Here is a 57,671-nt window from a genome sequence, read left to right on the forward strand (position 1 = left end):
CAAACCGGAGGAAGGTGGGGATGACGTCAAATCATCATGCCCCTTATGACCTGGGCTACACACGTACTACAATGGCCAGTACAACGGGAAGCGAAACCGCGAGGTGGAGCCAATCCTATCAAAGCTGGTCTCAGTTCGGATTGCAGGCTGCAACTCGCCTGCATGAAGTCGGAATTGCTAGTAATCGCGGATCAGCATGCCGCGGTGAATACGTTCCCGGGTCTTGTACACACCGCCCGTCACACCACGAGAGTTTACAACACCCGAAGTCGGTGGGGTAACCCGCAAGGGAGCCAGCCGCCGAAGGTGGGGTAGATGATTGGGGTGAAGTCGTAACAAGGTAGCCGTATCGGAAGGTGCGGCTGGATCACCTCCTTTCTAAGGAACTACCCAGTCACGATGATGACTGGATAGGAAGCAATGCTTCCATAGCAGTAACTCTCAGGCAGGAAGTTGCTCGCTCGTTGTCAGTTTTGAAAGATCAATGATCTTTCGCATCACTATCCGTTTGGTGGCGATGGCGGAGGGGAACCACGCGTTCCCATACCGAACACGACCGTTAAGCCCTCCAGCGCCGATGGTACTTGGACCGCAGGGTCCTGGGAGAGTAGGACGTCGCCAAGCGGGTAACTTCGAGAAGTAGGCTCCGTTGCCTCTCCCGCTGGGAGAGTATCGGAAACTCGATCGAAGAAACTCAAAACGGAATAACTGAGGGCCTTTAGCTCAGCTGGTTAGAGCGCACCCCTGATAAGGGTGAGGTCGGTGGTTCGAGTCCACTAAGGCCCACCATTATCATCACTGAAGTGTTGATCCCATACGGGGCCATAGCTCAGCTGGGAGAGCGCCTGCCTTGCAAGCAGGAGGTCAGCGGTTCGATCCCGCTTGGCTCCACCAAGCACATCCCCTTAGGGAGTATGTGCGAATTTGCACCTTGAAAACTGGATAACGAAAGTAAAAGAAGATGAAAATCTTCTGCTGAAACATCCTTTAGCTGGATTAAAAGCGGCCGTATTTTCCGAAGTAATTCGGAGAAGCGATCGCAGCAAATACTAGGTTAAGCTAGTAAGAGCGCACGGAGGATGCCTAGGCACCAGGAGCCGAAGAAGGACGTGGCGAACAACGATACCGCCTCGGGGAGCCGTAAGCAGGCTTTGATCCGGGGATTTCCGAATGGGGAAACCCAGCTGGAGTAATGTCCAGTTACTCTTGAGTGAATACATAGCTCAAGAAGAGGCATACCGGGGGAACTGAAACATCTAAGTACCCCGAGGAAGAGAAAACAAAAGTGATTCCGTCAGTAGCGGCGAGCGAACGCGGATTAGCCCAAACCAAGGAGCTTGCTCCTTGGGGTTGTAGGACATCTCACATGGAGTTACAAAGGTGTTTGGTAGGCGAAGAGGTCTGGAAAGGCCCGCCATAGCAGGTAAAAGCCCTGTAACCGAAAGCAAGCACTCTCCGAGGTGTATCCTGAGTACGGCGGGACACGTGAAACCCCGTCGGAATCCGGCAGGACCATCTGCCAAGGCTAAATACTCCCTGGTGACCGATAGTGAAGCAGTACCGTGAGGGAAAGGTGAAAAGCACCGCGGGAGCGGAGTGAAAAAGAACCTGAAACCGTGCGCTTACAAGAAGTCAGAGCCCTATTAATGGGTGATGGCGTGCCTTTTGTAGAATGAACCGGCGAGTTACGATTACGTGCAAGGTTAAGGTGGAAAGCCGGAGCCGCAGCGAAAGCGAGTCTGAATAGGGCGATTATAGTACGTGGTCGTAGACCCGAAACCGTGTGATCTACCCCTGTCCAGGGTGAAGGTGCGGTAACACGCACTGGAGGCCCGAACCCACGCACGTTGAAAAGTGCGGGGATGAGGTGGGGGTAGCGGAGAAATTCCAATCGAACTCGGAGATAGCTGGTTCTCCCCGAAATAGCTTTAGGGCTAGCCTCGGTTATGAGTGTCGTGGAGGTAGAGCACTGATTGGGTGCGGGGCCCGCCAAGGGTTACCAAGTCTAGTCAAACTCCGAATGCCATTGACATGCTTACCGGGAGTCAGACAGTGAGTGCTAAGATCCATTGTCAAGAGGGAAACAGCCCAGATCATCAGCTAAGGTCCCCAAGTGTGTGTTAAGTGGGAAAGGATGTGGAGTTGCACAGACAACCAGGATGTTGGCTTAGAAGCAGCCACCATTTAAAGAGTGCGTAATAGCTCACTGGTCGAGTGACTCTGCGCCGAAAATGTAACGGGGCTAAACACACCACCGAAGCTATGACATTGCAGCTTGCTGCATTGGGTAGGGGAGCGTTGAATACGGATTGAAGTTGGACCGTGAGGACTGGTGGACTGTATTCAAGTGAGAATGCCGGTATGAGTAACGAAAAGACAAGTGAGAATCTTGTCCGCCGAAAGCCTAAGGGTTCCTGAGGAAGGCTCGTCCACTCAGGGTAAGTCGGGACCTAACGCGAGGCCGAAAGGCGTAGTGGAAGGACAACAGGTTGAAATTCCTGTACCACCGTAAGCCGTTATGAGCAATGGGGTGACACAGAAGGGCAGTGACGCGGGCTGATGGAATAGCCCGTCCAAGCAGTGAGGCTGACTTGTAGGCAAATCCGCAAGTCGTTAGGCTGGGCTGTGATGGGGAGCGAAAATTGCAGTAGCGAAGGTCATGTACTCCGGCTGTCAAGAAAAGCCTCTAGCCAGGTGATGGTGCCCGTACCGCAAACCGACACAGGTAGGCGAGCAGAGCATGCTAAGGCGCGCGGAAGAACTCTCGTTAAGGAACTCGGCAAAATGACCCCGTAACTTCGGGAGAAGGGGTGCCTCGGTAGGGTGAATAGCCCGAGGGGGCCGCAGTGAAAAGGCCCAATCGACTGTTTAGCAAAAACACAGGTCTGTGCGAAGCCGTAAGGCGAAGTATACGGGCTGACGCCTGCCCGGTGCTGGAAGGTTAAGGGGAGCGGTTAGGGGCAACCCGAAGCTGTGAACCGAAGCCCCAGTAAACGGCGGCCGTAACTATAACGGTCCTAAGGTAGCGAAATTCCTTGTCAGGTAAATTCTGACCCGCACGAATGGCGTAACGAATTGGGCGCTGTCTCAACGAGAGATCCGGTGAAATTTTAATACCTGTGAAGATGCAGGTTACCCGCGACAAGACGGAAAGACCCCATGGAGCTTTACTGCAGCTTGATATTGGACTTTGGTACGATCTGTACAGGATAGGTGGGAGCCTAGGAAGCCGGAGCGCCAGCTTCGGTGGAGGCGCCGTTGGGATACCACCCTGATCGTATCGGAGTTCTAACCTGGTACCGTGAATCCGGTACGGGGACCGTGTCAGGCGGGCAGTTTGACTGGGGCGGTCGCCTCCTAAAATGTAACGGAGGCGCCCAAAGGTTCCCTCAGAATGGTTGGAAATCATTCGAAGAGTGCAAAGGCATAAGGGAGCTTGACTGCGAGACCTACAAGTCGAGCAGGGACGAAAGTCGGGCTTAGTGATCCGGTGGTACCGAATGGAAGGGCCATCGCTCAACGGATAAAAGCTACCCTGGGGATAACAGGCTTATCTCCCCCAAGAGTCCACATCGACGGGGAGGTTTGGCACCTCGATGTCGGCTCATCGCATCCTGGGGCTGAAGTAGGTCCCAAGGGTTGGGCTGTTCGCCCATTAAAGCGGTACGCGAGCTGGGTTCAGAACGTCGTGAGACAGTTCGGTCCCTATCTGTCGCGGGCGTAGGAAATTTGAGAGGAGCTGTCCTTAGTACGAGAGGACCGGGATGGACGTACCGCTGGTGTACCAGTTGTTCCGCCAGGAGCACCGCTGGGTAGCCAAGTACGGACGGGATAAGCGCTGAAAGCATCTAAGCGTGAAGCCCCCCTCAAGATGAGATTTCCCAGTATGTAAGACCCCTTGAAGACGACGAGGTTGATAGGTTCGGGGTGGAAGCACAGCAATGTGTGGAGCTGACGAATACTAATCGGTCGAGGGCTTATCCTAATCGCTTATTTGGTCATACAACCGGTAAGCAAGCTAAAGATTCAGCACACTTTCGTATCCAGTTTTCAATGTGCAAACATTGAAACATATTCCCTGATAGCTCAGTTGGTAGAGCACTCGACTGTTAATCGAGTTGTCACAGGTTCGAGTCCTGTTCGGGGAGCCATACAGAGAGGTGTCCGAGTGGTCGAAGGAGCACGATTGGAAATCGTGTATACGGCAACGTATCGAGGGTTCGAATCCCTTCCTCTCTGCCAGTAAGGCCCGTTGGTCAAGGGGTTAAGACACCTCCCTTTCACGGAGGTAACAGGGGTTCGAATCCCCTACGGGTCACCAACTTTTCTTTAAAAAATCTTCAAAAACGACTTGCAATCATACATAAAGATGTGATATGATATAAAAGTCGCTCACCATGGAGGATTAGCTCAGCTGGGAGAGCATCTGCCTTACAAGCAGAGGGTCGGCGGTTCGATCCCGTCATCCTCCACCATAGGATTTCCTTAATGACGCGGGGTGGAGCAGCTCGGTAGCTCGTCGGGCTCATAACCCGAAGGCCGCAGGTTCAAATCCTGCCCCCGCAACCAATTACCATCGGAGATGTCCGAGATTAATGATCTGGAGCTGTGGTGTAGAGGCCTAACATGCCTGCCTGTCACGCAGGAGACCGCGGGTTCGAATCCCGTCAGCTCCGCCATTTATGGCATCATAAGGCTCGGTAGCTCAGTCGGTAGAGCAGAGGACTGAAAATCCTCGTGTCGGCGGTTCGATTCCGTCCCGAGCCACCATTCAAGTATGATTTTATTTTTGCCGTTGTAGCTCAACTGGTAGAGCAACTGACTTGTAATCAGTAGGTTGGGGGTTCAAGTCCTCTCGACGGCACCATTGTTTTTTGGAGGATTAGCGAAGTGGCCAAACGCGGGAGACTGTAAATCTCTTCCTTCGGGTTCGGTGGTTCGAATCCATCATCCTCCACCAGTTTGTAGGGGCATAGTTTAAAGGTAGAACAAAGGTCTCCAAAACCTTTGGTGTGGGTTCAATTCCTGCTGCCCCTGCCAGATTTAATCTAGTGTGTAGCGTGGCGGTCGTGGCGAAGTGGTTAACGCATCGGTTTGTGGATCCGACATTCGGGGGTTCAATTCCCCTCGATCGCCCCATAACTCACACACAAACGAAGTATCTAGTGTTGGGGATTAGCCAAGCGGTAAGGCAACGGACTTTGACTCCGTCATTCCTAGGTTCGATCCCTAGATCCCCAGCCATCAATGCGGAAGTGGCTCAGCGGTAGAGCATCGCCTTGCCAAGGCGAGGGTCGCGGGTTCGATTCCCGTCTTCCGCTCCATCATTTTATTCTGGCGCCATAGCCAAGTGGTAAGGCAGAGCTCTGCAAAAGCTCTACCCCCAGTTCGAGTCTGGGTGGCGCCTCCACAATACCATAATGTGCGGCCTTAGCTCAGCTGGATAGAGCGTTTGACTACGAATCAAAAGGTCAGGAGTTCGAATCTCTTAGGCCGCGCCATTATCTTCTCAAAATGCCGGTGTGGCGGAATGGCAGACGCGCGCGACTCAAAATCGTGAGGGAAACCGTGGAGGTTCGAGTCCTCTCACCGGCACCAACTACGAAATGAAGCTCTTAGGATGAATTATCCTGAGAGTTTTTTTGCATATTTTGGGAGTTTGCACAAACACCCTGGGTAGCGACATGGGTCGTACGGGGTTCCATGCGACGGTTGGGGTGACCAACTGGGAGGCAACTACCTGGAGGCAGCGACGAGCATGGTTCCCTCCAGGTAGTTGAACAATCGAAGATAAGCGGGGCAGAATGACCTGTTAGCTTTAATAAATGGTCAGGTTAAGCCTCCTGCATCCACAGCTTCAAGTTGCTTGTCGTCTGCAAAATATCTTTACGCTGCTCTTCACCCGATATTTCGCGTTCGATGATGTATTCGCCAGTGAATCCGAGTTCTTTTAGCTTACGCATGAACACTGGATAATTGACTTTTCCTTCGCCTGCTTGCACTTCTTGTCCCAGATGGTCGCCATTGGTCGGATACAGCCCGTCCTTTACGTGAATATTGCGCACGTAGGGGCCGATCGTATCAAGTGCGTCAACCGGGTTTCCTTTTCCGTATAAAATCAGATTCGCCGGGTCAAAGTTAATGCCGAGATTGGATGTGCCTACTCGTTCAATGGTGCGAAGCAGCACGATTGGCGTTTCTTGACCCGTCTCGAACCAGAAGCCGATTCCTTTGCTTTCGCAATATTCGGCCACCTCTCGAATAGCTTCTACGACTTGCGGATATGCTGGATCTGTCATATTCTCCGGAATAAAGCCGCAATGGGTAATAATCGCAGGAGCGCCGATCCATGTCGCGAAGTCCGCCCATCCCTTTAGCGCTTTGATCCTTTCCTCGCGGTACTGCTCCGGTACAAGCCCCAGTGTGATGGGACCCTCAATAAAGTTCCATACTCCTGGGCCTGGAACACCTGCCCACACAGCGCATACGCGCACGTTCGCCTCGCGCGCTTCCTTCACGACTCGTTCGGCGACCTCTGGCGTGCAAAGCGCCGTGTCCCAACCGCAAAGCTGGCAGACACGAAAGTCGTATTGGCTGACAACCTGAAACATATTTTCCTTCTTGCTTGTATCAAGCAAATGAATAACACCGATATTCATCTTAACTGCCTCCTTCATTGTGATAAGTTAGTCGATCTGTATAAACTGTCCACTCGAGCTGGCTGATTTCCGCTCGGCTTCGACGATACGCAACGCAAGAAGAGAATCCTCCGGAGTAGAAGTGATGATGTCCTCGTCGTTCAAAAGTCGTTCAGCGAAATATTTAATTTCACGATAATAGCCGAGATTCCCGTCATGCTCATAAACCCAGGCCGGCTCATTCGCCGGATAGACGGTTAATCGGCCAGCTTCAAACACAAGAGTTGCCGTTTCCATATGAACACGGTAAGTCATTGCGAACCCGAATTCTCCCGGAAGCGACAAATCGGCATCAGCGTGAATGATCTTCCCGTCGGAATAACGGAAGTGCGCGGAAACAATATCATAGTGATCGCTGCACAGCGCCGATACCGACTCTGGCTTACCGAATAAAAAGTTGATCATATCTACATCGTGAATATGCAAATCAACGAGCGCACCGCCGCTCTTATCGACTTGCAGCATCCAGTTTTCATAAGACCATGTCGGCGCGCCGCCGCCTCTAAAGAAGGTAGCCGCCTTTACTTGTCCATATGTTGCGCTGTCTACCACGCTTTTTAAATATTCATATTCCGGCCAGAAACGAAGGCAATGCGCGATCATCAGCTTTTTCCCCGTAGCTGCAGCCGCCTCCAGCATAGCCGCCCCGTTGTCCGAATTCAGTGCAATCGGCTTCTCGCACAGGACGTGAAGTCCCTTGTTCAAGGACCGAATCGTAAATTCGTCATGCAAATATGTGGGCAGCGTTATATCTACCATATCCATGTCTTCCTGAAAAAAAAGATCTGCATCCGTGAACGTGGAAACCTTGGACAAGTCGTATGTCCCATTGGAATCGACTACGTTGCTATCTTGCTTGTTCCCCTTTAACTTCTGTTCATCGGTATCGAATATGGCAACCAGCTTAATCGGAAATCCCTCGCGCTCTAACTGAGCGTAGGCATCCAGGTGCACATGTCCGATCGATCCTAAACCGATCAATCCGACTTTAATCATTGTACCATCAACTCCTTATCTGGTATTCAACTGACAGTCACCATGATAGCGCTTAAATCATGTTCTTGATTTAGATAATGGATTGGTATATTTGCACTTTATATTGCATTATAGAACGGAGTATGTATACTTTAACTCAGAGGGGGCTGACGATGGACATTATACCTTACAGGCTTAATGAACAAATTGTCGTTCACGATATTTACACCTGCTACTATTTTGAGTTGTCCAACCAACAACAATATACCGGAGAAAGTCATGATTTCTGGGAAATGGTTTACGTGGATAAAGGTGAAGTGAACGCCAATACGGAATCGGGCTATTATCGGCTTAATCAGGGCAATATTCTCGTTCATAGTCCGAATGAATACCATCAACTGGAGAGCACCGGAAACAAAGCCCCCAATTTGTTCATCGTTACGTTTCGATGCGATAATGAGGCTATGACGTTTTTTGATGAACACAAGCTGTTCCGCATAGGACAAGTCGAGCATGGGGTGTTAGCGCGGTTGATGAAAGAAAGTTTGCATTCCTTCGGACTGAATCTGTACCCGATCACGCCCAAACCGGATGCATTGTTTGCATCGGAGCAGCTATTCAAAATTTATCTGGAGCAGTTGCTTATCTTGATTATTCGCAATGAACGAACGAACACCCCACAATCCTCACTGTTATCAACCACGAGTGAAAATCAGAGTAAAAATTTGAGCAAGCAGATTATTCAATATTTGGAACGAAATATATCGAGCAAAATAACGCTGGACGACTTATGCGATCATTTCAACATAAGCCGAACTCAAATAAATATACTGTTCAAGCGATCTGTCGGCATCGGGATCATCGCATACCTCAATCAAACGAAAATCGAACATGCCAAAAAATACATCCGTGAAGAGAGCTTCAATTTGACCGAAATATCGAATCTGCTCGGGTACAGCAGCGTCCATTACTTCTCGCGCCACTTCAAGAAGATGGTTGGGATGACGCCGTCGGAGTATGCGAGAACGATTAAGGCAAGAAATGAGCCTGTTTCATAGGCAAAGCGTCACTAGATTAGGGAGTGTCAGAGTTTTCTGACACTCTCTAATTATTTTTTCTGTATTTTAAGGGAGTAGTTCCAATCGCTTTTTTGAATAATTGGATGAAGTAAGGGGTGCTAGGCAACCCAACCTTGATTCCTATCTGCTCCACGGATAGATCTGTAGTATGCAGCAAACGGCAGGCTTGACGTATTCTCCGAACAGTCAAATATTCTCCGATACTGCTTCCTGTTTCATCACGAAATATGCGAGCTGCGTAAAATTTTGATAAGTGTACATATTCAGCGATACGATCCAAGGTCACTTCCTCAGCAAAATGCTCTTCAATCCACCGCATGATCATTTCCGAATAGAACACCGGCTTGGCTATATCTTGCGAGTAAGAATTGTAGCTTCCATCTGTATCGGCATCGCGAATGATCGATAACAGCAGTAAAAATAAAAAAGTGTTTTCTTCCTCAGATTCATCTTCAAACGTTGCTTTGGATTTGTTAAAGGAATACAGACAATGCTCAATCTGTTCCATCACTCCTGAAAGATCAAAAACAGTTGCTCCTATATGGCCCTGCCATAAATTTTTGAAAAAAGCCTGACGCGAAGGGAATTCCCTTAAATTATGCATGACGATATCTTGATCAAAATGAATGCTGGTGCGGATGTATGGATTCTCAGGTCCTGCCTTCATATACACTCGATGTAGTTTATAAGGCGGGAATAGAAATAACATTCCTGATCGAATTTCGTAGGTTTGTTGATTAACGATGACTGATCCGGTTCCTTCGTGAATAAACAGAATCTCGCAATGCTGATGCCAGTGATAGTAACCTTCAAAGTGCATATCCAACCGGCCATTATAGGCCCAATTGATGGTTCGTTCCCCTAATTTCACCTCTGCAAACAGTAAATTCACGCCTCATCCTCCGCACGATTACGACATTTATTCACATCTTATTGTAACTCACTATTTAATTGCATGGATATAATTATATTGTTGATTACGCCTACTGCGCAAATGCTCATCCTCGATACAGGAGTCGTTCAAGATGATCAAGCAAACGATATACAAGACTGATTTGCATGCCTCCGTTATTTGTCTTGGAGCAGCCTTTCTCGGAAATACGATCAATGAGAAAGAATCATTCCGTTTAATGGACGCTTATGTTGATCTTGGAGGTAATGGCAAATGGCTGAAACTAAGCAAGCGCCATGAGCGGATAATTGTAGGCACGAAGGGAGCTTGCCCAACAACGGAACACTTCTTCCGATTGTCACGAATGGATATTTTAGCCGATTTGCATAATAGCCTTAAAAACCTGCAAACGGATTGTCTGGATCTGTATTGGCTACATCGCGACGATCCTGCCAGACCGGTAGAAGAGGTGATCGACTTATTGAATGAACAGGTCCAGGTCGGGAAAATCCGTTATTTCGGTTGCTCTAACTGGACTCTGCCTCGGATTCAAGCGGCACAAACATACGCTGAGCAACATAACAAACAAGGATTTTGCGCGAATCAGCCGCTGTGGAGCTTGGCCAACCCAATCTCGAATATCTCGAGGATAAAACCATCGTGCATATGGATGACGAGATGAAAAATTATCATGAGCTCCATGGAATGCCGGCTATACCGTTTGCCTCACAAGCTGGCGGTTTTTTTAGCGGACGTTATCGTCTTGGCGAGGCCGTTCCACCGGACAAGGAGCTTTTCTCCAAGCTTTATTACAATGAGAAAAATTTTAATAAGCTTGAACGGGTTTTGGAAGTGGCGAGACAATATCGGATATCTCCTGTTGTGATTTCACTTTCTTATTTGTTGTCGCAACCTTTTGCCGTTTATCCGATCATAGGCTCTTACACGATCAGTCAGTTGACAGAAAGCTGTGCTGCAGGCGACTTCCGTTTGGATGCCGACACATGGCAGTACATAGACGGGATATAGGCTATCACTATAATCACAAAATTGGGGGAAAATAAAATGATTAATATAGCAGTAATTGGATATGGATACAGAGGGAGAGTATTGAGTGACCTTATCGTAAAGTTAAATGAAAATGTAAAGATCAGTGCAATCGTTGATCCCCGCAAGCAAGAGATAATTGATGAACTGGGAGGCGCGGCCGCTCATATCCGTTTTTACGATACAGCGGATGAATTGTTAGAGCGCGAGCAACTGGACGGCGTAATTATAGCAACTAGATGTTCGACACATGCACAAATTGCAATAAAAGTATTAAAGAAGAAAATTCCGATTATTCTTGAAAAGCCAGTCTCCACAAATGCAGCAGATTTAATGGCGCTAAAATCGGCATATGAACGATGCAGGACAGCTGTCGCGGTTCCATTTTCATTGCGGCTAAGCCCGCTTGGTCAAGCGGCCAAGGAAATTGTGAGCTCGGGAAAGCTGGGGAAAATCGAGCATGTTCAGGCAATCAACAATGTCTCGTATGGATCGGTCTATTATCAGAATTGGTACCGGGATGAGAACGAAACGGGCGGGATGTTTCTGCAGAAGGCAACACATGATTTTGATCTTATTCAATCTATTGTAGAACTGAAACCTACCTGGGTCAGCGCGATGAAATCCAAGCAAATATTTAAAGGGAACAAGCCCGCCGGATTGACATGCGAATCCTGTGAAGAACAGGAAGTCTGCCCTGAAAGCGCTATTCTGCATCGTAGAAGAGGAGAGCCTGTGCACGGGGACATGTGCTGCTTTGCAACGGATACGGGGAATGAAGATTCCGGAAGCGCGCTTATTGAATATGAGGGCGGTATGCATGCCAGTTATTCACAAAACTTTTTTGCCCGGAATCATGCGGCTACGCGTAAATTTCGTTTTTTGGGCTACAAAGGCACTTTGGAATTTGACTACTACACCAATAAGATTGAAGTCTATATGCATCACACGAATCGAAGGGAAATGTATGAAATTCCCCCTGGGAATGATACTCATGGCGGCGGCGACATCGTTGTCTGCGAAAGTCTATTGGATACAATCAGATTTGGGGCGCCATCCAAAACCCCTTTTGAAGAAGCACTGCTGAGTGCCTTGCTGTGCATGAAAGCTAGAAAATCGGCTGAAACAAGAGAGTTCCAGGAAGTCATATGGCCAAGTTGACGGTTGCTTGTCTGAAAGCTTTGCTTCAATAACAAACGGCAGGGTGTCATCGATAAACGGGGAGGGGGAGATACGTTAATGATGAAGGGGAAAACGGAACGATCAACAAGCTTCACAAGGGGGAGCAAGAAGAAAACCGGCAAAATCATCATGTACATGGTCTTTGCTTTCCTCTTGCTTGGAGCAGTCGGATATGGATTGACTTATGTACCCGATGATGGCAAGCCATTTATCGCTCCTATCAATGAAGATGTACTTGGCAAGCCCCTATTTACAGCACAATCCTTGTTGCAAAAACAGGAACCTTACGGCCGAATGTTAAGCGCTTACGCGGAATCCGGATACAGTGATTACGAAGGCAATGACATCATCATTGACGGCATGGATTATTCGAACTCGAAAGGAAAAGTTGAGAATAAGACAATACTGGGTAACCAGGCCGCAGTGTCAGAAGGAATAGATTCATTCCTTGAATGGAGCATTCTGGTTCCCGAGTCCGCCTTGTATGAGATCGACATCCGTTATTTGGCGTTAGCGGGGAAAAATGTTGGGGTGGAAAGGTCGTTGACGATTGATGGAACAAGTCCATTCGACGAAGCTTCCCGGTTGCTGTTCCCGCGGCTCTGGACGGACGATCCAAGTCTCTCGCTGGACAACCAAGGGAATGAGATAAGATCCCCCCAGACGGAGAAGGCTGCTTGGCAAACCAAAAGCTTCGATCACCCTGAGGGTTTTTACAAACGCCCTTACAAGTTTTATTTGACGGCAGGTACGCATGTGCTTCGTCTTACAGATATTAAGGAACCGATGGCTATTTCCAGACTGACGTTAAAAAAGCCCACTGCATTGCCTACTTATGGGATGAAGAAAGCCGAATATTTGAGTGCAGGCTACAAAGCAGGCGTAGTTGAGATCATTAAAAAACAGGCTGAGCATCCCGTTGGCAAATCGGAAATGTCATTGCGTTCAGAATGGAGCAACGATCCGCTGAGCGAGCCGAATGCCACCAAAAACATCATCTACAATACGTTCGGGGGGGATCGTTGGAAACGCGGGGGACAGTCGGTGACATGGGAGCTCGATGTTCCCGCAGACGGTTTATATCAACTGGCATTCCGCTACATGACGCCGGCGTTTAATACGGCTAGCTATAGAACCCTGCTCATTGATGGCGAAATCCCGTTTGCGGAGATGGAAGAATACGCCTTCCCATTCGTTAAGGGCTGGAGAACAGAAGCAGTGAAGGATCCTGCTCACACACCGTACCAGTTTTATTTAACCAAGGGTAAGCATCGCCTCACACTCGTATCCAAGGTTGGCCCATTAAGAGAAACGGTATTTCAAATTAATGAAGTCGCCAATATGATGAATGAACTAAGTCGTCAAGTCGTTCAAGTGACTGCGGCAACGAAGGATGCAACAGGCAAGATAACAAGCGACAAATACCAGGATTGGGATCTGGAAGCGAAAATTTCGAACTTGATGGAGACGTTGAAGACGGCGAAACAAACGATCGCAAACATTTCTGATGCTGTTGTCGAAGCGAACGGAAACAAACGCCCCAATTATATGACTGCATTTTCATCGATGTCGCATTTGCTTGATGGCATGATTAAGGATACGGAAACGATCCCTTATCAATTGAACGAGCTCTCCACAGCGCTCGGAGCACTCGGATCAGCCATCACCAATATCACGGAGCAGCCTTTGTTTATAGACTATATTGCATATGGCGATCCATCCTTTGCCCTGCCTCGCGGTGCATCAACCTATGGAGAAAATCTGATCGGCATTGCCAATCAATTTATTTATTCGTTTCGAGAAGACGGCAGCCAGGTTGGCGATGTATACAAACAGTCGAACGGCGATGATCAGCCCGTGCTAAACGTGTGGGTTGCCCGCGGCCGCGAGTGGGTAAGCATCGTAAAAGATTTGATTGATGAAGATTTTACGCCAAAGACAGGGATACAAGTGAACATCAATACGGTTCCGATGGGCTCTGAACATCTCCTGCTGCTTGCTTATACTGCGGACAAAGCACCAGATGTGGCTCTAGGCGTATCTCCACAGACGCCTGTTGAATTCGCAATACGGAATGCGCTGGTGGACTTGAATCAATTCCCGGATCTGCAAACGGTGAAAGAACGTTTTGTGAAGTCGGCGTTCATTCCATACGAGTATAACAACGGTTTGTTTGCGCTGCCGGAAACGCAAGATTTCCAAATGATGTTCTATCGGGAAGATATCTTTGACTCGTTGGGGATCGAACCGCCGCAAACCTGGAAAGATGTATATAAAATTTTGCCTATCTTGCAGGAGTATGAAATGGAGTTCTATTATCCCGATGGAGCTGGGGGATATTCCCCGTTTTTGTTCCAGCGTGGCGGGGATTTTTATACGGAACACGGTTTGAAGTCTGCGTTGGATACATCTGAAGCATTATATGCATTCAAGGAATGGACGGATTTGATGAACAATTATAAATTGCCTTTAAAAGCGGACTTCTACCAGCGTTTCCGCACGGGTCAGATGCCTGTGGGCATCGCCGGCTATGACCTGTATGTCCGTCTTATGACTGCTGCGCCTGAATTGAGCGGACTATGGAAAATGGCGCCGATTCCGGGAATATTGAGAGACGACGGTGGGATCGATCGATCAACCGGCGGATCCGGTCAAACGGGAGTCATCCTTGCATCGTCGAGGCATAAGGAAGCGTCATGGGAACTGCTAAAGTGGTGGACGGAGGAAAACACTCAGATTCGTTATGGGATTGAGCTAGAGGGTCTGCTCGGCGCCGGCTCACGCTGGAATACGGCAAACGTAGAGGCGATGAAGGGGATGGCGTGGAGCAAGGAAGAGTTGGCGGCGATATTGGAGCAATGGTCATGGTTTAAAGAACAACCCGTCGTATTAGGTGGATATTATACTTCGCGTCATCTCATGAACGCATGGAATCGAACGGTCATTACCGGGGATAACGCAAGGATCGCGCTTGAGGATGCTTATAAAGAAATAAATAAAGAGCTGCTGCGCAAACAAGAAGAATTCGCCGGTAAGAAGGGTTCTGGCAAAGAGCGTGAAGCAGCGGCTCAGCAATTGGGGGAAGGCGGAGCTAATGGATGAAGCTCAATAAGATTGTAAGCGCAAACATGAACGGTGTTCCAATGAGTCGTGGTCTGATCGCCCTACGAAATTTAATGCAAATAATGAAAGAGATATGGAAATGGCGAATTTCATACTTTTTTCTCACCCCCTTCTTCATCCTGTTTGCCATCTTTATTATTGCGCCGACAGTAACGTCTATCGGACTCAGTTTTACTTATTACAATATTTTAGAACCAGCGCGATTTACCGGGTGGTCAAACTTCAAGATGCTGTTCGTTGATGATGACATCTTTATTACAGCTCTAGTAAACACGCTCTATTTTGCATTGGTTACCGGGCCGATCGGATATATGCTCGCCTTTTTTTTCGCCTGGCTCATTCATCAAATCCCGAAACGTTTAAGGCCTTATTATACAACCGTGTTTTATGTCCCTTCCCTCACGAGCGGCGTGGCGATGTCAGTCGTATGGCTCGTCCTGTTCGCAAATGACAGCTATGGATATTTAAATACATTTTTGATGAATTACGGATTTATTGATGAGCCGGTTCAGTGGCTTGCGGATGTCAAGCTGATTATGCCCGTCATTATTGTGATCTCCTTATGGATGAGTCTCGGAACGAGCTTTCTTGCCTTCTTGGCGGGTTTCGAGACGATCAATACGGAATTGTACGAGGCAGGCAAGATCGACGGTATCCGTTCCCGATTCCAGGAATTGTGGTGGATTACGATTCCTTCTATGAAACCGCAAATGCTGTTTGGCGCTGTTCTGGCCGTGGTGGGCGCATTTAAAGTCGGTGAAATAAGCAGTGCTGTTGCAGGCTTTCCGAGTCCTTTATATGCCGGTCATACGATTGTGTTGCATTTGCACGACTACGCCGTGCTTCGTTATGAGATGGGCTATGCAGCAGCGATTTCCGTCGTCTTGTTCGTTCTCATCTATGGCCTGGGTAAATTGTGCTTCCGTATATTTGCCTCGAAGGGAGAATTATGATGGGAAAACGACGCAAGTTTAAAAAACTCGATCTTGGCCTAACCGGCACTATGTTTTTTCTGACGTTACTTGGCCTATTAATGTCGTTGCCCCTAGTGTTTCTTATCAGTACTGCCTTCAAACCGACCGAGGAACTGTTTCTTTATCCGCCGCGCTTTTTTGTTCAGAATCCGACATTGGAAAGCTTCCGGAGCCTGATCGTTTCCACAACTGACAGCAGAATACCTTTTATCAGATATTTGTTTAATAGTTTGTTCGTGACAGGCATCACCGTATTTTTGACAGTCATTATCGGTTCGCTTGCCTGCTATCCATTGGCGAAACACCCGTTTCCGGGACGTAATATGCTGTTTGGTCTCATTATTGTATCTCTGATGTTTGCTCCGGAAGTGGTTGAGATTCCGCGGTATTTGATCGTCACGAAGTTAGGATTAATCGATACATACGGAGCACTGATCCTGCCCAGTCTGGCGTTTCCGATCGGATTATTTCTTATGAAGCAGTTTTTGGAGCAAGTGCCAGATGAAATTTTCGAGGCAGGTAGAATCGACGGCGCGACGGAGTGGACGCTGTTTCAAAAAATTGCGTTGCCGCTTATTCGCCCAGCTTGGGCCACGATTGTCATTCTAAGCTTTACAGCAATCTGGAACGACGCGGGCTCGCCAGCACTGTTTACACAGTCGGAGCAAATGAAAACATTGCCTTACTATTTATCAACTGTCAATGGACAAGGAATTGCTCGTGCCGGCGCGAATGCTGCTGCTACATTCCTGATGACGGTGCCGACAGTGCTCATCTTCGTGGTGTTCCAACGCCGAGTGTTGTCGACGATGGCACACTCAGGAATTAAATCGTAAGGGGGCCGGAGCATGAGACGATTATGGGGCAAGCAAGCGCTGCTTTTAATGGCTCTGGTTATCCTGGCCATCATGCAGCCGGCGGAGGAAGTCAAGGCGAAGGTACCTTATCCGAACTATGTGCTTAGCCCGGATGGATTGTTTTTACCGGTTCCGGCGCCGTACGTACCGGATTCCATGATTCTATTGGACGACAAACCGGAGGGCGCCTTCAAGAAACCGCAAGATTTGTTTATTGATAAGAACAATCGGCTATATATAGCCGATACTGGCAATAATCGAATTGTCATGATGGATGTTCAGGGCAACATTCTGCGTACATACGGAACCGATGAGAGCTTGACTAAGGAAACCGGCAAGCTGAACGAGCCGCGAGGCGTATTCGTTGGTGATGACGGTACGTTATTCGTTGCCGACACGGGTAACAAGAGGCTCGCAGAATTTGACCCGAACGGTACTTTTGTGCGCTCGTTTGAGCAGCCGGACTCAGAATTGCTCGGCGCGGATTTTGTCTATCAGCCCGTTAAAGTCGTCATGGATTCCAGAGGTTTTTTTTACGTCGTCAGCCAAGGCACACAAAAAGGGCTGATGATGCTGGATCCGGAAGGGAAGTTCCGTGGTTTTTTTGGCGCGAATAAAGTGCAGATCAGCTTCGTTGATGCGCTGGTGCACACGTTCTATTCTAAAGATCAGCGTAAAGGAAAAGTCGTCAATTTACCTTATTCGTTCAATAACGTAGCGTTGTCGCCAAATGGATTCATCTACACGACAACAACCGGGCAATCAAGCAAGCAGGTAAGGAAGCTTAACGCAGTTGGCGGCGATATATTTCCGAACGACAGCCGCGACTTTTCAGACAAATCGTTCCATTATGGCACGCTCATTCAGAACTTCGTCGACGTAGCGATCGATCGCAGAAGCAACATGACGATTATAGACAAACAGTATGGACGGATGTATCAATACGACGAGATGGGGCGGATGCTTTACGCGTTCGGCTCGAACGGCAGCGGCTACGGTATGACGAGTGCTCCCGTTGCATTAGAGGTCGATGAACAAGGGAATTTATATGTGCTCGACGAAGTCCGCAACTTGATCCAGACCTTTAGTCCGACCCCATTCGCCAATTTGGTGCACGAGGCCAATGAGCTCTATGTGCAAGGGAAATACACAGAATCGTTTGAGCCTTGGAAGCGAGTGCGTCAAGTCGATAGCTTTTATGAGCTTGCGCTGCAGGCGATGGGACATTCGAAGCTGCGCCAGGAAGAGTACACAGCGGCTATGGAATATTTTAAAGCTGCTTATGACAAAAGTGGTTATTCGGATGCTTATTATGAAGCGCGTCGAATTATTGCACGTGAACATTTTGGGACAATCGCCACAACATCAGTGATCGTCATGGTGCTTGTCTATCTGTTATACAAATGGAATGCACGTAGATGGCGAGTAAGACCGGATAGCAAACCTCTCGTTCGCATGCCGCGGCTTATCAAGCGGATGTTCTTTGTCATGATGCATCCCGTGCAAGGCTTCGAGGCGCTCAGATACGAAGGCAAAGGGAGGCTAAGCGATGCGTTTATCATTATCGGCGCTTATTTAGTCGTCAGTGTTCTTGGCTATTTAATTCCGAGCTTCATGTATGAACCTATGCCGCTTCAATCCGTCAACTGGCAAACAGTCATCCGTAATGCGCTGTTGCCCTGGGTGTTATGGAGTGTCGTGAACTACGGAATTACGTCGATTTCCTCTGGGGAAGGACGCATTCGTGATGTGTTTATTGGTACAGCGTACTGCTTTACGCCATTCGTATTTTTTACGGTGCCTCTCTTGCTACTGACTCATGTGCTGTCTTTGAACGAAATGAAATTTTATGATTTGTTTCAACAAGTGATGCTGCTCTGGACGATCTTACTGATTTTCATCAAAGTCCGTGAGACCCACAGTTACGACACCGGAAAAGCAATTGGGGTTACATTAGCAACAGCAATAGGTTGCGTCATCGTCATCACTCTGTACATTGTCCTTTATGGAATGGCAATCAATTTGGCTGACTTTGCGCAACAGATTGTCAAGGAGGTGTCGTATATTGGTGCATAAATTTGTATCTCGCAAAGGGATCGGAGTGGCTGTCAAAACGGTCATCTTCCTGCTTGTGCTGGCGATCATGATTTGGAACATGATGCCGCAGGGTGAAAAAACAATTGTGTTCACCCACGAACAATCTGATTTTCTTCCCGCTGCGAAGCATGTAAGAGCCGATCTGTCCCAGAACGATGGGCTCATCGTGTATGCCGAAGATGACCGACATCGCTTATCCGCCGATCTCGGCGCACAACTATTTATGATTACGGATAAGCAAAGTGGTTATGTCTGGACAAGCAGTCCGGATTTAAGCCAAGAAAGTGCGGTGGGAGAGGCGTCACGCCATATTGCCAACTCACCGGTCATGTTTACTTACACGACTAAGTTCAAAGAACTGAAAACGACTAGTTTATTCGCAGAAAAGACATCTTATCTTGTAAATGCGATCGATAAGGGGCTGCAAATTCATTACAGATTAGATCAATTGGGTATCTCGTTTGTGATGGAGGTTGTATTGGAGGATGGCGGGTTAAGTGTTCGCTTCCCCCATGACAGCATCGTTGAGGAAGGTAACTTCTTGACTTCGATTATCGCTTTCCCGATGTTCGGTGCGGCCAAGCAAGGCGAGAGTGGTTATATGGTCATTCCTGATGGAACAGGTGCGATTACTCATTTCAATCAATCACATAAGTTATATGACAACCGTGGCTATGAAAAATGGATTTATGGAATCGACCCGACATTCGATACGCAAACTGCGCCGATTCAAGGGGAACCGATCTTGATTCCCGCTATCGGCATGGTAAAGGAACATGTCGGATATGTGCAGACAGCAACGCAAGGCTCGGCAGATGCGAAGCTTTATATGAACCCTCCCGGAGTCCTCGGTCTGGACTATTACCGCGGAGGAGTTGAGTTTATTATCCGGAAGTCGTATTACACTCGTGTGGGTGGTGTGCAGAATAACATTCTTCGCATTGAACAGAACATGATTATCGCCAACCGGGAGCTACGGTTCGATTTCGTCTCCGGTAAGGAAGTATCCTACGTTCAACTGGCCAAGGCAGTCAAACACCGTTTGCTGCCCCTACTGGATCCGGCCACTTCGGCAAATCAAGTCAATCCATCAAAAGATTCAGTAAACAATACTGTGCTGCTCCGTCTGTTTATGAGCGTCGAGACTCGCGGCGGCGGACTGTCCAAGAAGAGTAAGACGACTACGACGTTTGATGAGGCGCAAACAATCGCTGAATTTTACAAAGCTCAAGGACTTGAGCATTTTGAGCTGGAACTGAAGGGCTGGTACGATGGCGGTTACTTTGGCAGACTCCCTGGTAAATTCCCAGTAGAAAGTAAGATTGGCGGAAACTCCGGAATGAAAAAGTTGATCGAGTGGGCAAACGAATCTAACATTCCTTTGTCGGTTGAAAATAACGATTTGGATGTGTATCACGAGAAGAAGGCAAATGTGAGTTTGCGTAATGATGTGGTGCGAAAACCGGATGGCAGCGTCTACTCCTATCATCCGATCGGTTCAACGGGTTGGTATCGCAGTGAGGTGGATTGGTACACTTTACGTCCGGAGATTGCAGACAAGGAGCGTATCAACAACCTGGAGAAACTGAAAATGCTCGGTGTAAGTTCTATCAATGAACGTAATCTAGGCGAACAATTGTTTAGCGATTACAGCATGCATGAGCCTTTGCGCCGTTCGCAGACGGCCGCGTACTTCGAACAATGGCTGGCGCAGGACAAAGAGAAGCTTGGATCGGCAGGCGTGTATGGCGGTCATGTATATGCATTGAAGCATGCCGATCGCATTCTCGACATGACGCAAGCGACCTCCTCTGACTACTTGCTGGATGAACAAATTCCGTTCGTCCAACTTATTTATCACGGCGTTAAACCTTATTATACGAGCGCGATCAATCTGGCAGATCTACCGCAAACAGAGCTGCTGCGTGCGGTGGAATATGGAGCAATCCCGTCGTTTGAACTGACCTATTTGCCAACGACTGATTTGAAGTATACATACTATGACAAATTATTTAGCGCCCAATATGAAGAATGGAGGGATACGGTGCTGCTTGCCTACAAGATGTGGCAGGATGTAGGGGCGCGAACGGTGAGGCAGGAGATGATTGATCATTTAAAACTGAACGAGGACGTATCTCGCACGATGTATGAGGACGGAACTACTGTCTGGGTGAATTATGGCGAGTCTGTGTTTATGGCGGATGGCATAAGAGTCGAGCCGAGTCATTACACAGTTCGGGCGGAAGGGAGTTAATCCATGCGCAAAAAAAAGTTGTTCAGTTATGAACGCAGACGCATGTTAGAAGGCATGTTCTTTGTTTCGCCCTGGGTGTTAGGCTTTGCTGTGTTTATGTTGTACCCGCTCTACTCGTCCCTGAAGATCAGCTTTACATCGTCCACGCTGTCTAATCTCATGGGCGGTAATTACGTTGGGATAACCAACTATAAAAATGTTACCGTCGATCCCAATTTTGGAAAACTGTTTTTGGGTACCATTACCCGGTCGCTAATTGACATTCCTGTTGTCGTTATTTTTGCCCTTTTTATTGCGGTACTCCTTAACAGCAAAATTATCGGACAAAGCTACTTTCGCGCCTTTTTCTTTGTACCTGTGTTTATAGCCGGCGCAGTCATGAACTTGCTTTTTGCAAACAATCCGACCGACTATAGCATCTTCGATAAACTGGCCGGCGGCATGATGGTTGTGAGCGATATGATCGGTTCCGATGTATTCAACCGGATTGGTCTCTTATTCTGGCGAAGCAGTGTTGAGATCCTTATCTTCTTGGCTGGACTGCAAAGTATTCCGCGAACGCAATATGAAGCGGCTCAAGTGGATGGAGCGACGGCTTGGGAATGTTTTTGGAAAATTACGTTGCCGTATCTCTCAGGTGTAATATGGTTGAATTTCATTTATGCCACGATCGATTCTTTTACCGAATCTACGAATCCGATCATGAAGTTTATGCAGATGAAAGTGTTTGAACAGTTGGATTTCGGATATGCCGCTTCATTAAGCTGGATGTACTTCGGGGTCGTCTTGCTGTTTATCGCCTTTATTATGATCATTGGAAGGAGGTTCGTATACTATGGCGGGGACGTCCGTTAATTATAAGCAAATGCTCGAGAAATACAAGAATCGTAATTTCGGTCAACGGTATGGCCGCAAAATGCGCACCCTTTTGATGCAAATGCTGACGTACCTCGTGCTGCTGGAACTGTCATTCATTTTTCTGCTGCCGGTGTTTTATATGTTTGTAACGGCTATCAAGTCACCTCAAGACTTGCTTGACTCGACGATCGTTTGGGTACCAAGTGGAATTCACTGGGATAATTTTGTTAAAGCCTTTAACTTGATCAAATTCACAGAAGCGGTGACGAATTCACTCATGATTACCGTGTTAGCATGTCTGGGTCAGGTGCTATCGTGTGCGATCGCCGGTTATGGTTTTGGGCGGTACAAATTTCCTGGGATCAACATCTTGTTTTTACTCGTTTTATTGAGCTTGCTTATACCGCCGCAGACCATCATCATCGCCTTATTTACGATGTTTCATAAATTCGGTTGGCTTAATTCGTATTTGCCGTTTATCATACCTGCGTTCTTTGGCCAGGGACTGCGGGGCGCGTTATTCGTGCTCATCTTCCGGCAATTTTTCCGCAATATGCCTCGCGAGCTTGAAGAAGCAGCGCGTATTGACGGTGCAGGTCCAATTCGACTATTCGTACAGATTATGCTGCCGCTTGCTAAACCGGCTATCGTAATCGTCGCGATGTTCTCGTTTGTATGGCATTGGAACGATAACTACCAGCCGATGATTTACTTGAATCGGGAAGAATACTTTACATTGCCCCTGCGTTTGGAATCGCTCAGCTCCGTGTTTAACAGAGCTCTAGGCTTGGATGCGGATGGCGGCTTGAATTTGCCGATACATATGGCTGCGTGTTTGATGGTCGTGCTCCCCGTATTTATTTTGTATCTATTCGGGCAGCGCTACTTATCGGAAAGTATTGAACGCACAGGTTTTGGTGGAGAATAATGACCGCACGATTACAACATTTCATTGCTTTATTTTTAAACACCAGCACTGCACTCATTGCTATAATTCTAACTAAAGAAGATGGAGTTAGCGCTTACATTAGTGGGAGGAGATTGGAGTAATGGATCCGTTTTTTTTCCGAGAGGCATTGTTTCAGCTTGATATAGATCGCCATGGCGAGGCTGAGAAGTGGTTTTCTCTAGAACATGACAGAGAGCACTGGATGAAGGTGGATGTCCCAGGTTCCTGGGACTTATATAACCGGTCGCTGTGGAGCTATGAAGGAACGGGGTGGTTTTGCCTTGAATTGCCTGCCCAAAATGTTGATATTTGTTTATTACAGAGACTGATGTTCGAAAGGGTAAGCGGTCATGCCAAGGTATGGATTAACGGACAATTGGTAGGAGAACATGTGGGGGGCTATCTTCCTTTTGAGTTTGCAGCTAGCCATTATTTAAGGGCAGGAATGACGAATTACATCGTGATGAGTGTGGATAATGAACCGAAGGGTAACAGATTGCCAGGCAACGCAGTCGTAGAATGGATGCAATATGGCGGCATACTTCGGGATGTTTCTTTCATTTCTACGCCGCACTGCTATATTGACCGGGTGAGTGTGCGAACTCATGGATTTGTTGCAGACCATGTATTGACATTCGATGTTCATCTTGTTAATCACTCGCAGGATCCAGTGGAGGGAAATCTGATACTAAACATCCCGCTCCTTGATTTCAGTTGCGACAAGGAGAACTACATCGTCGTAGAGCCTGGATTCAAGAAGATTGAACGATCGTACAGTGTGCCGCAGGCACAATATTGGTCGCCGGAAACCCCCAATTTATACGAAGTTGAAGCTGTTTTTACGGAAACAAAGGGGCTGTTTTCAGATCGCAAGGCAAGTCGTTTCGGAGTTCGGACGGTAGAGGTCGATAACCAGCATATTTTATTAAACGGACGACCTTTAACCATAAAAGGAATTAATCGCTATGACGAAATTTTAGACTATGGTCCGTCAGCACCGGCAAGTGTAATCCGTGCTGATTTGATTAAAGCCAAAGAGTCAGGGGTCAACCTGATCCGTACGCATTATCCAATGGATTCCATTCATCTGAATTTGATGGATGAGTTAGGATTGCTCGTTATGGAGGAAATTCCACTAAACTGGTGGATGAATAACTGGCATCCTAGCGCCCCGGCAAATGAAGAGCATAACGAAGAAATTGCCAAGGATGCAGAACTAGCATTGCGGGATATGATCAAACAACACTGCAACCATCCTAGCATCCTGATCTGGAGCATGTGTAACGAATCGGAAACAAACACGCCTTTCGGCATTGAAGTCATGCGGAGGTTGATGAGACTCGCACGCGAGGAAGATCAGAGTCGTCTAGTGAGCTTTGTAGCCGAGGGCAATAAACCGGGGCATCTCGCTTTCGAAGAAGCGGATATCGTCTGTTTCAATGTATATTATGGCGCCATGTATGGTGATCCTGCACTGAAACTGAGCGAGATCCACCAGAAGGCCATGCTACCGACTATGGAGCACCTTCAGCGTTTTGTCAGAGAGTTCCCGGGAAAACCCCTGGTGATTACGGAGTTCGGTACACTCGGTTTGCAAGGATTAAAGGGAGATCAACGCCACTCCGAAACGTTTCAGGCTCAATATTTACGTGTGGTCTGGGAGGCCATCATGGGAGTAAATGGAGTACAGGGTGGTATCTTGTGGTGCTGGGCCGATTATTACCATCGAAGGAAGTATTGGGATGTTCCGCTTGGAAGATATGGTGTGCTCACAGTAGAGCGGCAAGAGAAAGAATCGTTCAAGATGCTGCAGGAGCTGTTTCTAACAGCAGACTCGATTTAAGGAGGTGAAAAGTAGCTCAGGATCTGAGACGTTGTGTGAATTGAAATGTGCAAAATTGTTCAGTGTGGCTTATCAAACAAGGAGGCGTCGAGCAATGAATAAAAAAACAAGCCGAAAATTAATACCATGGATGTTGCTTGTGTTTACTGTGACTACTGTTCTTGTAGGTTGCAGCGGTAACAACAACAATGGGGAGACCTCAGGCTCGCTTTCCCCGACTGCCGGAAACCAGGAGGAAGCCGCAAAACCGATTACTATTCGGATTGGAACGTTTGATGATCCATTTGAACAAGAAACAGCTAGAGCCGTTGCCGAATTGTATGTGAAAGATAATCCGCATGTAACGATCAAGATCGAACCTTATGTGGGCGATCCTAAAACCAAAGTGTTGGCTCAAGCGGCTTCTGGCGACCTGCCGGATGTGACGTGGCTGGCGGATGGATACGTGAAGGAATTCGCTGAAGCGGGAGTTTTAGAGCCGCTGGACGGTTATTTGGAAGAAAACAATGTTGATGTCAATGATATTTATCCGGCTATGCTTGGTTATGGCATTATCGATGGTCAGACCTATATGCTCCCCCGCGATTATAATCATATTGTGTTTTATGCAAATACCACCTTGCTGGCACAAGAAGGACTGACACTGCCTGAGAACGGATGGACATGGGATACTTTTATGGAATACTCAGATAAGCTCACGAAGAAGGATACCTCTGGAAAAACAACCCAATGGGCGGTTTCTTTGAACCCAACTGCAATTGGAACGTGGATGGCATGTGCTCAAGGACGAGGCGGGCAGTATCTAAATAAAGAAGAGAAAACCGTTAACTTTTCGGATCCTAAAGTTGTTGCTGGATTAAGAGATTGCTGGGATCTAGTGAAAAACGGCAATGCGCAGGATCCGATGGGGCAATATTCTGAAGATCCGTTTTATGCCGGGAAAACCGCTTTTATGGCGGGGGCAAAGCCATTTGCCGCAGGAATCCATGCTGCTGCCGAGGCGAAAGGATTTGAATGGGATGTAACGACTTTCCCTCAGTTTCCTGTAAAAGCTGCGGTAGGTACAGGTACGAGCGGATATGGTGTAAGTGCCAAATCCAAGCATAAAAAAGAAGCGGCAGGCATTGTAGCTATGTTCGTTAAACAAGTAGGACAAATCGAATTCGGGAAAACTGGAAATGCAGTACCTGTTTTGAAATCAATGGAAAGTGATACGACATGGAGAGACAATCCGGTTCCGGGTAAAAATACAGATGCGTTCGTAGCTTTTCCTGAAAATGACGTTTTGCGTGAACATGAACTTGTACTCTCTACGAGTAAGGCGAATACGATTAATTTAGAGGTCGGCAATGCATTTACGAAATACATGTTAGGTGCTGCCACGTTAGAAGATGCTTTAAAAGAAGTAGATGAGAAAGCAAACGCTGCCGAATAGTAGTTTCCCGGGCGGAAATCTCGTTTCCGCCCTTACAAAACAAATGGGGGCTGCCTGATGATCAAATCAAATTCGTATTCAAGGAAACGAATAGAGACGGTAGAAGGTTATTTATTTGTTTCTCCCGTTGTTTTAGGCATTTTAATTTTTATGTTGTGGCCGATCATCCAATCTTTTTATTATAGTTTCACCCGCTACAGCGTTATAAAATCCCCGGAATGGATTGGTTTTGAAAACTATAGCCAGTTGATGCAGAATAGTCTGTTTTGGCATTCACTGAAAATCACCTTTATTTATACGTTTTTGTCCGTTCCTTTTGGATTGGTAGCAGGTTTTTTTCTGGCGTTGCTGCTTAAGAGAACAGTGCTAGGAATCCAATGGTTCCGCGCCATCTTTTATTTACCGGTTGTTGTGCCGGTTGTGGCCTTGGGCGTACTTTGGAAGCAAATTTACAGTCCGGACGCAGGTCTTGCCAATCAGCTTTTAGGGTGGCTTGGTATATCCCCATATCCTTGGTTCTCTAACCCCGATACCGTTATGACTTCTCTGATCATCATGTCATTATGGCAGGCTGGAGGAGCTATGATCATTTGGATTGCCGGACTTGAAGGGGTTCCTGCGCATCTGCATGAAGCGGCCATTGTAGACGGGGCATCACCCATTCGAAGATTCTGGCATATTACGATTCCGATGGTCACACCTGTTATTTTTTTCAACCTTGTCATGGGTGTGATATCAGCCCTTCAAGTGTTCGGACAAGTGGCGGTTACAACAGGAGGTGGTCCATTAAATGCAAGCAACTTCCTTATGGTCATGATATACAGCGAAGCATTTGGAAGATTGAACATGGGCTATGCGTCAGCTATTTCGTGGATTCTATTTCTTCTGATTAGCATCTGCACCGCAATCATTTTCCGATCAAGCCGTTCGTGGGTGCATTATGAAGGAGGCGCGAGATAATTTGAAATCCATCAGATCCGGGAGAACGTTATCTTTTGTACTCCAATATGCATGTATGACACTCGGAGCGCTTGTTTTTATGTTTCCGCTCGTTTGGATGGTCTCAAGAAGTTTCATGGGACTCGCGGATCTGTATACGCATCCACCACTCATTTTTCCGACACAGGTTAGCTTTCAAGCCTATTCTGAGATTTGGAGTATAAAGCCGTTCTTGTTGTATTTCAAAAATACGATGATTGTTGTGCTGTTTACGGTTATTGGCGCTGCATTAACATCTGCAATTTGTGCATTTGGTTTTGCGCGATTAAACTTTCCCGGACGCAATATGATTTTCGGGATGGTACTCGCAACCATGATGCTTCCCGCAGCGGTAACCATTATTCCGCTCTATGTACTATTCAGTAATTTAGGCTGGATTAATACGTTGTATCCGCTCACCGTCCCCGCATTTTTTGGCGGAGGAGCGTTTAATATTTTTTTGCTCAGACAGTTTTTTGCATCTTTACCGAGGGATTTTGACGAAGCGGCAAGGGTGGATGGAGCTAGCACGTGGACGATATTTTGGCGCATATGCATGCCGTTATGTGCCCCTGCGCTCACAGTAGTCATGGTATTGGCTTTCAAGGGAGCCTGGGATGATTTTATGGGGCCGCTTATTTATTTGAACAGTGAAGATAAATTTACGCTTGCATTAGGTCTGCTTAGCATATCTCCAGCAGGGGTTGGTGTTGCACCCTATGCCAACACTGCTCATGTTATGGCGATTTGCTCACTAACTATTTTGCCGGTTATAACGATCTTTATGGTGGCCCAGAAAAAACTCATATCGGGTGCCGTCGTATCCACTGGAATCAAAGGGTAAAAAATACGAAATCGAGCGGCGGTGAACGATGCGAAAGATTGATGTCAACTGTATGATCGGTAATTGGGTGAAGCAGGTTGTGGAGCCTTTACTGGAAAATCAGGTTCAAGATGAGCTGCATTATTATGATATTGACAGGGTCATTGCGTATCATGGAGCGGCCAGAAGCTCCAACCCGATGTACGGAAATGAAAGGCTATTGGATTATTGTCGGAGCAATCAAAGTATGATTCCTTGCATGGTCGTATCGCCGCATTATAAATACGCCCATGGATGGTCTTTCCTTGAGGATCTGCTGGTTAAGGAAAGGATCCAATTTATTCGTATCTTCCCCAAGGAGCAAGGATATACGCTCGGCAGCAAGCTTACGCATGAAATATTCGGTATGGCAGAGAAGCTGGGCACACATATGATTATCGATTATGAGGAGATCACTTCATCAGATGACAGAGAAATGCCGGAATTTGACAGGTTATTGAGTGATTTTCCGTCCGTTCAAGTGATTGTTACGGCATTTCGGCATCGTCGAAACATGATGATGTATAGCTATATGGAAAATCACTCTAATTTCTACACAGAGCTTTCCCTATGCGACAATTGGAATGCTTATGAACAAGTAATAGATCGCTATGGATCTGACCGGATACTCTGGGGAAGCAATATGCCATTTAACAAACCAGGGTCTGCGATTACCATGTTGTCTTTCGCAGATATCTCCGAACGTGATAAAGAGAAGATCGCCTATGGTAATTTGCAAAGGTTAATAGAAGGAGGTGAGGAAGGGAGTGCTAAAGGATGCCGGTAAACATGGAATTCCCCTGAACGATGTTTTGGTAATAGATGTTCATGGTCATCTGGGCGTACATCCGGATCCGTTTGTTCCGGAACATGACGAGAAGATTCAGGCTGGATTATTGAATCCCATACTTGAAAGAGTAGGGATCGATTATATCATTGTGTCTATGTTGAAGGGGCTTAATATCGGTGAGTTGGAAGCCAATCTATATTTGGCTGAATTGATGCAGTCCTATCGCAAAATCTTGGGCTATATCACTTATATCCCTTCGATGATTAGCGAAAGTTTAACAATTGCAGAACAATGCTTTCGTCTATCCGATCGGTTTGTAGGCATGAAAATTCATCCTGATGTAAATAAATACCCAATCAACGGAAGCGGGTATATGCCCTTGTGGGAGTACGCCAATGAGAAAGAGCTGATCGTACTCGTTCATACCTGGAATCAAAGTCCGTATGCGAATCCTGAATTACTTCATGACATCGCGAGGACATACAAGGATGCAACCATACTGGTCGGGCATTCCGGCGGCATGGGGCATGGAATTACAACGGCGATTGATTTGTCCAATAACTACGATAATGTGTACCTGGATCTAACAGGCGCTTTTATATACTCCGGAAAGTCTCTCGTTTTTTTTGTCCAGCAGACCAGTTCTGACAAGCTCTTATTTTCAAGCGATAGTATTTACAATAATGTGGCATGGGAAATTGGAAACATATTGTATTCGCGAGTTTCCGATGAAATTAAATTAAAAGTGTTGGGTTTGAATGCGAAGAGATTGCTTAGTAAATTCATTGCCATACCATAAAAAAATAAGAGGTGCAATATATCTTTTGGGAGAGAACGGAATGCTAATTAGAGATGAAGGCAAAAGGGAAACCCGTTATTACTCAAGGGTCAGCCGGGAAGAGTTTAAGATAGATGAAGCGATCGCAAAGGCGCTTATTAAAGTAGATCAGATCATGGACATTTATGGGGATGGATTTGTTAGTCCAGTTACAAGGGAAAATCGCTATTTGCACTCTGCGAACATAGGTTGGACAACCGGTTTTTGGACAGGGATTTTATGGCTTTCTTATGAGCTCACGATGAATCCTAAATATAAACAAGCTGCCGAGAAGCAAGTGTTAAGCTTTAGTGAGCGTCTCGATCAGCGTGTCGACCTGGATCATCATGATATTGGTTTTCTGTACAGCCCATCATGCGTAGCGGCAAATAAGATAACCGGAGATCCTGGGGCAAGAGAGGTTGCGCTTCGAGCAGCCCAACATTTGTACGATGCCAGATATGAACAACAAGCAGGTATTTTCCGATGCTGGTCGGGCGGAAAGTTTGATGAAGATGAATATCGATTCAATATGATCATTGATTCTCTAATGAATATGCCTTTAATGGAATGGGCTTACGAGCAAACGGGACATTTAGATTACAGGGATGCCGTACAGCGCCATATGACGAAGGCCATTAACCATATTATTCGAGAAGATGCATCGACCTTTCATGTCTATGTTTTTGATGAGAAGGGGAAACCCAAATTCGGAGAGACGGCACAGGGATATTCCCATTCTTCTTGCTGGTCACGCGGGCAGGCGTGGGGAATTTATGGACTCGCTATTAATTATTCTTACACGAAGGATGAACATATTCTTAAGGTTGCCGAGAGACTGGCAAATTATTTTTTAAATAGATCTCCGGAGGACGTGGTTGCCTATTGGGATTTCGATTTTACGGACGGAAGTGGTCAGCTTAAAGATAGCTCAGCTTCTGCGGTTGCGGTTTGCGGCTTGCTGGAACTGGCGAAGTGGGTTACAAATAAAGAAGACAAGACGTATTATAGAAATGCGGCAGAACATATTGTTAAAAGTCTGACGGAGAATTATGCCAGCAGTCCTTCTTCTCAAGACCGATGCCTGCTTCTTCATGGCGTAGGCAGCATACCTCATGATTCGGGGATAGACGAAGGGAATGTGTTCGGCGATTACTATTATTTGGAATCTCTTGTGCGACTGAAAAAGGATTGGAATTGTTACTGGTAGGAACAACGAGGAGGCGCATAGTGATGGAGATGGTTGAGGTAACGGTGGGGCATCAGAATGCCGATATTGTCGGAACAACAAATACTAGTATTCAAATGGCAGTAGATCGAGTAGCTAGTCTTGGCGGGGGAGTGGTAAGATTACTGCCAGGCACCTACATCATGCACGATTCGTTACATCTTCGATCCCACGTACATATTCAGGGGAGCGGGGACGAAACCATACTATGGAAGCCTGCCAGTGTTTCAACACCAATCATAGAAGTAAATGGATACGGTATGTATTCCATTAAGGTAAAGGAGCCGGAGAAGTTCTCAATCGGTATGGGCATTCATATCTCCGATAAGCTTGCAACAGCCTTCTATACAACAGTTGCGACGGTGAGCTGGAAGCGGGGAAATGAGCTGGGAATATCCCGGCAACTGAATCATGATATAGCTGAAGTTTCTGATGGATCGGCGGTTTCCATCTATCCGATCGTTAGCGGATGTGATGTGGAAGATGTTGTCCTGGACAATTTTATTGTAGACGGAAATGCTGAAGAGAATGAATTTATTAACGGTTGTCGCGGAGGTGGCGTTTATTTTCTGCGCGGCCGCAACATTGAAATGCGGAATCTGACAGTCCAAAACTATAATGGAGATGGAATCAGCTTTCAAGCTTGTGTCCACACAAGTGTTGAAAATTGTCTCATTCAGAGCAATAAAGGAAGCGGACTTCACCCTGGCAGCGGCTCAGTCGGGTTCATTATGAGGCGTATTGTCAGTATTGACAATGAGCATGACGGACTTTTTTATTGTCTTAGAGTCTCGTATTCATTATGCGAAGAGTGTTTGTTCGAAAACAATAAACGGAATGGTATCTCTATCGGGCATGCAGACACGGATGCAATCATTCGTCATAATACGATTTCGAATAATGGCGGTTACGGATTGGTTACCCGTTATGACGCAGCAGGTCGTTCAGGGGATCGAACCTTGATCTGTGACAATGTGTTTCGGGATAACGGTCACGAAAGTGCGGAGATCATGCTCGAAGCCGCATCAGTCGATATGCATATTGTTCGCAATCAATTTATGAACTCAACTAAACCAGAGCATCCGCGTACTGCCGTTTATATTAAAGAGCCGGGGAATGTATTACATCTGCATGACAATCCGCTCTCAGGATTGGAGCTTGTTCAAGCTTCCGAAACTTCCTTCTTAAGCGGCGTGGTACTTGAAAATCCTCAAATCCCGCTTCCAGTTGAACATCAAAGCATACCGCATGAAGCAACCCGGCATCTAAAAAAAATAGGGAGTTGAAGCAAATGACTATTCCGGATAATGATGTTGTTGTATTGCAACCGTTTACAGGCGCGATCCCTCGAACCCAGCAAGACAAAAATGCAGAAAATTTAAGTATTAAGGATTTTGGCGGCGCTGCTGATGGTACCAGCAATGATACGACTGCTTTAGCGACCACATTGAATGCAGTGGGCGCTGGAGGGGTCATGCGGCAAAGCGGAAGAATTGCGTATCAGTACGGAGTAATCCCTTCTATTGATGTTACTGTCAGCCATAGCAATGGTGCAGACATTGGCACTGATGAGAGGTTGACAAATCCCGGTTTTACCGGTGGCACAACAGGCTGGATACTCAATAATTTCAGTTACGGGTCCAATAGCATCACACATACCGCAGGGACTGTCGGTGAAGCGGAGCAGTATGCGACAATTGATTCTTATGCGACCTATATTCTGTTGATAGATATTACAACGACTGAAGCTGGGAGTATTGCGCCTAGTTTGGGCGGCTCCTCCATATTGGATTCGATTCCTGAATACTATTTGGAAGTAGGGAGTCAAGTCGTAAACGTAGGTTGCTTCCCTATTGATGACGGTTCCATGTTGTTTAAGCTTTCGACGGATACAAGTTGGGCAGGTACGATAACGAGCATATCATTTATCAAAGTTGCCAAAGAAACGGAACCTGCTTTTCTCAATGTTTCCGAGGGAGATCGCCAAATCAATGTTTCCACGGGAGATAGCCCAATGAGAGTGCCTAACATGATTAAGTTTGGACCTTATTTATCAGGAAGCGTTGCGATAGGCGATCGTTTGACGGCTTCATGCTGGTACAATGACGCAGCTTTTAATGTTGCAATCGGCGGCAGGTCGCAGCAGTTCTCTCAGCACGGGTTCCAAAATACTGCTGTCGGGGCTTTCTCGTTGCAATTCAATCAAGCGCATCGCAACAGCGCTTATGGCTACAGCGCACTGAGATACAACGGAAATGGAATATCGAACACGGGGATCGGCTATAAAGCCTGTGTGATGAATACGGAGGGCTCCTATAATACCGCCGTCGGTTTTCACGCTGCATTCCAGAATACAACCGGCCATCAGAATACGACAGTCGGGTTTCAGGCCATGTACAATAGTTGGACAGACTCTTACAATACCGCCTTCGGAAGTCAGGCAGGGTTGAACTGTCGAGGCGGGAAGGCCAATACGTTCGTTGGCGCTTTGTCAGGTTACTTGAATAGTAATGTGAATGTGACTTATAAGTATGAATATACAACTTCTGTAGGCGCTGAATCTTTGGCTCATGGCAGTGAAACAGTTGCGCTTGGGTGGCATTCGCGTGTTGGAACGGCTGAGACTCCGGTCAGCAACTCGGTCGGAATCGGCACAAGTGTGCGGGTCGAGGCTCAGAGTGCAACGGCAGTGGGGGATGCAGCACACATAGATAAGCACGGTTTGCGGGCAACCGTAATCGGACAAGGGGCTTTTTCTTCATCCGATCAGGGGGTGTCTGTCGGATTTCGCGCGACATCCAATGCGGGTTATACAACATCGATAGGGGCGCAGTCTGGAACGAATCAAATGGGCAGTTATGCCACCTTCCTCGGATTTGCCGCCGGTTATTCTGCAACCCCGGTGTCATACGGAAATATAACTTGTCTAGGCGTCGGCTCCCAAGTTACGGGAAGCAATCAGCTTCAATTGGGTGATAGCAGTATAACCTCATATGCATACGGTGCGGTACAAGATCGTTCGGATGCAAGAGACAAGGCCAATATCAGGGATACGCAGCTCGGTCTTCCGTTTATTATGAAGCTTCGACCCAGACAATTCAATTGGGATTATCGTCAGGATTATGCCAAGCTTAATGAGGATGGATCGTTCACGGAGCTTCCAAAGGATGGAAGCAAGCAGCGGAAGAGGTTCCATGAGGGACTTGTCGCCCAAGAGGTCAAAGAGGTTCTGGATGGGATGGGCGTCGATTGGGGCGGCTATCAAGATCATACGGTCAATGGAGGGGAGGACGTTCTCTCTATTGGTTATACCGAATTGATAGGACCGCTTATCAAAGCGATTCAGGAGTTAAAGGCAGAAGTGGATGCCCTTAAGCTTAATCGTCAATAATTACTTAGGACCTGTTGCCCCAATCTCAACAACCCCTCCGGGGAGTGGGGATTGGGGTCAACTGCCCTCACAATCAGTCTGCAAGGAGGAATATAAATTGTCCGGGCAAAAGAATGGGTTTGAGCATTATCCAACAATAGAAGAAGTAGATGATTGGATTAATTCTCTTATGGACGAGGCTGAAGTAAATTCCTGCACAGTCGAAGTTCTGAATCGCAATAGCTTCTCACATCATCTGGGAGTTCATTACGCAAGTAATGAGTTTCGGTATGTCAAGTTCACGCCGAAGCAGGGGACGCCGTTCTATGGGTATTGGCAACCCGCGTGGTCTCAACCCGCCCCTCTGCTGATCCATGTACCGGGCTACGGCGCCGAGATGAGCACTCACCCGGATTTAGTTCAGCAAGGTTATCATGTCCTGCATATTTCTCCACTCGGCTACACTACTCCCGACGGACCTAACGAAGCTTTGCAGGTGGACGGAGAGTGGCCGGTGCTTCCCGACACTGTAAGCAACGGGGCAAAGGAGGGATACGGAAGCTGGCTATTGAATTGTATTCAGGCGATAAATTGGGCGGAGGAGCTGGAAGCTACGGTAAAGGGGCGCCTTTCTTTTTTTGGTACAAGCCAAGGGGGCGGAGGGGCGCTCTTGCTCGGTTCTATATTCCGTGATCGAGGTGTGCGCTGTGTAGCAGCGGATGTACCTTTCTTGACCAATTTCCCACTTGCCGCAGGTCGTGGCGCCTATGCGCTAACTGCCCCTGGTTTCACTAAACTCCAAAACCCTGCTGCCGGTTGGCGAAGCTTGGGGTTTATCGATACGCTTTCCCATGCGAGACGATTGACGATGCCTGTTCTTCTAACTGGCGGAGGAGACGATCTAAGTACGCCAATAGATACGATAGAGACCTTATTTGAACGGTTGCCGGGCACACGATCTTATACGATGCTGCAGAACACCGGTCATCGATACACGCGAGAATTTATGCACTTGGCATCAGCATGGTTTCGGATCTACGCTTAATCCATGGATTGAAGCTGATGTCATAAAGCAATAGCTTAGGGCAGCACGCATGTGCTGCCAAAAACTGTCTCTTTGAGCACAGGAGGAATGAGGAAGGATGGGAAGCATGCGGCATTGGTGGCACAATAAGACAGCTATCAGAAGATGGAGAACAAGCATTTTTTGGGCGCTATTTTTATCTTTCCTTACAGTATTGATTTCTCCTGTTGTATTTGGCTCATTTCTTTATACGCGTATGAGCAGCAGTATGGTGGAAAATGTAAATCGTTCCAATACGGCGATGTTGGAGCAAGTTAAACAAGTCGTTGATTTGAAAATTCGGGAACTCAATCAGGATATTGTTCAACTCTCCTATAATCCTAAGCTTGACTGGCTGTTGCGCAATGGAGACAACGCGAAATCAGCAAAAGACTTGTATAAATTTATTGAATATATCAATGAGTTAAACCACTACCGCCTTGTTAATGGCACGTTAGGAAATTTTTTTATCTACTTGGCCAATACAAATATGGTGTTGACGCCAAAAGTGAAAACGGTTGCAGAGGACTACTTCAAGCTGAGTCAAGTTTATCAGGGAATGGAATTTGCTGAGATAAAAGAAACGATGTTAACAGGATACCATAATCGGACATTTCTTCCTTCCGTCACGATCTCTAACCAAACCGGTGCCGAAAATCGCTATATTCCACTCATTCAATCGCTGCCGATGGGTGAAGTTGAGGACATAAAAGGGTCTCTCGTCCTGCTGATTGACGAGCAGCACTTTAATGATTTAATGAAACAGATCGAGTCGGCAAGCGATTCGATCATTTATATAGTGGATGATAATAATCAACTGATTATGACAACGAATGAGTCAACCAAACCTATCGATCAGGTACTATCACGTATTTCCTCAGGATTCCAAACCTTTGAAGATGAGAATGACGGGGTAATGCTTCTGACTTACACTTCATCGAGTGAAAATGGATGGAAATATATAGCGGTTACTCCGAAAGATAAACTGATGTCAAAAGTGAATGAAATGAAAGTAATCGCTTTTGCGATCCTGCTCGTTTATTTGGTTGTTGGAGTGGCTGCATGTTTTTCCTTGACACAAAGATATTATCGTCCACTCAGGGAGGTGGTAGCATCCATTACGTCAGGCAAACACAAGGAGCAAAATACAATTGTAAATGAACTTGATTTTATTAAGAATACAATTAAAAACTCATTTGAAGAAGAAAAGAAAATGCGAACCGCCTTGCACTTGCAGGCACCCGTTATTAAAGCCAACTATCTCATTCGCTTAATTAAGGGCCAGATGGATATAGAAGAGGAAGCAAGGAGGAAACTCGAAAGCTTGGGTATTTGTTTCACTTCGGAAGCTTTCCGTATTATTCTGATAGACATTTGGGATTCCAACGATCATTTAGATGGAAGTCGAGTGGGTGACTCTACTTTAATTCCGTTTATCATCACTAATATTGGCTCGGAAATCTTGGGGGACAGAGGGTACATTGTAGAATTAGACAGTAACCAATTGGCAGTGCTCATTAATTCTGACACACATCAGGAGCGGCAGAGTTCCGATACAGAGACCTTCATAGCGGAGTTGAGAGGGATCGTCGAGAGACGATATAATATCAAAATCACAACGGCGATAAGCAATTTTCACCTGGGAATGGACATGATAGGTCATTGTTATAGAGAAGCACGAATTGCTATGGATTATAAGATGATCCGGGGAGAGGGCACGAATATTGCATTTGAGGAGATCAAGGATCTGGAGCGAGGTCATTACCATTATCCGCATGAGTTGGAAACCCAACTGTTGAATTTGGCCAAAAGTGGTGACTTTAACGCTGTGAAAAAACTGCTGGAAGATCTATTTGTGCTCAACTTTCTCACAAGGAGCGTTTCTCCGGAGATGGGGAAATGTTTTATATTTGATTTGCTTGGCACGATCCTTAAGTTACAAAACACATTGAATTTAAGCGGCAAGGTTCTATTTACGGAGGGAGAAGCTCCTATTAAATTGATTATGAGTTGTAATTCTACTACGGAAATGCTTGAACGGATGAAAGAGTTGTTTCACCTGGTTTGCAGTTATTTTAATGAAGAGAAAGTAGATCACAGTGACAGGCTATACAACAGAATTAAACAGTTTATTGATGCAAATTATGAAGAAAGTTCATTAAGTGTCATCGTTATCGCCGATCATGTACGTATTACACCACAATATTTATCCAATTTTTTCAGAAAACATAGTGGACAGACCATATCGGACTATATCTCTCGTTTGAGAATCGAACGGTCAAAGGAAATGCTCGCCGATCGATCGCTTACCATCTCCATGATCGCACAGAAGCTTGGATTTTCTTACGATATTGGATTAATTCGAACGTTTAAAAAAATCGAAGGGATAACACCTGGAAAATATAGAGAATTAATAGATGGAAATTGAAGCTGAAGCGCCGAGTTTATTCAGATAGAATGAGCTCGGCTTTGTTGTTACAAAATTGTTATTCCATATCTTATCTAATGATAGTTTATATTATGTATTGTCCATAGAAAGATAGTCGTCATTTCCTTATTATTAGGGACAGTCGAGAGACTGCTAACAATAAAAAAAGGGAGGTTTAAGGAAGGTGGAAATGATTAGAAAAATGGCTGGAAAACGGATTGTCACCAGTTGTCTGATTTTCGCTCTATGCAGTAGTGTAGTGGCGGGCTGTAGCGGCACGAATGGAAATGGCAATGCAAGCACTGGGGAGAACAAGGGGAATTCGCCTGAAGCCAGTCAAGCGACAGCGAACGGCGAGAGCGGATACCCGGAGTCCCTCACCTATTGGGCAGGCTTGAATACGAACGTTGCGGCAACGATGACAACGTATAATGACATTGCGGCATACAAGGAATTGGAAAAAGTGACGGGAACTAAGGTCAAGTTTCAGCATGTATCTGCGGATCAAGTAGCGGATCAGTTAAATCTGCTATTAGCTTCCGGCAAGCTTCCAGATGTCATCGAGGCCGACTGGGTTAGTGTCCCCAAAGGGCCGGATAATGCAATCAAGGAAAAGCGAATCATTCGTCTAAATGAATTAATTGAAGAACATGCACCGAATCTGTCTAAAGTGTTACAAGATAATCCTGATTTCAGAAAAATGGTTACGTCGGATGATGGGAATATATATGTATTCCCTTACATCAACGGCGACAAATACTTGTTGACTTACATCGGTCCAGGGATTCGACAAGATTGGTTAGATAAACTTCATTTGCAGATGCCGACTACAATCAACGAATGGGAAGAAGTGCTTACTGCATTTCGTGATCAGGATCCTAACGGCAATAATAAGAAAGACGAGATTCCCTTTTTTCTGGATAATTGGTTTATTTCTTTTTCTGGTGCATTTGTAGGCGCATGGGGAATTACAACTGGATTTTATCAAGAAAATGGAAAGGTCAAATATGGACCGATTCAACCCCAGTTTAAAGAACATCTGGAAACGATGAGCAGATGGTACAAAGAGGGCTTGATTGATAGGGAGTATGCGGCGGCTGACTATAACGTGACGAACTCAAGGGTAATCAACGACCAGGTCGGATCGTTAATGATCGGCGGCAACCAGGCTGGTAAATTTGATACGAATCCACCTAATGGGAGCTTTAGTTTGGCAGGGGCGCCATACCCTTCGTTAAACGCAGGAGAAAAGGCTGAAATTGGTCAAAGGGATGCATTCTTCTCAGGAATCGGAGCGGCGATTACGACCAGTGCCAAAAACCCGGAACAAATTGTAAAGTGGTTGGATTACAAGTATAGCGAAGCAGGACATATGCTGTTCAACTTTGGGATTGAAGGAGAAAGCTACACGTTAGTAGACAACTATCCGACTTATACAGATGTCATCATGAAGAGCCCTGATGGTTTACCGATCGGACAGGCTATGGCGAAGTATGTTCTGGCCAGTTTCTCCGGTCCGTTTGTTAAAGATCGCCGTTATTATGAACAATATGCAGGTTCACCGGAGCAGAAGGCAGCCATTAGTACGTGGACGCAGCCTTCAAACGAGAAGTTAATGCCGCCGGTTACATTAACTGCAGATGACGGTTCGAAATTCGCTTCCATTATGAACGATGTAAGCACCTATTATACAGAAATGATTGATAAATTTATTATGGGTGCTGAACCGATCGATCAGTTTGATGACTTTGTCGAGACGATTACCAGGATGGGGATTGAAGAGGCTGTCGAGCTGCAACAGGCTGCATTGGATCGGTATAACAAACGTTAATGTAATCTCTTTGTTATTATTCGTGTTCAGGCCTATCCCTGAACACGACTATTTTTTTAGCGGCATCATTGAGATCCAGGGGGTGTGAGAATGGCAGTAATAAATAAACGAAATACGAACATGACTAACGGCAATCTGATGCAACGGATTTTTAGAGATTTCAGTATCAATAAATATATTTATCTGATGTTACTACCCGTCGTTTCTTATTACCTCCTATTTTATTATGTACCGATGTATGGTGTGCAAATTGCCTTTAAAGATTTTTCGCCACTTCAGGGAATAACCAATAGCGACTGGGTCGGATTTAAGTATTTTATTGAATTTTTTGATAGCTATTATTTTTGGCGGGTCACTCGTAATACGGTTTTGCTGAGTCTATACAATCTGCTTCTGGCATTTCCAGCGGGTATTATTTTAGCTTTATTACTTAACTTGATTCAGAATCAGGTTTTCAAACGAACCGTTCAATCCATTACTTATGTACCTCACTTTATTTCGCTCGTAGTCGTTGTAGGCATGATGGTTGATTTTCTATCAAGGGATGGTCTGATCAATCAAATTATGTCTTTCGTATTTGGAATTGAACCGATTTCTTTTTTCCTTGAGCCGGGATGGTTCCGGACGTTGTTTATTAGCTCGGGTATTTGGCAAAATGTTGGATGGAACTCCATTATATTTATAGCGGCGATTGCCAGTATCGATCCAACATTATATGAGGCAGGGAAAATGGATGGAGCTGGAAGATGGCGGCAGTTGCTCCATATTACATTACCCGGAATAATGCCTATCATTACAATCTTGTTCATTTTGGAAGTTGGCATGCTGATGGCTGTTAGCGATGAGAAAATCTTATTAATGTACAAACCTTCTACTTATGAGACGGCAGATGTAATCGGCACTTATGTATACCGTAAAGGTGTTTTGGGAGCGGATTTCGGTTACAGCGCAGCCGTCGGTCTGTTTAACTCAGTTATCAATTTTGTTCTGCTCGTCATAGCCAATCAAACAAGCAAGAAGTATACGGGAAATCGATTATGGTGAGGTGAGGCTTACATGCTGATGAAAAGATCTGCTGGCGAACGTATATTTGATATCGGCAACATGATGTTCATGATCGTTTTGTCCATCGTATCCTTATATCCATTATTATATGTATTGTTTGCTTCTTTTAGTGATCCCGACCTGATGATGCGGCACAGGGGACTTCTGTTATTCCCCCAGGGATTTTCATTATCTTCTTATATACATGTATTTGATAATCCAATGATTCGTATTGGATACATGAATACAATGTTTTATGTGATCCTGGGTACTTTATTGAACATAGTGATGACTGCCTTGGGAGCGTATGCCCTATCGAGAAAAGGCGTGATGTGGAGAAATCCGATTATGTTCTTGATTGTATTTACAATGTTTTTTCAGGGAGGACTCATCCCTTCCTATCTTCTAATCGGGAATATTGGCTTGATGGATACGCGTTGGGCATTGATATTACCCGCGGCGATGAGTGCTTACAATCTAATTATTATGCGAACATCTTTTCAGGCGATCCCTGTCAGTCTTGAGGAAGCAGCGCGAATAGATGGCGCGAATGATTTCGTTATCTTGTATAAGGTAATCCTTCCCTTATCTCTTCCTGTTATTGCGGTCATGTTATTGTTTTATGGAGTAGGACACTGGAACTCCTGGTTTAGCGCTCTGGTTTATTTACGAACGAGGGAGTTGTTTCCACTCCAGCTGTTGCTTCGCGAAATACTGATCACCAATGATACCAGGGCGATGATGACCAAGATCGCCGGTGATAAGGCTTCCATCGGGATGACGATTAAATACGCGACCATTATCGTGTCCACGTTGCCGATTCTTTTTATCTATCCGTTTTTGCAAAAATATTTTAATAAGGGTGTATTAATCGGTGCGCTTAAGGAATAGCTTTTTGTTTTAGTTGGGCGGCGTTTTGCATGAAAAGTCCGAAGCATATCGGGTAGAGCGTACGTTCCTAAAGTACGGCGCGGCGAGAACCGAGAAACTGCATAGCACCAACGTTCTCCGAAAAAGGGCGGCGCGCTTTTCTAGGAAAGTACGCACCAAACTCCTTAAATTTCAGCCGAAATTTTGAGGACGCGCTTTTCTCAAGATGTAGCGCGGTCGAGTTGTACGCGGCTGTTGTGTCGAAGATAACTCGATACGAAATGCAAGTCAAGCAAGAGCCCGGTGCGGGAAATCCGCACGTCGGGTTCTATTCGGGTTCGGGCCACCAGTTGGGGGGCCCTTCTACCCGGAGACGGGGGCTAGGCGCCCCCTCCTACTCGATTCTGGCAATGTAAAACAAGAACATTTTCATGCGGTTAGTCTACAATTTCCCAAAGTACTTATTATGCTAAGACCACGGCATCTGCTATTGCGGCATTAATACGCTGACGAGTCTGAAGCAGCCAGTCCAAACTTTTCGGGTATTGATCGAAAGCAAGCTTTTCCTGCAAATCCTGCTCTAACAACGTCATTGTTTGCTCTCTGCCCACAAGCTTCTCCAGCAATTGAAGCGCGCGCATATCCTGCAAACCTTCATAGAACACTTCCCAACGCAAGGAGTCCAGCGGACCGTCAGCGCCCGGGTACACAACAAAGGCATCACCGGAAGGGAAACCGCAATCGGCATCCGTCACGCGGAACGGATCAATCGCTTTAAGGGAATGCTGGCTGTACCAGAAGTTAAAGCCCCAATGCAGGAAACCTGTTACATTAAATTTGTACATTTGTGCACCGATAATCCGGTTACGATAAGATGGCATGCCGAAGAAACGATTGGCTACGTCGACATATTGTCCGCAGCAATAGTACGTCCATAGCGGCTCCACTTGATTCTCAATAAACGGCTCGATATGATTAGTCGCCGGAATAGGGACATCTACCAATCCATGTTGGTAAAAATCATAGTCGGACAAAGCATCAAGGAAAGCAAAATTACCCAAGTGCTTCTTCAGAATTTCGCTGGCTTGGCGGTAAGGCTCCAAATGTTCTTTATGCGGCTCATCCGAAACATGAAAGTACACTTGCTTCTCGATACCGCGCTTTTCAATAAACGCAACAAGTTCCTGTAAAAATTGATCTAGGAACGCGCAATAGGCTTCTCCGCCAGCATCCGTATCCCATCCGAAAATGCGCTGTTCCTCTCCGTCGACTTCCGCGATAATTTTAGGAGCATGCTTCGCCCCCCACTGGGTGAACAAATGTGAGAACTCGTAATAGAGAATGCCGACTCTCTCACACATCGCAATCCAGCGCTCAAGCTTCTCAAAATTGAACTCATACGTATGTTCTGCGACTTGCTTCACGCCAATCAATTGAATTGTCGGACGTTCTCCTCCAATTGCCGTATCAAGCGGCGGTGTAAATAGCGGGGTAAGTAACAAGTTCACACCATGTCTGGCAGCATTGCTCGCATATTTCTCGATAAGCTCCCAATGCTCCTCGCCGAGCATCACTACCTTATATTGTGTTGCTATGCAATCCGTATGGAACCATTCTGTATGAATCAGTTGCTGTGGCGGCAGCTCAGCCGGAAGAACTTCCAGTGTAAACTGTTCTTCTCCCAAGTGAGTACCCTCGCTGCTTGCGAAAGCAAGTGTGATAGCAAAAGATTTCTTGTCTTGCGCTGCATCCACCGCTGCGATAGACGGCAACGCAACCGTTACCCAAATCGAACGCCATTGATGCGGAATTGCATGCACACCTTGCTCGACAGGATACAAAATATCCGGATACAGACCGGGAGTTGTGCGTGTATAATCATCATCCGTTTGCGCGAAAGTCGGCATATCCGACGGTGCCAAGCCTACCGACCGCAAAGTGATGTAAGGCTTCAATTCCGATTTGACAGATACTTCAAGAAACCTTGACAAGGTGCCACTGCGATAAGCTACTTGAAAGGAGTATACTTCATTCCACAAAGCTGTTCCGCTATTGATCTGTGTATCAAGTAGATCCGAGTCTGCAAACACTTTACTCAGAGAACTTAGACAGCGTGTCTCGAATACTGGTGAAATACTGGTCACAATATGACCTCCTCTAGCTATGATGGTTTCATCATATCAACAGACCTTATTGTTCGCAATCTAAGAATATTGAATAAACTATAACAATAATGACCTTAATTTCAGAAAAAATTTGCGGTATACTCAAATAGAGAAAGATTGCAGAAAGGCAGGGTTTAATCATGGAACAAGGCGCGTTTGCATTCAGATATACAGAAGCTCTCCCTTACTTGCTGCTCGATTCTATTGGTTGGCAATCTACAGATTCACCCTATTACGGCAATAATGGGCATACCCGCACCGACAATGGTCATGTTATTTTTCAATATACCTTGAGTGGGGAAGGCAGGCTTGAATTGGATGGCCAGACATACAGACTCACGCCTGGAAAAGCTTTTATCGTAAAAATTCCGAGTGATCACCGCTATTACTATCCGGTGGAGACAGAGGAACCGTGGGAGTTTATATGGCTGAATGCCAAAGGTGAAGATGCGTTTCGCATGTGGGACCGCATTATCGAACATGGAGGTGAAGTTATTGCCTTGCGCGATCGCAGCTTGTCATTGTCCAGTTTCTGGGACATGTATAAAGCTGTATCCGAAGAAAAACTTTCTGATTGTGCAGAGCTGTCCGTTATGTTATACCGCTTCATGCTCTCCTTATTTACTCCCGATGAAGGCTTGAATACACAGGCAGAGAATTCTTCAATAGTAGAAAAAGCCAAACTTTATATCAAAGAAAACCTTACCACTCCGGTCACTTTGGAGGATATTGCGGCATATTGCGGGGTATCAGGCGCCTATTTATGCCGCTTGTTCCAACGGAACAAACTTTCTTCGCCGCTGGAATATTTGCGTCGGCGCCGAATTGAAGCTGCTGTCACCATGCTACGTACAACAGAAATGAGCGCACAGGATATTGGCAAACAATGTGGCTTCGAAAGTCCCAGCTACTTCAGTAAAATCTTCAAAGCTTATCTCGGCTTCTCCCCCCGCGAATATCGCGTGCAGAGAGTGAATTATCCATTTGATACGATTTATTTGGACTAATTATTTTGTCCTGGCATCGTACTACAAGTTTAATGTGCTCATGTTGTTGTGCCGCCACAGGAACTGCGGTGACGGCTACAAGCTCGGTGCCAGGCAAGTTGTACCTGGTGCCGGCAAAAGCGTATGCTTCTGAAAGCGAGCTTGAGCAAGCCGTCTTGTCGGCAGTAGATGGCACGGTATACGGATTGAAGGCAGATGCGTCAGCGGGGATAGAGGTATCGTTCGACACTTCGCATATGGAACCCGGCAAGTACCAATTATACGCAGTAAACCTGAGAGGCATTGTTTCGCCGGGATCAGCTTCAATAACAGTATTAAGCTCTGAGCCTGCAGTTATTGACGATACAAGCCCGTTCGTTACTTACAGCAAACGTTGGTCTACACTAACTAACGCCTCATTGCATGGAGGGAGTGAACGTTATGCGCTGGATGATGGGGGGTCCGTTGAGATTATGTTTTATGGGACGCGGGCTACTGTGTACGGAACTACCGCATTTAACGGAGGGATCGCGGACGTTTATGTCGATGGAGAATTGAAGGGACCGCTATGAAACTCAAAAATCCGCAACCGTCAAGGCTGCGGATTTTTGGTGCGTTTGGCCATTCCGGAGGAGTAGAGCCTGGAATAACGACGGCCATTGAGCTGTCAAACAAGTATGAGAATATGTACCTTGATTTAACGGGCGTATTTCTATGCTTGGGTGGGCCGCTCGACTATTTTGTCAGCCAAGCGAATCCGGATACGCTAATTATGCGACTCCCAGACTTGCGAGCCACTGGTTAAAAACTCTAACAGACACAAGCGACGCTATTTGTCCGATTTTTGACTTCAAACAAATCTAACGGACAAGGAAGATACTATTGAGTCGTAATGGAGCCAATATGCGCGATGATGATGCCAATAAGGTCGTGTATGTCCTTTAGATTTTAGAAAGCCCACAAAATTGAAGAATAGTGTTATCTGTGTCCGTTAGGCGGGGGAGCTTGTTATTTGATTCTCGAGGTTCTCAATCCGCTAACTCACAGCTATATAATTCAATTAGTGAATTATATAGAAGAATCAACTGTACATTGGATATTGAAAGCTTTATTGAGTGCGTAAATATTTTAGTTATGGGGTTTACAAATGGGTTTATCGGTTATATAATTCACATAATGAATTATATAAGGCTGTCGAATCGAATCGGGAGGGATACGAGCGATGAAAGATGGAGGAGTGAAGGCTGCGTTTGGAAAAGTAAAGATAACGCCAGAGGAGCCGGCACCGCTGCAAGGTTATGATCCTAGTTTATACATTGCGAATCCTGACAAAGACATACTGGATGAACTGTATGCGCGGGTTTTGATTTTAGACGATGGGATATCACGGCAAGTGATTGTTAGTGTCGACTGTTGTCTCACGAACGAAAAGGACTACCTGTCGCCTAATCCTAATGGGCAAATGGAGCCTTATCGTCAATTGCTCCAAACGTTCCCGGAAGGGACGAAGCGGTTTTGGGCGGATGCCGCTCAAACAGAGGAATTTACCGTATCCGTGCATGCCACGCATACCCATAGCGCCCCCGAGCATTTTAGCGAGAAGTATACTTCCCGAATCGCTGCAATGATTGCAGAAACGGCCGAAAGGCTGCAGGACGTACAAATTCGTGCGGCTGCCGGACAATGCAGCGTATCGGTAAATCGTAGACCTCATCTGCAGCATAACGATACATTGCCCATCGATCCTTCGCTCCATCTCATTATGATTGAGTCGGTAGACGGCGAGGCTTTGGGAGCAATCGTCAACTGTGCGGTTCATCCAACTTTGCTGGCCAATCCGTTTAATCGGGTTTCCAGCGAATTTGTCGGGCTGGCGATGAGTGAGTACGAATCGACGTTTAAAGAAGGTTTTGTGTCGTTGTTCATTCAAGGCTTTTCTGGAAATGTGGGTCCGAGAGACCATTACCGGACAGAAACAGAAGATACGTATCCTTGGGTGCTCGAGATGGCTCAAGTGCTGCATCGGGATATTGCCCACGCAGCGAAAGACCTGCAGCCGATTGGCATACTTCCGATGAAAGCGGCAGAGAAGCAAGTTACGCTTCCAACGCGTCAAGGATATTTTATGCCAACGATCGACGTGACGCTGCAAGGCTTCCGAATCGGGGATTTGCTGCTGCTTGCCGTATCCTGCGAGGTTTTTAGCGGGTATGAGAGGTTGATTAAACCGTATTCCCCGGCGTCGTTTACGTTGATGTCCGGACTTGCGAATGGATGCCATGGGTATCTTCCGACTGTAGAGGCGTTCCGTGATGGGCTGGGTGGATACGAAATGAACGTGACCCCTTTTGACGAAACCGTTTCTGATCTATTTGTTCGGGCTGCGGCGGAGCTAGTCGAGAGTTTATAAAAAATAACGGTATGAAAGTAGGGAACTCGATGCAATTACATGATAATCATACTCCGGTACGTACGAAACCATGGGACTTTGGCTTAGTCAGTACAGCGGAAATTGGTGAGCTGGAAAAAGAGTATGTACTGCGTGTCCTGGACAAAAAGAGAGTGTTCCGATACAGCGGAAGCGATAACGAGCTTTCGGAAGCGTATCAATTGGAGAAATTGTACAGTAATCGGCTAGGCGTACAATATTGTTTAGGCGTTAATGCCGGTACTTCGGCGCTTGTAGTTGCGTTGATTGGAGCAGGCATCGGACCAGGGGACGAAGTAATCGTACCCGCATACACCTATATCGCGACTGCGGCGGCCGTCTTAATTGCCCGCGCAGTTCCAGTCATTGTAGATGTAGATGACACCTTAACGATGGATCCGCAAGCGCTGGAGGCGGCCATTACCCCTTATACGAAAGCGGTCATTCCCGTCCATATGCGAGGAGTTCCTTGCCAGATGGACGAAATTATGGCGGTCGCGACAAAGCATAACCTTATTGTGATCGAAGATGTGGCACAAGCAAATGGCGGTTCCTACAAAGGCAAGGCGCTCGGATCGATTGGCAATGCCGGCTGCTTTAGCTTTCAGCAATATAAACTGGTTACTGCGGGCGAAGGCGGCATGCTCGTTACCAATGATCCATCGATAAACGCGCGAGCTATGATTTATCATGATTCTGCTTTCGTGTACTGGGATATGAACAAAATGGCCGAAACCGTTCCTTTTGCTGGCGAAAACTACAGGCTCAGTGAGCTAAACGCGGCGCTTGCGCTTGCCCAATCTCAGCGGATCGATTCTCTTGTATCTCGACTTCAGAAGGTCAAGTCGAATATTGTGGATGGGATCAAGGATATCGCGCAAATACAGCTGCAACGTATTCCGGATCCACAAGGCGATCTCTCTTACAGCTTGGTTTTCTACTTGGATACATTGGAGCAATCCGAACAATTTTCGAAGCTGTTGGTCAAAGAAGGCATTCCAAACGGCACGATTAACAACAATGGTTTTGCCGATCGGCATATATTTAAAAATTGGAAATACGTAATGGAGAAACAGGGCGCTTCGGAAAATGATACCCCTTGGAACTGTCAGAGCTACAAAGGCAATGTCCAGTATTCGCAAGATATGTGCCCGCAAACGATTGACTGGCTAAACCGTGCTATCGCGATAAATCTGCATCAAAATATGACGGATGAAGATTGTAACGATGTCATTGAAGCGATTCGTAAAGTTGCGGCCACCCTATAAGTGCGTGTTCAAAAAGTTCGGTTCTCAGTACCGAGAAGATTGGATGAAGCTAGGACCTGAGGAGCGGAGCGTAGTGGAAGCTACGTGAGCACCGGAAGGTTCGGCTGAATTCAATATTCGACGTCGAGTAGGCTTCTTGGATAACTTCGTAATGGGAAGCGGACTTTTTGAACAACCTCTATAAGGAGTGAGTGAGCGAGGATGAGTGAGATGCTTTCAGGCGGAACGGTGAAAAAGAAATTGCGCGTTGGCATGATTGGATACAAGTTTATGGGAAAAGCCCATAGCCACGCTTATCGCGATTTGCCTTTCTATTTCGATACCAAAGTCGAACCTGTGATGCAGGCGATTGCGGGACGCAATCAAGAGGGAGTGCAAGCGGCGGCGGAGAAGATGGGATGGGCAACGCATGAAACGGACTGGCGTCGTCTGATTGAAAGAGATGACATCGATTTAATTGATATCGTTACACCGAACAACACGCATGCGGAAATCGTGATCGCGGCAGCAAATGCCGGCAAACATATTTTATGCGAGAAACCATTGGCGATGAATGTCGAAGAGGCCGGGCGCATGTTGGAAGCGGTTAATAAAGCCGGAGTCGTGCATATGATATGTCACAATTATCGTTTCGCTCCGGCCGTTCGATATGCCAAACAGCTAATCGACAGCGGGAAGCTTGGACATATTTATCATTTTAGAGCTAGATATTTGCAGGATTGGATTATGGACCCCAACTTCCCGCTTGTCTGGCGGATGCGCAAGGATGTATGCGGATCCGGCACGCATGGAGATTTGATGGCTCACTCTATTGATCTGGCACGTTATCTGGTAGGCGAGATCAGCGAAGTGTCTGGAATGATGGATACCTTTATCAAGAAACGTCCTCTGGGAGAAATGAGCGGCGGGTTAAATGCCGAGATTCACGGGGATCAAATGGGCCATGTTGATGTTGATGATGCAGTAGCGTTTCTGGGCCGCTTTGACAATGGGGCGTTCGGCGTCTTCGAAGCGACTCGTTTCGGCAAAGGAAACCGCAATACGAACCAGTTCGAGATCAATGGCTCCAAGGGTTCTATTCGTTGGGATATGCAGAGTATGAACGAATTGGAATTATATTTGGAGGATGATGAGCAGGGCAATCAAGGATTCCGCACCATCACTTGTACGGAGGGAATCCATCCTTATGCGGGGGCCTACTGGCCTGCAGGCCATATTATCGGTTATGAGCACACTTTTATCAATCTTTTGCATGAGCTAACAAATGGTATTGCCGAAAATAGAAGTCCATCGCCTAATTTCGAGGATGGATATCGTAATCAACTGGTTTTGGAAGCAGTTGAAACTTCATCTTTAAATAAGAGTTGGGTAAAAATACCGACAACAACTATTCTTACGCCATAGGACGGCGAATAGCCGTTTTTATTTGAGAGGAGCTTGACTATGTATCGATTTTCATTTGGACCTTGGAATATTCATGAAGGGGCAGATCCGTTTGGTCCCGCAGTTCGTCAATCCTATGATTTTCAACAGAAATTAGCCGTTTATCGCGAGCTTGGATTCGAAGGCATACAATTTCACGATGATGATATCGTACCGGATATTGAACAGAAATCTTATGCGGAAATCATGAAGGAAGCCGGTGCCGTACGTCGACGTTTAGATGAGCTTGGATTGGTTGCGGAAATTGTTGCTCCGCGTCTATGGGAAAGCGAGCGCACGATTGATGGTGCATTTACTTCCAATGATGCGAAGGAGCGCGCCTACGCAATCGAACGTTCCAAACAAGCTGTCGATATTGCGAGAGAGATGGGAACGAACAACTTTGTGTTATGGCTGGCAAGAGAGGGCACCTATATTCGAGAAGCCAAAAATCCGGTTGATTCGGTTAATTATATTGCAGATGCCATGAATCAACTGCTTGAATATGACAGCAATATCCGAATTCTAATTGAACCGAAACCAAATGAGCCAATGGATCATGCGTACATACCGACTATTGGACATACATTAGCGCTTGCTTATCGGACCATAGATTCGAAGCGAGTGGGCGGGTTGATCGAAACGGCACATTGTATACTTGCAGGTCTTGACCCATCGGAAGAAATGGGCTATGCGCTCTCCTTTGACAAGCTGTGGAGCGTACATCTTAATGATCAGAACGGGCTGAAATACGATCAGGATAAGTCATTCGGGTCTGATAATTTACGGCGTGCATTTAATCAGGTGCGTGTGCTGGAAGAGAATGGATATGGCAAAAACGGTGAATTTGTTGGCTTGGATGTAAAGGTCATGAGGACGCAGCCGCGCGACATTTCGTATAAACACTTGGAAAATAGCAAAAAAATGTTTTTGCATCTCGTCGATAAGGTGCGTACTTACGACAAAGAGGCAGAGCGTCAATTTATTGCGGCGCGCGATTATGAGGGATTGGATTTGCATGTATTAGAGCATTTAATGGGGAGATGAATGTCTTGAGCGCTTTTAAAGGTAAAGTAGCCGTCCATGGCATTACTTGGGGCGACAAATTCGAAAAAAGTTTTGAGGAAGCGGCATTGCTAGGTTACAAGGCCATTGAGCCATGGCCCTCCTTCGTGTTAGGGTTTGAAAACCGCGAGAGCGAACTGCAGCAATTGCTCGATCGATACGGTCTTGCCCTTGCCGGCGTATACGGAGGAGCTTCGGGCGAAGCGGGGCGTTGTTTTGCCGATCCGGCCAAGCAACAGAGCATCATTGATTTTAACGTTCGGCTAGCCAAAATAATATCCAAATGCGGAGCTGGACATATCGTGTTCGGTCCAGGGGCCCCTCGTAAAGGAGCTATGACGCCGGAACAATTAAAGCAGGCGGCAATTACAATTAACGAATCCGCTAAACGAACGTTGGAATTTGGAGTTAAGTCATGCGTTCATCCTCATTTGTGGACGGAGCTTCAAGATGAGAATGAGCTCGATGATCTGCTTGCACTATGCGATGCCGAAGTGTTCTTTGCACCTGATACGGCACATTTATCCGGGGCTGGCATGGATGTACCCAGTGTGATTCGTCGACATAAGGAGCGGGTTGCTTATGTGCATCTTAAGGATCTTGCGCCGAAAGAAGCGAGCAGCCAAGTTACTACCATGTCGGTGGGCAACGAAGCATTAACCGATTTTTGCGAGCTTGGTACGGGTGTGATCGACTTCCCGCCGATTATCGACGCATTAAATGAAATTGGTTATGAGGGATGGCTTACTGTCGAAATCGACTATTCTTTGCATACGCCTCTACGAAGCTTGGAAATATGCCGTGATTTTGTTGAGCAAGAGCTTAAGATTCCAGTGAGAAGCTGATTTCCGGATAAGAAAGAAGACCAGCCGCGGCTATTAGCCGTGGCTGGTTCTATGTCGGCAGAAGCCACACATTTTATGCTAATATGCCGATAACATAATTCAATGAGTGGATTATATGGTTGATTCACATGGGGTAAAGGCAATCAATTAGTTGTAATCGTTGGATTGTATTTTTATAAATGTATTTACAATCGAGTTTTAAAGGTATATAATTTATTTAGTAAAATATATAAAGATAAAGCTGAATTTCAAACAGCGACAACATTATCATTTAGTCAAAAGCCTTACCCTGTAAGCACAACGAATACTTATGATAGAATGGGTAGGTGATTTTATTATTGCGTGTGAGAGGATAGTTTAGGATGAAATTAAATCCATTGGAAAATCAAGTTCTGAAGGTCATACAGAAATGCGAAGGCGTCTCCCGTAAAGCGTTAGCGGAAATGACAGGACTTTCGCAAGCGACAATAACTAATATTACAAAAATGCTTATCGAGCATCATTACGTTGTCGAAGGCGATCGTGTTGGCAATGGGATGGGAAGAAAAGAAGTATTGCTATACTTAAATCCCGAGAAGTTTCGATTTTTAGGAATTGATATTGGGGGATACCGAATCCGCTTTGCATTGGCGGATAACCTCATGAGAATTACGCATGAGCAGGAATGCTTTGTAGATGAGTTTGACGGAGAAGCGGATGTCATAGAGCGTGTGCTTGAGAAAGTCGAATGGTTTTTGGCCGAGTCGGAATTGAATCCAGGAGAGCTTGATGGAATAGGGATCGGTGTTACGGGTATCGTGGATAGGAGTATGCAGCGGATACTGAATATTCCAAACCTCAATGCTTGGGGAGAACTGGATATTGTATCCAGGCTGAACCGGCGCTTTGATTGTCCCGTCTATTTGGACGAAAGCGGCCGAACGATGGCTCTAGCCGAAAAAATAGAAGGTAAAGCCAAAGATATCGAGGATTTTATCAACGTTCACGTTGCTTACGGTATAGTGGCCGGCATATTTATTAACGGGCAATTGCTTAGAGGCGCTAATAATGTAGGCGGGCTGCTCGGACATATTACCGCTGATGAAGATGCCGGGCGATGTTCGTGCGGTAATTATGGTTGTTTGGAAAATATTGTGACTTATCCGATGATCGAGGTTGCTTATAAGCGCCAAGGCGGCCAATTCGAATCCATTGCAGAAGCTTATCGAATAAATGATAAAATCGCATTTGATGTCTGCATAACGTCAGGTAAAGCGATCGGTATAGCTTTGAGCAACGTCATTAATTTGTTTAATCCGCAAGTGATTTATTTGGGAGGTCCCGTATTTGAACATTTGCCTATCATTTTCGAAGAAACAAAACGTACGATCCTGCTTAGAGCAAATCGTTATGCCGCGGTAGAAATGCAACTGGAGCATAGCTCGTTTGGGGATAAGCAGGGGATGATCGGAGCCTTGACGCTGGTTAGAAATTCGTTGATTGGATGATTGAAAATGAATGATGAGGGGGCGGAAGATGGAGCGCAACTACGATTTTCGCAAGCGGCTGGAAGTGGTTCATAAGCCGAATCGCCGTGATTCCAGCGTCCGCGCCGAAGCGGGCGAGCTGAAAATTTCGGAAGACTGGCGCATCGTTATCGATGATGCGGCCAGTCCGCTGCTGGTCCATACGGCAAAGGATTTGCAGGACTACTTATTTACAAGCATGAACGTTTCCGTTCGTTTGTTGCGGGTAAAGGATATTGCGGAAACGGCAGCCTTGCAAGAGCTTGTAATCGTACTGGCGACGAGCGAGCAATTGCCCGCGATTGGCGGTAAGCTTGAGAAGCCGCGAAGTTACCGAATAGTTGCTCAGCAAAGTCGTATTATTGTATGCGGTTACAACGAACGCGGGGCAGCGCAGGGGAGCTATTTTCTTGAGGATCAGATGAATTTGCGCGAAGCGCCGGTGCTGGCTTGCTCGGATGATACCCGCGAACCGCTGTTCTCGCCGCGTATGGCCCATTCCGGCTGGGGGCTGGATCGTTATCCCGATTCGCATTTGAACGCGCTTGCACATGCGGGGATCGACGCAATTATGGTGTTTGTAAAGGACGTTGACGAAACGCCGGAAGGTTATCAGGATTTCAACTATTTGGTCGATCGCGCTGAGCTCTACGGACTGGATGTCTATGTTTACAGTTATTTGATCAGCCGCCTCCATCCGGATGATCCGGATGCGAAACAATATTACGAAAGCACCTATGGACGGGTGTTCAAGGCGTGCCCAAGGTTCAAAGGCGTTATTCTCGTCGGGGAATCATGCGAATTCCCGAGCAAGGATACAAATACGACGGGCAAGCTGCGGCTTGATTGGCCAGCCGATCAACCGCAAACGAAGCCGAGTCCAGGTTGGTGGCCATGTCAAGACTTTCCGCAGTGGCTGAACCTGTTGTCGGGAACGATTCGCGCGCATAACCCGGACGCGGACATCGTATTTTGGACGTACAACTGGGGCTGGGCGCCGAAGGAAGATCGCCTGAAGCTTATCCGCGCGCTGCCGGAAAATATTACGCTGCAAGTGACGTTCGAGATGTTCGAGCAAATACGCAATGAGCATGTAACTCACGTTTGCGTAGACTATACGCTTTCAAACGTCGGGCCTGGCGCGTATTTTAGCAGCGAGGCGGAAGTGGCTCGCGAACGCGGCATTAAGCTGCACGCGATGAGCAATACGGGCGGGCTTACTTGGGATTTCGGGGTCATTCCTTACGAGCCGTTTCCGGGGCAGTGGAACAAAAGACATGAGGCATTAAAGAAGGCTAGCGAGGACTGGGGTTTAAGCGGCTTAATGGAATCCCATCATTTCGGCTGGTGGCCGTCTTTTGTTAGCGAGATCGCAAAGTGGGCTTACTGGAGCCCGAGCCCTACGTATGAAGAAGCGCTCGCGATGATAGCCAAGCGCGACTTTGGCGAAGCGGCTGCGCCTCTTGCAGTGGAAGCTTGGAACGCATGGAGCGAAGCGATCACCCATTATATCCCGACAAACGAAGACCAGTACGGACCGTTTCGCGTTGGGCCGTCTTATCCACTCGTTTTCCGCAATGCTATGTTTAAAAAAGCGGTTCAAATGCCGGCTGTCAAACATGCGATGTTCGGCAACGAAATCGTATTGACGGATTACGATCCGCTAGAAGATCCGCGGCAATCGCTTGGCGTATCCCGCATCGACGTGGAAATCAGGAGCCTCGAGCGGATGCTTGAGCTAATGGACACCGGTAACGAGTTGTTGGAAGAAGCGCTAAAAAGGACTCCGGATAGAAAAAGAGAAGAAGGCGTGAGAATGTTTGGTCTAGGGCAGTTTATTGCCAGGTCGATTAAGACGACGATCCATGTCAAGCAGTGGTGGAAGCTGAAACGACAGCTATTGAGCGAAGGGGATACCGGCAAAGCATTGGCATTGATGGAGCGGATGGAGGAGTTGGCTCGCCGTGAAATCGCAAATGCGGAGGATACGATCCCGCTGGTGGAAGCCGATTCGCGGCTTGGCTGGGAACCGAGCATGGAGTATATGACGGACACTGCGCATTTGCGCTGGAAAATTAACCAAGTGCAAAGCGTGCTGGATAGCGAATTTGCACAATACCGCAAGTCGCTTGCGCTAACGGATAGCTCGCATTAATGAGATTCCGCATGGGAAGCGGATGGGAGCCAACTCTTGCTATTTGCGCAAACGTTGTCTCAGATCAAAAAGGAGTGGAGAGATGCCGTGCAGCTCAAAGATCTTGCCAAACAATTAAATGTATCGGTGTCCACCGTCTCCAGAACCGTTAACGGAACGGGGCGGGTAGGCGCCAAGACCCGGGAACGCATACTGGATGCAATCAAGCAGACCGGGTATCAACCGAATGAAGTAGCTCGAAGCTTGAAACGTCGGAGCGCTCGTACGCTCGGGGTCGTAGTCGCGGATTTATCAAATAGTTTCTATTCCAAAGTCATCAAAGGCGTCGAAAAGGTGGCTAGCGAGAACAGTTATAACGTGTTCGTATGTAATACGGATGAAGAAGTGGGCAAGGAAGAGGAGTACATTCGGGTACTGCTGCAAAATCAGGTGAGCGGATTGGTCATTGCCACCGTAGGTTCGGATGTCCGGCTGTTTCAGCCTTATATCGATTCCGGCATTCCGTTTGTATTTATCGACAATTTGCCTTCGTTGGAAGATCGTTTTAATTTGGTTGCGATCGATAACGCGAAAGCGAGCAGAAGCATTACCCAACATCTAGTCGATCAGGGTCACCGCAAAATTGCGATGATGACGGGGCCGTTAAACCAATCCACATCTTCGGAACGAATGCTTGGCTTTCGAAAATGTCTAGAGGAAAACGGCATTACGCCGGAGGAGCGTTGGATAGGCGTCGGAACGTTTAAGCAGGAGTACGGGTACCGAATGATGCGCGAATGGCTACTGAACGAAGATCGGCCGACTGCGGTATTGGCCGCCAACGATTTCTTAATGTACGGCGCTATAAAGGCGATTTACGAAAGCGGGCTGAAAATTCCTGAAGATATTGCAGTTGCCTGCTTCGATGCGAATGACGAAACGGGATTGATCTCGCCGGGTATCACGGCCATCATTCAACCCGCTTATGAAATCGGATCGATCGCTGCCGAAATCATTATGCGCAGAGAGCACGATAAAGGGCGAAAGCAGTACGAGAAAATCGAGCTGGAGCCTGTACTTCTGCTGAAACAATCAAGCATGGGGAATAAGGGCTGACACCACGCATAGAGGAGGTGAAAATATGAGCAATGGTCAAGGCAATACGTTGTGGATCTACCCGGATTGCGAATTGCCGCCCGCGGGGGATTCCCTGCTGAAAGGACACGAGTCGGTTATCGTACTGAACTTGGGAGGTAATGAAGCAAACATTAGCTTGACGCTTTATTTTACGGATCGCGAGCCTGTTAAAGATATTAAAGTTAAGATCGGCGGAGAGCGAGTTCGCTGTCTGCGGCTTGATAATCCGGATGATCTGGAAGGATTTATTATTCCAAGAGAATTGCAATATGCGCTTAAAGTCGAAAGCGACACGCCGGTCGTCGTTCAATACGGCAGACTGGATACGAGACAGGACAATATGGCTTTCTATACGACGATGGGCTTCAGCGAGTAAAGTGTTTTATTTTCGCAATTATATTTACGGAGAAGAGTGGATGAATAGATGAGTGATAATATCAAAGTTATATTCGGCTTCGATATGGAGACGGACGTAGGAAGCTTTACGCCCTATTATGACGGGGTTAAGAATGCTACAGCACCGCTTGTCGAGCTATTTGATAAGAAGGGCATTAAGGGAACGTTCTACTATACGGGGGATGCGGCGCGGAGAAATCCGGAGAGCGTAGAGCTTGTAAAGCAAAGCGGCAACGAAGTCGGCTGCCATTCTTTGTTCCATGAGACGGTCGGAGATGAATTGTTCCCGATTCCCGGGGTCGTTCCACTCCTTCCGGAGGAGGTCCCGTTTCGTATCGAGAAAGCAACGGAGTGGGTGCAGCAAGTTCTAGGAGAGCAGCCGGTTTCGTTCCGCGCTCCCCGACTTTGGGGTTCCACTGCGTTGCTTAATTCACTGGAGAAGCTAAATTATGTGTCGGACGCCTCTTATCCGATGTACTTCTATCGGGAGCGATATGTTCCGTACAATCCTAGCTCGGCCGACTGGACGAAAGAAGGCGATATGAACATCGTCGAAATTCCCAACTTCGCCGACATGGTCATGAAGAGCAATGACCCGGGACTGGAGCGCGACCGCGATCAATGGCCGTTGTTCCGTACGCAAGGAACCGACGCGCTGATGAAGCATATCGAAGGGTTCTTGAAATTTCTCAAGGATAGAAATTTGCCGGTCGTGCTTTGTTTCTATTTCCACCCGTGGGAGTTCATTCCGATCCAGGAAAGCTATCATTACGGCG

41 protein-coding genes, 18 tRNA genes and 3 rRNA genes (2 of these 62 cut by a window edge) are annotated in these 57,671 nt (G+C 46.7%); 58 read left to right on the top strand and 4 right to left on the bottom strand.

What is annotated here, in order from left to right; all coding sequences use genetic code 11:
* From H7F31_RS11865 to H7F31_RS11965, 21 genes are all read left to right on the top strand, one after another.
* Positions 1–378 (top strand): 16S ribosomal RNA (locus H7F31_RS11865) (it extends 1,177 nt beyond the left edge of the window).
* A 129-nt stretch (positions 379–507) separates the two neighbouring features.
* Positions 508–624, top strand: a 5S ribosomal RNA gene (rrf, locus tag H7F31_RS11870).
* Between the two features lie 88 nt (positions 625–712).
* Positions 713–789 (top strand) — tRNA-Ile (locus tag H7F31_RS11875).
* A 29-nt stretch (positions 790–818) separates the two neighbouring features.
* Positions 819–894 (top strand) — tRNA-Ala (locus tag H7F31_RS11880).
* 158 nt (positions 895–1,052) lie between these two features.
* Positions 1,053–3,985, top strand: a 23S ribosomal RNA gene (locus H7F31_RS11885).
* The 16S, 23S and 5S rRNA genes sit together here with 18 tRNA genes alongside, the layout of an rRNA operon.
* 90 nt (positions 3,986–4,075) lie before the next feature.
* Positions 4,076–4,151, top strand: a tRNA-Asn gene (locus H7F31_RS11890).
* 3 nt (positions 4,152–4,154) lie between these two features.
* Positions 4,155–4,242: transfer RNA gene (locus H7F31_RS11895), tRNA-Ser, on the top strand.
* A 4-nt stretch (positions 4,243–4,246) separates the two neighbouring features.
* Positions 4,247–4,321, top strand: a tRNA-Glu gene (locus H7F31_RS11900).
* A 78-nt stretch (positions 4,322–4,399) separates the two neighbouring features.
* Positions 4,400–4,475 (top strand) — tRNA-Val (locus H7F31_RS11905).
* A 17-nt stretch (positions 4,476–4,492) separates the two neighbouring features.
* Positions 4,493–4,569 (top strand) — tRNA-Met (locus tag H7F31_RS11910).
* A 33-nt stretch (positions 4,570–4,602) separates the two neighbouring features.
* Positions 4,603–4,679 (top strand) — tRNA-Asp (locus H7F31_RS11915).
* A gap of 15 nt (positions 4,680–4,694) precedes the next feature.
* Positions 4,695–4,770, top strand: a tRNA-Phe gene (locus H7F31_RS11920).
* Positions 4,771–4,791: 21 nt separating this feature from the next.
* Positions 4,792–4,867 (top strand) — tRNA-Thr (locus H7F31_RS11925).
* Between the two features lie 9 nt (positions 4,868–4,876).
* Positions 4,877–4,960: transfer RNA gene (locus tag H7F31_RS11930), tRNA-Tyr, on the top strand.
* 6 nt (positions 4,961–4,966) lie between these two features.
* Positions 4,967–5,040, top strand: a tRNA-Trp gene (locus H7F31_RS11935).
* Positions 5,041–5,063: 23 nt separating this feature from the next.
* Positions 5,064–5,139, top strand: a tRNA-His gene (locus H7F31_RS11940).
* Positions 5,140–5,169: 30 nt separating this feature from the next.
* Positions 5,170–5,244 (top strand) — tRNA-Gln (locus H7F31_RS11945).
* Positions 5,245–5,249: 5 nt separating this feature from the next.
* Positions 5,250–5,324 (top strand) — tRNA-Gly (locus H7F31_RS11950).
* 12 nt (positions 5,325–5,336) lie between these two features.
* A tRNA-Cys gene (locus H7F31_RS11955) sits at positions 5,337–5,410 on the top strand.
* 14 nt (positions 5,411–5,424) lie between these two features.
* Positions 5,425–5,501 (top strand) — tRNA-Arg (locus tag H7F31_RS11960).
* Between the two features lie 15 nt (positions 5,502–5,516).
* Positions 5,517–5,598: transfer RNA gene (locus H7F31_RS11965), tRNA-Leu, on the top strand.
* A gap of 236 nt (positions 5,599–5,834) precedes the next feature.
* On the opposite strand, the gene H7F31_RS11970 is transcribed toward H7F31_RS11965, so the two are convergent.
* Together H7F31_RS11970 and H7F31_RS11975 are read right to left on the bottom strand one after the other, a co-directional pair.
* On the bottom strand, positions 5,835–6,659 hold the full coding sequence (locus tag H7F31_RS11970) for a sugar phosphate isomerase/epimerase family protein (protein WP_187104352.1): 825 nt from the start codon (positions 6,657–6,659) through the stop codon (positions 5,835–5,837).
* A gap of 27 nt (positions 6,660–6,686) precedes the next feature.
* The gene (locus tag H7F31_RS11975; RefSeq protein ID WP_187104353.1) at positions 6,687–7,694 is read right to left on the bottom strand and encodes a Gfo/Idh/MocA family protein; all 1,008 of its coding nucleotides are present in this window, start codon (positions 7,692–7,694) and stop codon (positions 6,687–6,689) included.
* A gap of 152 nt (positions 7,695–7,846) precedes the next feature.
* Between H7F31_RS11975 and H7F31_RS11980 the strand changes: the two genes are divergently transcribed.
* Positions 7,847–8,731, top strand: a complete 885-nt coding sequence (locus tag H7F31_RS11980) for an AraC family transcriptional regulator (protein WP_187104354.1) — start codon at positions 7,847–7,849, stop codon at positions 8,729–8,731.
* A 46-nt stretch (positions 8,732–8,777) separates the two neighbouring features.
* Here H7F31_RS11980 and H7F31_RS11985 read toward each other — a convergent pair whose 3' ends face one another.
* Positions 8,778–9,644: a helix-turn-helix domain-containing protein gene (locus tag H7F31_RS11985; RefSeq protein ID WP_187104355.1), complete on the bottom strand. Its 867-nt coding sequence runs from the start codon at positions 9,642–9,644 to the stop codon at positions 8,778–8,780.
* 133 nt (positions 9,645–9,777) lie between these two features.
* On the opposite strand from H7F31_RS11985, the gene H7F31_RS11990 reads away from it, so the two are divergent.
* The 24 genes from H7F31_RS11990 to H7F31_RS12105 all read left to right on the top strand — a co-directional run bounded on the left by H7F31_RS11990 (position 9,778) and on the right by H7F31_RS12105 (position 41,565).
* Positions 9,778–10,326, top strand: coding sequence for an aldo/keto reductase (locus tag H7F31_RS11990; RefSeq protein ID WP_187104356.1), 549 nt, complete (start codon positions 9,778–9,780; stop codon positions 10,324–10,326).
* A complete protein-coding gene (locus H7F31_RS11995) occupies positions 10,311–10,673 on the top strand; it encodes an aldo/keto reductase (protein WP_187104357.1) in 363 nt (120 codons plus the stop codon). The genes H7F31_RS11990 and H7F31_RS11995 overlap by 16 nt, the downstream gene beginning before the upstream one ends.
* 36 nt (positions 10,674–10,709) lie before the next feature.
* Entirely contained in the window at positions 10,710–11,852 is a 1,143-nt protein-coding gene (locus H7F31_RS12000; protein ID WP_261800392.1) for a Gfo/Idh/MocA family protein, read from the top strand.
* 78 nt (positions 11,853–11,930) lie between these two features.
* On the top strand, positions 11,931–14,975 hold the full coding sequence (locus H7F31_RS12005; protein ID WP_187104358.1) for an extracellular solute-binding protein: 3,045 nt from the start codon (positions 11,931–11,933) through the stop codon (positions 14,973–14,975).
* A complete protein-coding gene (locus H7F31_RS12010) occupies positions 14,972–15,949 on the top strand; it encodes a carbohydrate ABC transporter permease (RefSeq protein ID WP_222622749.1) in 978 nt (325 codons plus the stop codon). The genes H7F31_RS12005 and H7F31_RS12010 overlap by 4 nt, the downstream gene beginning before the upstream one ends.
* A complete protein-coding gene (locus tag H7F31_RS12015; protein WP_187104359.1) occupies positions 15,949–16,806 on the top strand; it encodes a carbohydrate ABC transporter permease in 858 nt (285 codons plus the stop codon). Before H7F31_RS12010 ends, H7F31_RS12015 begins: the two co-directional genes overlap by 1 nt.
* 12 nt (positions 16,807–16,818) lie before the next feature.
* Entirely contained in the window at positions 16,819–18,903 is a 2,085-nt protein-coding gene (locus H7F31_RS12020) for a YIP1 family protein (RefSeq protein WP_187104360.1), read from the top strand.
* The gene (locus tag H7F31_RS12025) at positions 18,896–21,178 is read left to right on the top strand and encodes a DUF5696 domain-containing protein (RefSeq protein ID WP_261800499.1); all 2,283 of its coding nucleotides are present in this window, start codon (positions 18,896–18,898) and stop codon (positions 21,176–21,178) included. The genes H7F31_RS12020 and H7F31_RS12025 overlap by 8 nt, the downstream gene beginning before the upstream one ends.
* Before the next feature lie 3 nt (positions 21,179–21,181).
* Positions 21,182–22,033 carry a carbohydrate ABC transporter permease gene (locus tag H7F31_RS12030; RefSeq protein ID WP_187104362.1) on the top strand — a complete coding sequence of 284 codons (852 nt, stop codon included), beginning with the start codon at positions 21,182–21,184 and terminating at the stop codon, positions 22,031–22,033.
* Positions 22,014–22,964, top strand: a complete 951-nt coding sequence (locus tag H7F31_RS12035; protein ID WP_187104363.1) for a carbohydrate ABC transporter permease — start codon at positions 22,014–22,016, stop codon at positions 22,962–22,964. Before H7F31_RS12030 ends, H7F31_RS12035 begins: the two co-directional genes overlap by 20 nt.
* Before the next feature lie 121 nt (positions 22,965–23,085).
* Complete coding sequence (locus H7F31_RS12040; RefSeq protein WP_187104364.1) at positions 23,086–24,828, top strand: glycoside hydrolase family 2 protein; 1,743 nt, start codon at positions 23,086–23,088, stop codon at positions 24,826–24,828.
* A 94-nt stretch (positions 24,829–24,922) separates the two neighbouring features.
* The gene (locus tag H7F31_RS12045; protein WP_187104365.1) at positions 24,923–26,263 is read left to right on the top strand and encodes an ABC transporter substrate-binding protein; all 1,341 of its coding nucleotides are present in this window, start codon (positions 24,923–24,925) and stop codon (positions 26,261–26,263) included.
* Positions 26,264–26,320: 57 nt separating this feature from the next.
* Positions 26,321–27,223 (top strand): carbohydrate ABC transporter permease, encoded by a 903-nt coding sequence (locus H7F31_RS12050; RefSeq protein ID WP_187104366.1) that lies wholly within the window; start codon positions 26,321–26,323, stop codon positions 27,221–27,223.
* A gap of 1 nt (position 27,224) precedes the next feature.
* On the top strand, positions 27,225–28,085 hold the full coding sequence (locus tag H7F31_RS12055) for a carbohydrate ABC transporter permease (RefSeq protein WP_187104367.1): 861 nt from the start codon (positions 27,225–27,227) through the stop codon (positions 28,083–28,085).
* Positions 28,086–28,113: 28 nt separating this feature from the next.
* Positions 28,114–28,890 (top strand): amidohydrolase family protein, encoded by a 777-nt coding sequence (locus H7F31_RS12060; RefSeq protein WP_187104368.1) that lies wholly within the window; start codon positions 28,114–28,116, stop codon positions 28,888–28,890.
* Complete coding sequence (locus tag H7F31_RS12065) at positions 28,871–29,692, top strand: amidohydrolase family protein (RefSeq protein ID WP_187104369.1); 822 nt, start codon at positions 28,871–28,873, stop codon at positions 29,690–29,692. The genes H7F31_RS12060 and H7F31_RS12065 overlap by 20 nt, the downstream gene beginning before the upstream one ends.
* Before the next feature lie 40 nt (positions 29,693–29,732).
* Entirely contained in the window at positions 29,733–30,920 is a 1,188-nt protein-coding gene (locus H7F31_RS12070; protein ID WP_187104370.1) for a glycoside hydrolase family 88 protein, read from the top strand.
* Positions 30,921–30,943: 23 nt separating this feature from the next.
* Positions 30,944–32,224: a right-handed parallel beta-helix repeat-containing protein gene (locus H7F31_RS12075; protein WP_187104371.1), complete on the top strand. Its 1,281-nt coding sequence runs from the start codon at positions 30,944–30,946 to the stop codon at positions 32,222–32,224.
* A 5-nt stretch (positions 32,225–32,229) separates the two neighbouring features.
* Positions 32,230–34,329, top strand: a complete 2,100-nt coding sequence (locus H7F31_RS12080) for a tail fiber domain-containing protein (protein WP_187104372.1) — start codon at positions 32,230–32,232, stop codon at positions 34,327–34,329.
* A gap of 97 nt (positions 34,330–34,426) precedes the next feature.
* Complete coding sequence (locus H7F31_RS12085) at positions 34,427–35,353, top strand: acetylxylan esterase (RefSeq protein ID WP_187104373.1); 927 nt, start codon at positions 34,427–34,429, stop codon at positions 35,351–35,353.
* A 97-nt stretch (positions 35,354–35,450) separates the two neighbouring features.
* Entirely contained in the window at positions 35,451–37,799 is a 2,349-nt protein-coding gene (locus H7F31_RS12090) for a helix-turn-helix domain-containing protein (RefSeq protein ID WP_187104374.1), read from the top strand.
* Between the two features lie 190 nt (positions 37,800–37,989).
* Positions 37,990–39,630: an extracellular solute-binding protein gene (locus H7F31_RS12095; RefSeq protein ID WP_261800500.1), complete on the top strand. Its 1,641-nt coding sequence runs from the start codon at positions 37,990–37,992 to the stop codon at positions 39,628–39,630.
* A gap of 90 nt (positions 39,631–39,720) precedes the next feature.
* The gene (locus tag H7F31_RS12100; protein WP_187104375.1) at positions 39,721–40,674 is read left to right on the top strand and encodes an ABC transporter permease; all 954 of its coding nucleotides are present in this window, start codon (positions 39,721–39,723) and stop codon (positions 40,672–40,674) included.
* A 12-nt stretch (positions 40,675–40,686) separates the two neighbouring features.
* On the top strand, positions 40,687–41,565 hold the full coding sequence (locus tag H7F31_RS12105; RefSeq protein ID WP_187104376.1) for a carbohydrate ABC transporter permease: 879 nt from the start codon (positions 40,687–40,689) through the stop codon (positions 41,563–41,565).
* 443 nt (positions 41,566–42,008) lie between these two features.
* On the opposite strand, the gene H7F31_RS12110 is transcribed toward H7F31_RS12105, so the two are convergent.
* Positions 42,009–43,688: a DUF4091 domain-containing protein gene (locus H7F31_RS12110; RefSeq protein ID WP_261800393.1), complete on the bottom strand. Its 1,680-nt coding sequence runs from the start codon at positions 43,686–43,688 to the stop codon at positions 42,009–42,011.
* 161 nt (positions 43,689–43,849) lie between these two features.
* On the opposite strand from H7F31_RS12110, the gene H7F31_RS12115 reads away from it, so the two are divergent.
* The 12 genes from H7F31_RS12115 to H7F31_RS12170 form a co-directional block, all read left to right on the top strand.
* Positions 43,850–44,716: an AraC family transcriptional regulator gene (locus tag H7F31_RS12115; protein WP_187104377.1), complete on the top strand. Its 867-nt coding sequence runs from the start codon at positions 43,850–43,852 to the stop codon at positions 44,714–44,716.
* Positions 44,717–44,784: 68 nt separating this feature from the next.
* Positions 44,785–45,267, top strand: a complete 483-nt coding sequence (locus H7F31_RS12120) for a hypothetical protein (RefSeq protein ID WP_187104378.1) — start codon at positions 44,785–44,787, stop codon at positions 45,265–45,267.
* 650 nt (positions 45,268–45,917) lie between these two features.
* On the top strand, positions 45,918–47,105 hold the full coding sequence (locus H7F31_RS12125; protein ID WP_187104379.1) for a hypothetical protein: 1,188 nt from the start codon (positions 45,918–45,920) through the stop codon (positions 47,103–47,105).
* Between the two features lie 29 nt (positions 47,106–47,134).
* Entirely contained in the window at positions 47,135–48,391 is a 1,257-nt protein-coding gene (locus H7F31_RS12130) for a DegT/DnrJ/EryC1/StrS family aminotransferase (RefSeq protein WP_187104380.1), read from the top strand.
* A 201-nt stretch (positions 48,392–48,592) separates the two neighbouring features.
* Entirely contained in the window at positions 48,593–49,795 is a 1,203-nt protein-coding gene (locus tag H7F31_RS12135) for a Gfo/Idh/MocA family protein (RefSeq protein ID WP_261800394.1), read from the top strand.
* Between the two features lie 39 nt (positions 49,796–49,834).
* A complete protein-coding gene (locus H7F31_RS12140) occupies positions 49,835–50,860 on the top strand; it encodes a TIM barrel protein (protein WP_222622750.1) in 1,026 nt (341 codons plus the stop codon).
* Positions 50,861–50,865: 5 nt separating this feature from the next.
* Positions 50,866–51,723 carry a sugar phosphate isomerase/epimerase family protein gene (locus H7F31_RS12145; protein WP_187104382.1) on the top strand — a complete coding sequence of 286 codons (858 nt, stop codon included), beginning with the start codon at positions 50,866–50,868 and terminating at the stop codon, positions 51,721–51,723.
* Between the two features lie 362 nt (positions 51,724–52,085).
* Positions 52,086–53,210, top strand: coding sequence for an ROK family transcriptional regulator (locus H7F31_RS12150; RefSeq protein ID WP_187104383.1), 1,125 nt, complete (start codon positions 52,086–52,088; stop codon positions 53,208–53,210).
* Positions 53,211–53,238: 28 nt separating this feature from the next.
* Entirely contained in the window at positions 53,239–55,383 is a 2,145-nt protein-coding gene (locus tag H7F31_RS12155) for a hypothetical protein (protein WP_187104384.1), read from the top strand.
* A gap of 36 nt (positions 55,384–55,419) precedes the next feature.
* Positions 55,420–56,478, top strand: a complete 1,059-nt coding sequence (locus H7F31_RS12160) for a LacI family DNA-binding transcriptional regulator (protein WP_187104385.1) — start codon at positions 55,420–55,422, stop codon at positions 56,476–56,478.
* A 25-nt stretch (positions 56,479–56,503) separates the two neighbouring features.
* Positions 56,504–56,875, top strand: a complete 372-nt coding sequence (locus tag H7F31_RS12165) for a sensory rhodopsin transducer (protein ID WP_187104386.1) — start codon at positions 56,504–56,506, stop codon at positions 56,873–56,875.
* A gap of 48 nt (positions 56,876–56,923) precedes the next feature.
* Positions 56,924–57,671 carry the 5' portion of a polysaccharide deacetylase family protein gene (locus H7F31_RS12170; RefSeq protein ID WP_187104387.1) on the top strand. Its footprint extends 158 nt past the window's final position, so the window shows 748 of its 906 coding nt (coding positions 1–748); its start codon is at positions 56,924–56,926; its stop codon lies off the right edge, out of view.

The organism is Paenibacillus sp. PAMC21692, assembly GCF_014303795.1.
In the GTDB taxonomy this organism is placed as follows: domain Bacteria; phylum Bacillota; class Bacilli; order Paenibacillales; family Paenibacillaceae; genus Pristimantibacillus; species Pristimantibacillus agaridevorans.

Excerpts from the sequence above, each read along its gene's own strand:
- H7F31_RS12035 (WP_187104363.1), top strand. The coding sequence starts at position 22,014 with ATGGCGGGGACGTCCGTTAATTATAAGCAAATGCTCGAGAAATACAAG.
- H7F31_RS12135 (WP_261800394.1), top strand. The coding sequence starts at position 48,593 with ATGAGTGAGATGCTTTCAGGCGGAACGGTGAAAAAGAAATTGCGCGTT.
- H7F31_RS12150 (WP_187104383.1), top strand. The coding sequence starts at position 52,086 with ATGAAATTAAATCCATTGGAAAATCAAGTTCTGAAGGTCATACAGAAA.
- H7F31_RS12165 (WP_187104386.1), top strand. The coding sequence starts at position 56,504 with ATGAGCAATGGTCAAGGCAATACGTTGTGGATCTACCCGGATTGCGAA.
- H7F31_RS11970 (WP_187104352.1), bottom strand. The coding sequence starts at position 6,659 with ATGAATATCGGTGTTATTCATTTGCTTGATACAAGCAAGAAGGAAAAT.
- H7F31_RS12020 (WP_187104360.1), top strand. The coding sequence starts at position 16,819 with ATGAGACGATTATGGGGCAAGCAAGCGCTGCTTTTAATGGCTCTGGTT.
- H7F31_RS11995 (WP_187104357.1), top strand. The coding sequence starts at position 10,311 with ATGGATGACGAGATGAAAAATTATCATGAGCTCCATGGAATGCCGGCT.
- H7F31_RS11990 (WP_187104356.1), top strand. The coding sequence starts at position 9,778 with ATGATCAAGCAAACGATATACAAGACTGATTTGCATGCCTCCGTTATT.
- H7F31_RS12075 (WP_187104371.1), top strand. The coding sequence starts at position 30,944 with ATGGAGATGGTTGAGGTAACGGTGGGGCATCAGAATGCCGATATTGTC.
- H7F31_RS12140 (WP_222622750.1), top strand. The coding sequence starts at position 49,835 with ATGTATCGATTTTCATTTGGACCTTGGAATATTCATGAAGGGGCAGAT.
- H7F31_RS12060 (WP_187104368.1), top strand. The coding sequence starts at position 28,114 with ATGCGAAAGATTGATGTCAACTGTATGATCGGTAATTGGGTGAAGCAG.
- H7F31_RS12100 (WP_187104375.1), top strand. The coding sequence starts at position 39,721 with ATGGCAGTAATAAATAAACGAAATACGAACATGACTAACGGCAATCTG.
- H7F31_RS12015 (WP_187104359.1), top strand. The coding sequence starts at position 15,949 with ATGGGAAAACGACGCAAGTTTAAAAAACTCGATCTTGGCCTAACCGGC.
- H7F31_RS12005 (WP_187104358.1), top strand. The coding sequence starts at position 11,931 with ATGATGAAGGGGAAAACGGAACGATCAACAAGCTTCACAAGGGGGAGC.
- H7F31_RS12095 (WP_261800500.1), top strand. The coding sequence starts at position 37,990 with ATGATTAGAAAAATGGCTGGAAAACGGATTGTCACCAGTTGTCTGATT.
- H7F31_RS12155 (WP_187104384.1), top strand. The coding sequence starts at position 53,239 with ATGGAGCGCAACTACGATTTTCGCAAGCGGCTGGAAGTGGTTCATAAG.
- H7F31_RS12010 (WP_222622749.1), top strand. The coding sequence starts at position 14,972 with ATGAAGCTCAATAAGATTGTAAGCGCAAACATGAACGGTGTTCCAATG.
- H7F31_RS12030 (WP_187104362.1), top strand. The coding sequence starts at position 21,182 with ATGCGCAAAAAAAAGTTGTTCAGTTATGAACGCAGACGCATGTTAGAA.
- H7F31_RS12000 (WP_261800392.1), top strand. The coding sequence starts at position 10,710 with ATGATTAATATAGCAGTAATTGGATATGGATACAGAGGGAGAGTATTG.
- H7F31_RS12070 (WP_187104370.1), top strand. The coding sequence starts at position 29,733 with ATGCTAATTAGAGATGAAGGCAAAAGGGAAACCCGTTATTACTCAAGG.
- H7F31_RS12045 (WP_187104365.1), top strand. The coding sequence starts at position 24,923 with ATGAATAAAAAAACAAGCCGAAAATTAATACCATGGATGTTGCTTGTG.
- H7F31_RS11980 (WP_187104354.1), top strand. The coding sequence starts at position 7,847 with ATGGACATTATACCTTACAGGCTTAATGAACAAATTGTCGTTCACGAT.
- H7F31_RS11975 (WP_187104353.1), bottom strand. The coding sequence starts at position 7,694 with ATGATTAAAGTCGGATTGATCGGTTTAGGATCGATCGGACATGTGCAC.
- H7F31_RS12040 (WP_187104364.1), top strand. The coding sequence starts at position 23,086 with ATGGATCCGTTTTTTTTCCGAGAGGCATTGTTTCAGCTTGATATAGAT.
- H7F31_RS12115 (WP_187104377.1), top strand. The coding sequence starts at position 43,850 with ATGGAACAAGGCGCGTTTGCATTCAGATATACAGAAGCTCTCCCTTAC.
- H7F31_RS12050 (WP_187104366.1), top strand. The coding sequence starts at position 26,321 with ATGATCAAATCAAATTCGTATTCAAGGAAACGAATAGAGACGGTAGAA.
- H7F31_RS12130 (WP_187104380.1), top strand. The coding sequence starts at position 47,135 with ATGCAATTACATGATAATCATACTCCGGTACGTACGAAACCATGGGAC.
- H7F31_RS12125 (WP_187104379.1), top strand. The coding sequence starts at position 45,918 with ATGAAAGATGGAGGAGTGAAGGCTGCGTTTGGAAAAGTAAAGATAACG.
- H7F31_RS12090 (WP_187104374.1), top strand. The coding sequence starts at position 35,451 with ATGGGAAGCATGCGGCATTGGTGGCACAATAAGACAGCTATCAGAAGA.
- H7F31_RS12105 (WP_187104376.1), top strand. The coding sequence starts at position 40,687 with ATGCTGATGAAAAGATCTGCTGGCGAACGTATATTTGATATCGGCAAC.
- H7F31_RS12080 (WP_187104372.1), top strand. The coding sequence starts at position 32,230 with ATGACTATTCCGGATAATGATGTTGTTGTATTGCAACCGTTTACAGGC.